Annotated in this window: 48 protein-coding genes (1 of these 48 running past the window's edge); 12 read left to right on the top strand and 36 right to left on the bottom strand. The window is 46.7% G+C overall.

All coding sequences use genetic code 11. The annotated features are described in order from the left end of the window. From Q0394_RS11500 to mltG, 8 genes are all read right to left on the bottom strand, one after another. Positions 1–96: the 5' end (the start) of a 2-oxoacid:acceptor oxidoreductase family protein gene (locus Q0394_RS11500; protein WP_298947797.1), read on the bottom strand. Its footprint begins 465 nt before the window's first position; only the first 96 of its 561 coding nucleotides appear in the window; it begins with the start codon at positions 94–96; its stop codon lies beyond the left edge, outside the window. Beyond that, a complete protein-coding gene (locus Q0394_RS11495; protein ID WP_298947795.1) occupies positions 93–938 on the bottom strand; it encodes a 2-oxoglutarate ferredoxin oxidoreductase subunit beta in 846 nt (281 codons plus the stop codon). The genes Q0394_RS11500 and Q0394_RS11495 overlap by 4 nt, the downstream gene beginning before the upstream one ends. Next, positions 928–2088 (bottom strand): 2-oxoglutarate synthase subunit alpha, encoded by a 1161-nt coding sequence (locus Q0394_RS11490; RefSeq protein WP_298947793.1) that lies wholly within the window; start codon positions 2086–2088, stop codon positions 928–930. Before Q0394_RS11490 ends, Q0394_RS11495 begins: the two co-directional genes overlap by 11 nt. After that, complete coding sequence (locus Q0394_RS11485) at positions 2085–2396, bottom strand: 4Fe-4S binding protein (protein WP_298947791.1); 312 nt, start codon at positions 2394–2396, stop codon at positions 2085–2087. Before Q0394_RS11485 ends, Q0394_RS11490 begins: the two co-directional genes overlap by 4 nt. A gap of 283 nt (positions 2397–2679) precedes the next feature. Next, on the bottom strand, positions 2680–3306 hold the full coding sequence (locus tag Q0394_RS11480; RefSeq protein ID WP_298947790.1) for a CHAP domain-containing protein: 627 nt from the start codon (positions 3304–3306) through the stop codon (positions 2680–2682). Positions 3307–3405: 99 nt separating this feature from the next. Beyond that, positions 3406–4293, bottom strand: coding sequence for a malate dehydrogenase (locus Q0394_RS11475; protein WP_298947788.1), 888 nt, complete (start codon positions 4291–4293; stop codon positions 3406–3408). A gap of 12 nt (positions 4294–4305) precedes the next feature. Continuing rightward, on the bottom strand, positions 4306–6522 hold the full coding sequence (locus Q0394_RS11470) for an NADP-dependent isocitrate dehydrogenase (RefSeq protein ID WP_298947787.1): 2217 nt from the start codon (positions 6520–6522) through the stop codon (positions 4306–4308). A 65-nt stretch (positions 6523–6587) separates the two neighbouring features. Continuing rightward, a complete protein-coding gene (mltG, locus tag Q0394_RS11465; protein WP_298947880.1) occupies positions 6588–7442 on the bottom strand; it encodes an endolytic transglycosylase MltG in 855 nt (284 codons plus the stop codon). Between the two features lie 37 nt (positions 7443–7479). On the opposite strand from mltG, the gene Q0394_RS11460 reads away from it, so the two are divergent. Further along, positions 7480–10029, top strand: coding sequence for an AsmA-like C-terminal domain-containing protein (locus Q0394_RS11460; RefSeq protein WP_298947785.1), 2550 nt, complete (start codon positions 7480–7482; stop codon positions 10027–10029). Positions 10030–10635: 606 nt separating this feature from the next. Here Q0394_RS11460 and Q0394_RS11455 read toward each other — a convergent pair. From Q0394_RS11455 to fumC, 21 genes are all read right to left on the bottom strand, one after another. After that, positions 10636–11118 carry a flagellar protein gene (locus Q0394_RS11455; protein ID WP_298947783.1) on the bottom strand — a complete coding sequence of 161 codons (483 nt, stop codon included), beginning with the start codon at positions 11116–11118 and terminating at the stop codon, positions 10636–10638. Between the two features lie 68 nt (positions 11119–11186). Continuing rightward, complete coding sequence (locus Q0394_RS11450) at positions 11187–11375, bottom strand: hypothetical protein (protein ID WP_298947781.1); 189 nt, start codon at positions 11373–11375, stop codon at positions 11187–11189. 244 nt (positions 11376–11619) lie between these two features. Then, positions 11620–11961 (bottom strand): hydrogenase maturation nickel metallochaperone HypA, encoded by a 342-nt coding sequence (gene hypA, locus Q0394_RS11445; RefSeq protein WP_298947779.1) that lies wholly within the window; start codon positions 11959–11961, stop codon positions 11620–11622. Between the two features lie 145 nt (positions 11962–12106). Then, complete coding sequence (gene hypE, locus Q0394_RS11440) at positions 12107–13156, bottom strand: hydrogenase expression/formation protein HypE (RefSeq protein WP_298947777.1); 1050 nt, start codon at positions 13154–13156, stop codon at positions 12107–12109. A 12-nt stretch (positions 13157–13168) separates the two neighbouring features. After that, a complete protein-coding gene (hypD, locus tag Q0394_RS11435) occupies positions 13169–14266 on the bottom strand; it encodes a hydrogenase formation protein HypD (protein ID WP_298947775.1) in 1098 nt (365 codons plus the stop codon). After that, positions 14263–15579 carry an HNH endonuclease family protein gene (locus tag Q0394_RS11430; RefSeq protein ID WP_298947773.1) on the bottom strand — a complete coding sequence of 439 codons (1317 nt, stop codon included), beginning with the start codon at positions 15577–15579 and terminating at the stop codon, positions 14263–14265. Before Q0394_RS11430 ends, hypD begins: the two co-directional genes overlap by 4 nt. After that, positions 15576–15992, bottom strand: a complete 417-nt coding sequence (locus tag Q0394_RS11425) for a DUF262 domain-containing protein (protein ID WP_298947771.1) — start codon at positions 15990–15992, stop codon at positions 15576–15578. The genes Q0394_RS11430 and Q0394_RS11425 overlap by 4 nt, the downstream gene beginning before the upstream one ends. Positions 15993–15994: 2 nt before the next feature. Continuing rightward, complete coding sequence (locus Q0394_RS11420) at positions 15995–16288, bottom strand: HypC/HybG/HupF family hydrogenase formation chaperone (protein ID WP_298947769.1); 294 nt, start codon at positions 16286–16288, stop codon at positions 15995–15997. Then, positions 16288–17094 (bottom strand): hydrogenase nickel incorporation protein HypB, encoded by an 807-nt coding sequence (gene hypB, locus Q0394_RS11415; protein ID WP_298947767.1) that lies wholly within the window; start codon positions 17092–17094, stop codon positions 16288–16290. Before hypB ends, Q0394_RS11420 begins: the two co-directional genes overlap by 1 nt. A gap of 238 nt (positions 17095–17332) precedes the next feature. Further along, on the bottom strand, positions 17333–17860 hold the full coding sequence (locus tag Q0394_RS11410; protein WP_298947765.1) for a GDYXXLXY domain-containing protein: 528 nt from the start codon (positions 17858–17860) through the stop codon (positions 17333–17335). Beyond that, positions 17857–19140, bottom strand: a complete 1284-nt coding sequence (locus Q0394_RS11405) for a DUF2157 domain-containing protein (RefSeq protein WP_298947763.1) — start codon at positions 19138–19140, stop codon at positions 17857–17859. Before Q0394_RS11405 ends, Q0394_RS11410 begins: the two co-directional genes overlap by 4 nt. Continuing rightward, positions 19137–20330 (bottom strand): Na+/H+ antiporter NhaA, encoded by a 1194-nt coding sequence (gene nhaA, locus Q0394_RS11400; RefSeq protein ID WP_298947761.1) that lies wholly within the window; start codon positions 20328–20330, stop codon positions 19137–19139. The genes Q0394_RS11405 and nhaA overlap by 4 nt, the downstream gene beginning before the upstream one ends. A 131-nt stretch (positions 20331–20461) precedes the next feature. Further along, positions 20462–20875 carry a nickel-responsive transcriptional regulator NikR gene (gene nikR, locus Q0394_RS11395; RefSeq protein ID WP_298947759.1) on the bottom strand — a complete coding sequence of 138 codons (414 nt, stop codon included), beginning with the start codon at positions 20873–20875 and terminating at the stop codon, positions 20462–20464. A gap of 51 nt (positions 20876–20926) precedes the next feature. Beyond that, the gene (gene hypF, locus Q0394_RS11390) at positions 20927–23152 is read right to left on the bottom strand and encodes a carbamoyltransferase HypF (protein WP_298947757.1); all 2226 of its coding nucleotides are present in this window, start codon (positions 23150–23152) and stop codon (positions 20927–20929) included. After that, a complete protein-coding gene (locus tag Q0394_RS11385; RefSeq protein ID WP_298947755.1) occupies positions 23136–24677 on the bottom strand; it encodes a hypothetical protein in 1542 nt (513 codons plus the stop codon). Before Q0394_RS11385 ends, hypF begins: the two co-directional genes overlap by 17 nt. Beyond that, positions 24674–25348: a HyaD/HybD family hydrogenase maturation endopeptidase gene (locus tag Q0394_RS11380; protein WP_298947753.1), complete on the bottom strand. Its 675-nt coding sequence runs from the start codon at positions 25346–25348 to the stop codon at positions 24674–24676. Before Q0394_RS11380 ends, Q0394_RS11385 begins: the two co-directional genes overlap by 4 nt. After that, a complete protein-coding gene (cybH, locus tag Q0394_RS11375; RefSeq protein WP_002947950.1) occupies positions 25348–26031 on the bottom strand; it encodes a Ni/Fe-hydrogenase, b-type cytochrome subunit in 684 nt (227 codons plus the stop codon). The genes Q0394_RS11380 and cybH overlap by 1 nt, the downstream gene beginning before the upstream one ends. Before the next feature lie 11 nt (positions 26032–26042). Further along, a complete protein-coding gene (locus tag Q0394_RS11370) occupies positions 26043–27761 on the bottom strand; it encodes a nickel-dependent hydrogenase large subunit (protein ID WP_298947751.1) in 1719 nt (572 codons plus the stop codon). Positions 27762–27763: 2 nt separating this feature from the next. Beyond that, positions 27764–28912 (bottom strand): hydrogenase small subunit, encoded by a 1149-nt coding sequence (locus tag Q0394_RS11365; RefSeq protein ID WP_298947749.1) that lies wholly within the window; start codon positions 28910–28912, stop codon positions 27764–27766. A gap of 321 nt (positions 28913–29233) precedes the next feature. Continuing rightward, positions 29234–29620, bottom strand: coding sequence for a hypothetical protein (locus Q0394_RS11360; RefSeq protein ID WP_298947748.1), 387 nt, complete (start codon positions 29618–29620; stop codon positions 29234–29236). A gap of 149 nt (positions 29621–29769) precedes the next feature. Continuing rightward, positions 29770–31197: a class II fumarate hydratase gene (fumC, locus tag Q0394_RS11355; RefSeq protein WP_298947746.1), complete on the bottom strand. Its 1428-nt coding sequence runs from the start codon at positions 31195–31197 to the stop codon at positions 29770–29772. 101 nt (positions 31198–31298) lie between these two features. On the opposite strand from fumC, the gene pbpC reads away from it, so the two are divergent. The 10 genes from pbpC to Q0394_RS11305 all read left to right on the top strand — a co-directional run bounded on the left by pbpC (position 31299) and on the right by Q0394_RS11305 (position 48291). Beyond that, on the top strand, positions 31299–33467 hold the full coding sequence (pbpC, locus tag Q0394_RS11350) for a penicillin-binding protein 1C (RefSeq protein ID WP_298947744.1): 2169 nt from the start codon (positions 31299–31301) through the stop codon (positions 33465–33467). Beyond that, on the top strand, positions 33467–38632 hold the full coding sequence (locus Q0394_RS11345) for a FixG Ig-like domain-containing protein (protein WP_298947742.1): 5166 nt from the start codon (positions 33467–33469) through the stop codon (positions 38630–38632). Before pbpC ends, Q0394_RS11345 begins: the two co-directional genes overlap by 1 nt. 131 nt (positions 38633–38763) lie before the next feature. Next, the gene (locus Q0394_RS11340) at positions 38764–41607 is read left to right on the top strand and encodes a valine--tRNA ligase (RefSeq protein WP_298947740.1); all 2844 of its coding nucleotides are present in this window, start codon (positions 38764–38766) and stop codon (positions 41605–41607) included. A gap of 117 nt (positions 41608–41724) precedes the next feature. After that, a complete protein-coding gene (locus tag Q0394_RS11335) occupies positions 41725–42711 on the top strand; it encodes a diaminopimelate dehydrogenase (protein WP_298947738.1) in 987 nt (328 codons plus the stop codon). Between the two features lie 31 nt (positions 42712–42742). Then, positions 42743–43699: a methionine ABC transporter ATP-binding protein gene (locus tag Q0394_RS11330; RefSeq protein WP_298947736.1), complete on the top strand. Its 957-nt coding sequence runs from the start codon at positions 42743–42745 to the stop codon at positions 43697–43699. Beyond that, complete coding sequence (locus Q0394_RS11325) at positions 43699–44373, top strand: methionine ABC transporter permease (protein WP_298790247.1); 675 nt, start codon at positions 43699–43701, stop codon at positions 44371–44373. The genes Q0394_RS11330 and Q0394_RS11325 overlap by 1 nt, the downstream gene beginning before the upstream one ends. 256 nt (positions 44374–44629) lie before the next feature. Further along, a complete protein-coding gene (locus Q0394_RS11320; protein ID WP_298947734.1) occupies positions 44630–45403 on the top strand; it encodes a MetQ/NlpA family ABC transporter substrate-binding protein in 774 nt (257 codons plus the stop codon). A 151-nt stretch (positions 45404–45554) separates the two neighbouring features. Beyond that, a complete protein-coding gene (locus Q0394_RS11315; protein WP_298947732.1) occupies positions 45555–46328 on the top strand; it encodes a MetQ/NlpA family ABC transporter substrate-binding protein in 774 nt (257 codons plus the stop codon). Between the two features lie 193 nt (positions 46329–46521). Continuing rightward, a complete protein-coding gene (locus Q0394_RS11310; RefSeq protein ID WP_298947731.1) occupies positions 46522–47301 on the top strand; it encodes a MetQ/NlpA family ABC transporter substrate-binding protein in 780 nt (259 codons plus the stop codon). Between the two features lie 363 nt (positions 47302–47664). Then, on the top strand, positions 47665–48291 hold the full coding sequence (locus Q0394_RS11305) for a DedA family protein (RefSeq protein ID WP_298789581.1): 627 nt from the start codon (positions 47665–47667) through the stop codon (positions 48289–48291). A gap of 287 nt (positions 48292–48578) precedes the next feature. Here Q0394_RS11305 and Q0394_RS11300 read toward each other — a convergent pair whose 3' ends face one another. From Q0394_RS11300 to Q0394_RS11270, 7 genes are read right to left on the bottom strand one after another with little or no spacing between them, the layout of a single operon-like run. After that, a complete protein-coding gene (locus Q0394_RS11300; RefSeq protein ID WP_298947730.1) occupies positions 48579–49238 on the bottom strand; it encodes a nitrogen fixation protein NifR in 660 nt (219 codons plus the stop codon). A gap of 5 nt (positions 49239–49243) precedes the next feature. After that, positions 49244–49783, bottom strand: coding sequence for a molybdopterin adenylyltransferase (mog, locus tag Q0394_RS11295; protein WP_298058263.1), 540 nt, complete (start codon positions 49781–49783; stop codon positions 49244–49246). A gap of 15 nt (positions 49784–49798) precedes the next feature. Beyond that, positions 49799–51466, bottom strand: a complete 1668-nt coding sequence (locus Q0394_RS11290; RefSeq protein WP_298947729.1) for an ATP-dependent metallopeptidase FtsH/Yme1/Tma family protein — start codon at positions 51464–51466, stop codon at positions 49799–49801. Continuing rightward, on the bottom strand, positions 51453–52742 hold the full coding sequence (gene mtaB, locus Q0394_RS11285) for a tRNA (N(6)-L-threonylcarbamoyladenosine(37)-C(2))-methylthiotransferase MtaB (RefSeq protein WP_298947728.1): 1290 nt from the start codon (positions 52740–52742) through the stop codon (positions 51453–51455). The genes Q0394_RS11290 and mtaB overlap by 14 nt, the downstream gene beginning before the upstream one ends. Beyond that, on the bottom strand, positions 52732–54327 hold the full coding sequence (locus Q0394_RS11280) for a mechanosensitive ion channel domain-containing protein (RefSeq protein WP_298947727.1): 1596 nt from the start codon (positions 54325–54327) through the stop codon (positions 52732–52734). The genes mtaB and Q0394_RS11280 overlap by 11 nt, the downstream gene beginning before the upstream one ends. Continuing rightward, positions 54324–55361 carry a 3-dehydroquinate synthase gene (aroB, locus tag Q0394_RS11275; RefSeq protein ID WP_298947725.1) on the bottom strand — a complete coding sequence of 346 codons (1038 nt, stop codon included), beginning with the start codon at positions 55359–55361 and terminating at the stop codon, positions 54324–54326. Before aroB ends, Q0394_RS11280 begins: the two co-directional genes overlap by 4 nt. A 33-nt stretch (positions 55362–55394) precedes the next feature. Beyond that, on the bottom strand, positions 55395–56798 hold the full coding sequence (locus Q0394_RS11270; protein ID WP_298947724.1) for a TrkA C-terminal domain-containing protein: 1404 nt from the start codon (positions 56796–56798) through the stop codon (positions 55395–55397). Positions 56799–56833: 35 nt separating this feature from the next. Between Q0394_RS11270 and tgt the strand changes: the two genes are divergently transcribed. Next, the coding region (gene tgt, locus Q0394_RS11265) for a tRNA guanosine(34) transglycosylase Tgt (RefSeq protein ID WP_298947723.1) at positions 56834–57671 on the top strand (838 nt) is incomplete at its 3' end.

The following is a 57671-nucleotide window of genomic DNA, read 5'->3' as shown; positions in this document are numbered from 1 at the left end:
GTATCCGCCCTCCTCGATCTTGGCCGCGGCTAAAATTTCGCCGGCCAGTATCACGCCCTGTCCGCCCACTCCGACAAATCTTAACTGCCTTTTCATTTTAGCGCTCCAAAATCGATTTTTTCGCCGTCTCTAGCGGCTTTTATCACCATGTCGTAGGCCTTGGTGTACTCCATGCGCGACTCATCTTTATGCAGTACTCCGAGAGGAAATTTACCCTCTCGCTCATCCTCGCTCATCGCGTCAAATTTAGCCTTGCTTACCGTGCGACCGTCTATCCACTCTAGCATCTGCGTAGCTTGGCTCATTTTGTTTTTGCGGCCCAGGTTTATGTGACAGTTTGAAAATACGTCAAAAAAGCTATACCCGTCGTGCTCGAAGCCCTCGGCAAATATCTTTTCCAGCTTCGCCGGCTCTATCACGCTGCTGCGCGCTACAAAGGTCGCTCCTGCTGCGGTCGCGAGCTTGCACGCGTCGAAATTCGGATCGACATTGCCGTACTGCGCCGTCACCGTCCAAAAACCCGTCGGCGTGGTCGGACTGGTTTGGGAGTTCGTTAGCCCGTATATGAAGTTATTTATCAAAACGTGGTTTAAATTTATATTTCTGCGGCATCCGTGGATCGTGTGATTGCCCCCTATTGCGAGTCCGTCGCCGTCGCCGGTTACCACGATGACGTGTTTGTCCGGGTTTGCTAGCTTGATACCCGTAGCATAGGCGATCGCGCGCCCGTGCGTGGTGTGGACGGTGTTGCAGTTGATATATGAGCTAAAGCGCCCCGAGCAGCCGATGCCCGAAACCACGCATACGTCGTTCATATCCCAGCCAAGCTTGTCGATCGCGCGGATTAGCGCCTTTAGTATCACACCGTCGCCGCAGCCCCAGCACCACAGAGTCGGCATTTTGTCCGTGCGTAGGTAGTTGTCGTAGTTAAATGCCATCGAATTCTCCTATTTTTTGCGCGATTTCTTGCGGGCTGATCGGACGACCGTTGGCTTTTAGCAGCGTTTTAAAGTCATCTCTTAGCGTGACTTTGATTATCTCTCCCGTATACTGGCCCAAATTTAACTCGCAGATCAAAATTTTGCTAAATTTAGCCGAGATTTCTCGTAGTTTCGCACTTGGCGTCGGAAATAGTGTGATAGGTTTAAAAAGCCCTACTTTTATGCTTTTTTCGCGTAAATTTAGCACCGCTTCCTTTGCTGCGCGAGCCACGGAGCCAAATGCTATAATGCAAATATCCGCGTCCTCAAGCATAAACTCCTCCCAAAGCTCAAGCTCGTGCGCGTGCGCATTTATTTTGTTAAAAAGGCGCTTGATGTTGTAGTCCACGACAGCGCCGTCTTCAGTTGGAAAGCCCGTCTCGCCGTGATGTAGGCCCGTAATGTGATAGCGGTAACCGCCGAAAAATTTATTTAGCGTAGCCGGTTCGTCGGGAGCTGCTTTGTATGGGCGGTAGTCCGCAGGGTCACCCTCAAACTGCCTGCGCGAGTAGATCTCTAGCTCGCCGATCTGCGGCAGCACGGCCTTTGCATGCATGTGTCCGATCGTCTCATCCAGCAACAAAAACACGGGCGTCATGAACCGCTCGGCGAGATTAAACGCGCGAACGGTCTGCGTATAGCACTCCTCTAGGCTTGAGGGCGCGATAACGATGCTGTTTACGTCGCCGTGAGTCGGGTTTTTCGCCTGCAGTAGATCGCCCTGCGCCACGCGGGTAGGCAAACCCGTACTAGGCCCGCCGCGCATGACGTTTACGATCACCAGCGGCACCTCCGCGATAAAGCCGAGCCCGATCTGCTCGGCCTTTAGCGAGATACCGGGACCCGAGCTTGCAGTCATCGCCTTTGCCCCGCTCATCGAGGCTCCAAGCGCCACCGAGATGCCCGCGATCTCGTCCTCCATCTGGATAAATTTACCGCCGTGCTTTGGCAGCAGCACACTTAACTCGTGCGCGATCTCGCTGCTTGGCGTGATCGGATAACCGCCGAAAAAGTTGCACCCGCACTCCACCGCCGCAAGCGCGACCAGCTCATTACCGCTAGCGATGATTTCTCTTTTGCCGCCGTTATTATTTAAAAACTCGCTCATTGCTCCGCCTCTAATTTTTCAAATTTATTCTCTTTTACGGCGGTAGCGCGCTCTTTACTTTCGGCGGTTAGTTTGGCGAATTTAAACCCCTTCTCCGCTACGTAAATCGCAAAATCGGGGCAGTGCAGCTCGCACTCGCGGCACCCGATACAGGCCTCCGGATGCACCACTTCGATCGTTTTACCTAGGACAGCGCGCGGCTCTACGGTCATCGCCAGCACGCCCGCAGGACAGCGGCTCACGCAGATATCGCACGCTTTGCAGCGCGAGATATCGACCCAGACGGGGACGCCGTTTCGTATCAGCATATTTTTCCTTATCAAATTTAACTAGTAACGATAATTTTATAGCATTTAAGTTAAATTTGGTATTTAAAGCGTGCGGTAGAGTAAAATTTGAAGATTTTTTGCATAAAAGCGAGCAAATTTGAAACGTCAGCGCGGATGTTTTGTGATTTTTGGGGATATTGCTGTAAATTTGGCATAGAGTAATTTTAGAAGTCAAATTTATCGCCGCTGATCCGTAAATTTGATGACGAATTTATACGGATACGGCGGTAAATTTGAAGCGATAAGCAAAAATCGGTTAAACTTAGTTTCTCCTTACGCTGGCTTTGCCAAATCCCGCAAATCTATTTGACGCAAGACACGACGTATTGTTATTTTTGCAAGATACGACATAGGAGTTTAGCTCTTTGTTGCCTTTTTTACGCGTGTTTTTATTTTTTAGATTCATAAAATCCACCGCATTTTTGCCTCTCGAGTTATGCGTAAAGCCAACCGTGCCATCTTTTTCTACGCTACTTACTATGCCTACATGAGTGACGATTTTTGCTTTTTTGTTATTTTTCGTGCTTCTAGTCGTGTTGTTGAAAAATACTAAATCTCCAACCTTCGGATCGTCAAAGGCGATCAGATTTTTACTCTCGTAAAGCTTAAACATAGCCTCGCTTTTTAGACCGTGCTTGGTGTAAAATTTATCAAGCTCTTTTTCGTCAAAAAAGTCTCGATTAAATTTTTTATTTATAAGCGTCACAAAGCCCGAGCAGTCGCCGCCGTCTCTTTTACCTATATATCCTTGCAGGAGATTTAGCAGGGCCGTTTCTTTTGCGTCGAGTCGGTCGCCGGTTTTACCATGAAATGTCTTGCTTCCCCAATTTTGGATTTTATCCTTTTCTAGCGAAGTAGTAGCTTGGGTTTTACTTTGCTTCGTTAACATCGTATTTTTGGGAGTGCCTGACGAAACGTTAGCGCACCCCGACATAAAAGCCGCTAAAAACAGGGCGTAAATTTTAATTTTATAATTTACAAGCATCGGCTACGCGATTACCCCGCTTTCTTTTAGAAATTTGATATTTGCAGCCGTTTGCGATTCGCCTTTTTCAAGCGCTGCTTTTTCCTCCGCGCTTGGTTGCTTGATCTCGCGCACGCCGCCATTGCCTAGCTTAACGAGTCTGCCGCCTGCGCACTCGCCCTCTATCACGCAGCAGCTTAGCCACTGCTCGCTGCCGGTTTTTATCGCCTCGCACATTTTAGCCGCAGCCGCGCCCGGAGCGTAGTATGCCGACGTGCCAAGTAGCTTAACTATCTTTGCGCCGCCAGTTTTTGCCTCCTGCGCTACCGCGTCAAATTCGCCGCCCAGATCCACGCTCACGTTACTTTGTAGCGCCACCATATCGTCGTTATGAGAGCCTATGATATGCGCGCTAAATGCGCTGTTTTTTAGTCCAGTTTTTTGAGATATCTCGTATTTTAGGCGCGCAGAGTCTAGTTCGCCAGCCATACCTAGTATCCTACTTTTATCAAAACCGCTCGTTTTATAGACTAGATACGTGAGCGCGTCAAGCGGATTTGTTACGTTTATGATGACGCTATTTGGGGCAAATTTGGCGATTTTTTCCACCGTACCTTTTACGATGCCTGCGTTTTTTAGCAGCAGATCTTCTCTAGTCTGCCCCTCTTTTCTAGGGCTTCCGGCGGTCACGACCACGATGTCACTATCCTTAACTAGCTCAAAATCATCCCCGCCGGCAACGCTAACATCCAGACCGAAAACCGCCGCGCTCTGAGATAGGTCGATCGCCTTTGCGCGCGCCACGTCGCCAAAAATATCGACTAGCGCAATATCGTCTGCGATGCCTCTTAGCAAAATAGCGCTAGCCGCACTCGCGCCTACGTTTCCGGCTCCGATAACTGAAATTTTCATTTTTTTCCTTTTTTATAAAATTTGATTTTGTAAAATTTGATTAAACGTCGCGCTCGGCTTCATCGCCGCGCTCGCCTTTTTATCATCCGGCTTATAGTATCCGCTGATATCGACCTTTTGTCCTTGCGCCGCGTTTATTTCGGCCACGATCGCGCTCTCGTTTTGCGCGAGATTTTGGGCGGCGAGTTTAAATTTATCGCCCAGCTGCGTACCGCTAGCGGCAAGCTCGATCGCCCAGTAAAGCGCGATATAAAAATGGCTCGTGCGCGTATCTAGCTGCCCCACTTCAAACCGCGGAACTTTGTTTTCTTTTAGATAGCGCTCTACGGCCGCGTTTAGCGTATCTGCTAAAATTTGCGCCTCAGGGCTTTGCTTAAAGCCGGCTAACTGCTCAAGACTAGCGCCCAGAGCCAAAAACTCGCCCAAACTATCCCAGCTTAGGTGATTTTGCTCCAGCAGCTGTTCGGCGAGTCTTGGCGCGCTGCCTCCGGCTCCCGTTTCAAAGATACTTCCGCCCTCTAGTAGCGGCACGATAGAGAGCATCTTGGCGCTGGTTTCAAGCTCCAAGATCGGAAAAAGATCGGTCAGATAGTCGCGCAAGACGTTGCCCGTGACGCTGATGCAGTCCTCGCCGCGCCTCATGATCTCAAGCGATTTTTTACAAGCAGTCGCAGGAGACAATATCTCTATATCAAGCCCGCTCATATCCATGCTAGCTAGCTGCGCTCTTACCTTTTTTAGGATTTCTCGGTCGTGAGCCCTGTTTTTGTCCAGCCAAAATATCGCCTTTTGTCCCGTGATTTTCGCGCGTTTTAGCGCTAGCTCGACCCAGTTTCGCACGGCGACGTCTTTAACCTGCGTCATCCTAAATATATCGCCCTTTTCTAGCTCAAATTTAAATAAAATTTCGTCTTTGGTGTTTAGCACGCGCGCCTCGCCCGCTTCGCTCATTACAAAGGTTTTATCGTGACTGCCGTACTCCTCGGCCTTTTTAGCCATTAGACCTACGTTTGAGACGCTGCCGATTTTAGCGGGATCTAGCGCGCCGTTTGCCTTGATATCCGCAATCGCGGCTTCGTAAACCACAGCGTAGGTTTTATCCGGTATCACGGCTTTAGTTTCCCTGGCTATGCCCTCTTTATCCCACATTTTGCCGCCGTTTTTTATCATCGCCGGCATCGAGGCGTCGATGATAACGTCGCTAGGAACGTGTAAATTTGTAACGCCTGCGGCCGAGTTTACCATCGCTAAATTCGGCCTCTTTGCGTAAATTTCATCAAATTTGGCTTTGATTTTTTCCTGCGTAGCTTGAGGCAAATTTAAAATCCTGGCAAAAAGGTCTTTTAGCCCGTTGTTTTCGCTGACGTTTACGCTTTTTAGCTCGTCTGCGAACTCATCAAAAACTTCCGCGAAAAAAATCTTCACAAAATGCCCGAAAATCACTGGATCGCTCACTTTCATCATCGAAGCTTTTAGATGCACGCTAAAGAGCAAATTTTTTGCCTTCGCGTCCGCGATTTGCTCTTTTATAAAGGCGTCTAGCTTACTTGCGCTCATAAAGCTAGCGTCGATTATGTCGCCTTTTTCTACCGTTAAATTTTCTTTTAGCACGCGTTTTTTGCCGCTTTTTGAGATAAACTCCACGCGTAAATTTTCATCCGTTTCAAAGCTAACCGAGCGCTCGGATGAGTAAAAATCTCCGCCCTTCATATAGGCGACTTCGGTCTTGCTATCTTTTTCAAAAGGGATGATTTTGTACGGATTTTCGCGGGCGTAGCGTTTTACCGCACCGACGCATCTGCGGTCCGAGTTGCCCTCGCGCAGCACGGGATTTACCGCGCTTCCTAGCACTTTGGCGTATCTAGCGGCCGCATCTTTTTCCTCCGGCGTTTTTGGCTCGGACAGGCATGGCGGCAGATCGTAGCCTTTGGCGCAAAGCTCGGTGATAGCGGCGTTTAGCTGAGGCAAGCTTGCCGAGATATTTGGCAGCTTGATGATATTTGCGCGCTTTTCTTGCGTCAAATTTCGCAGCATCTCCAGATCATCGCTTACGCGTTGATCAGGCGGCAGCTTGTCGCTAAAAGCGGCGATGATCCGCGCAGCCAGCCCTATGTCGGCCTGGGCTATCTCTATGCCGCCCGCTCGCAAAAACGCCTGCAGGATCGGAAACAGCGAGTAGCTAGCAAGTAGCGGTGATTCGTCGGTTCTAGTATAGACGATGTCGCTCATCTTTTTCTCCTAATTAAATTTCGCAAAATATTATCCAAATTTATATTAAAACGCCTTTTGGCGCGCTATTTTTGGGAGTTTATCGCGCCTACATGCTCATCGTATGTTACGCTAAATTTATGCTTGCCCGTCTTTTTATCGCGCACGAAGTACAAAAACTCGCTCTGCGCGGGCCTTATCGCCGCCCTTATCGCAGCTAGTCCCACGGTGCAGACGGGACTTGGCGGCAGGCCTTCGTTTAGATAGGTGTTAAATTTACTCTTGTCGCTTCGTATGCGCTCGGCCGTGACCGTCTCGTGCGAGTAGAGTCCGTAGTTTAGGGTGCCGTCCATCTGCAGCTTCATGCCCTTTTTTAGGCGGTTTTGGATGACGGAGGCCACAAGTGGCATCTCATCCTCGTTCGCGGCTTCTTTTTGTACAACCGAGGCTGTTACAAGATACTCGCTCCAGCGCTTTTCGTCGTAGCTTCCCAGTAGCTCGGTAGCCGTTTTTTCGTGGGATTTTTTAGATAAATTTACGAGGTGCGCGGCTAGCTGCTCTTCGTTTACGCCAAGGGGCACTTTATAGGTTTCTGGCACCAAAAAGCCGTCTTCTAGCGGGGCAAATTTGGCGTAAAATTCGTTCAGCTTGGCCTCGCTCAAATTTAGCTTTTTTGCGACCTCTTGCAAAAACACGGCCGTCGTTTCGCCCGGAATCAGCGTTATTTGCGTTAGAGCCGCCTTTGCGGTAGTGAGCTTATATAAAAAATCAAGCTTGCTAAGCTTTGCCGCGCCCAGGTCTATCCAGCCTGCTTGCACGTGCCCCATAGCGCGCAAGATCACGGCGTCGAATTTATTGGCGTCCGTATTTTTTTCGCTTAGATATGATATAATCCCAAGCGTACTGCCCTGAGGCACGAAAATGACCTCGCTCACGCTCACCGGGCGGCTAAGATAAACAAGAAAGCTCAGAAAAAATATGAAAATCATCTCGCTGATAATGAAGAAAATTTGGCGCATTTTGATCCCCGCGGTTTTGATATTCGTCATTTTTATAGCCGTCCTAAAACACGGAGTCGAGATAGAAAATATCGACGCGGGCGACTTTAAAATAGAGCAATTATATATAAAACTCGATAAAAAAATAATTTTACGCGCGAAAAATATAGAGATACCTAAACAAAGCGCCAAGGATAGCTCCGAGGAAACGCTACTTGACCTCTCCAAAAACATCGTCTGGATCGACAGGCTGTTTGAAGAAATCTTACTCGAGCGCATCAAATTTTTAAACAGCGAGTCCACGCTATTTTACAGAGACGACGTTTTTTATCTAGATAGCCCGTTTTTGGCGGTTAGCTCAAATTTCAAAGACACCGAAGATGGCATAACCGCAAACGTTTATCTACTCGAGTTTAAGGACTTTAACATCACTTTAAGCGGCGTTAGCAATGCCGATTTGAGGCGTCAAATTTACGATTTTAACGGCACTTTTTCTAGCCACGAGCTAAACGGAAACGCTACCGTAAATCTCAAAAAAGCCGAGCTAACATACGAGCTAAGCGACATAAACGCGACTAGCCTACGGGGCTTTATGGACGAGCTGGGCGCAAAAACTGGGCTAGATAAAGAGATAAAAAGCTGGATCTACGGCTACATCACGGCGGATAACTACTTCGTAAAATCGCTTCGGGGTAGATTTGACCTAAACAAGCAAGAACCATATCTAAACGAGCTTAGCGCGCAGGGATTTTCTAAAAACGTAAAGGTTAAATTTCACGAAAAGTTGCCCGCTGCAACCGCCGAGGGAGTCGACGTCGAGCTAAAGAAAGGCTCGCTGTTTTTCACGCTAAAAAACCCAAAATGGCAGGGCAAAAATCTAAACGCAAGCAGCCTTGAAATCTATAAAATTTTCGAGGAAAAAGGCGCCGGGCTCACGCTAAATCTGCAAACCTCGGCTCTCTACGACAAAAGCGTAAACTCCATACTAAAAGCCTACGATATCGAGGTTCCCGTCGAGCAGCTAAGCGGCAAAACGGACGCCAAACTCGCGCTTGATATCAAATTTGACCCGCTAGAGGTGACGCCTAAGGGCAAATTTAAGATCGCCGGCGGGCAGACTCTGATCGCGGGTGCTAAATTTAACGTCGAAACCGCAGACGTCGAGCTTTTAAACGACAAGCTAAAGGTAAACGCGAAAAACACGGGGATGGATTTTTTTAGCGCGGATGCGGCAGTAAATCTCGATCTAGGCAAACTCGCAGGCGACATAAACGGCACGCTAAAGGGGCTAAATTTAGCCTTTGGCAAGAGCGAAATTTTAAAGCTGGGCGCGATGCCGTTTGCGGCTAGGCTTGATTTTAGCGGAAAGGATACGAAGCTAGATATCGCTTCGCCCGCTACCGTGGGTTTAAAATTCGGCGCGCAAAACGAGATAAATTTGCCTGACGCAAAGAGCCTACTGCCCTACTCGCCTCTGCTAAAAAGCCTAAAAATATTTGAAGGCGGCGTAAATATCAAAACCAAGGATTTTGAAAATCTTAGCATCGAGGCTAACGGCGTTAAATTTGAAACGCCACTACTTAAAAAAGACGGCTCGCCGTATGACGCCGATAGCTTTACCATCGACGTAAATGCAAAAGGCGCGACGGGCAAGAGCAAAAGCGGCGGGCTAAATTTCAAAATCTCGGGAGGCAAGACGGAGCTTTTTATAAACGAGCTTGATCTGGCGCTTGGCGGCGGAGAAAATTTGAGCGAAAAAGACGGCGACATCGAGTTTGAAGCCAAGGGCTCAAATCTTATTTTAAACGATTTTAACGCGACCCTAAATCTGCTAGCCTACAGCGGCCAGAGTGCCGGCGGGGCAGTGAGATTTGACGCCAAGCCCGCTCACGGCAACCTTTCGCTCATAAAGTCAAATAAAAAATTCGAAATATCCGCAAACGACATCAGAGGCGAGTTTATCAACTCGATTTTTAACATCAAAAGCTTTGAGGGCGGCAGCTTTAAACTGCGGGTTTTAGGCAAAAGTACCGATGATTTTAAAGGCGAAGCAAGGCTAATCGGCGCCACGTTAAAAGACTACACGTTTTATAATCAGCTTCTGACGTTTTTAAACTCCGTGCCGTCCTTACTCGTGTTTAAGACGCCGGACTTTGGCGCCGACGGCTATCCGGTAAAATTTGGCAAAATTTTGTTTGAAAAAAAGGGCGATACGCTAAAGTTTCTAGCCATCGAGCTAGAGAGCTCAAGTGCCGATATCGGCGGTCACGGCACGATAAATCTCGCAACCAAAGAGATCGACGTGGATCTGGAGCTAAAGCTGCTAAAGGACGCCAGCTCCATCATCGACAAAATCCCGCTCATAAATCAGATCGTGCTGGGAAAAGATCGCACGCTGTCAACCGTCATCAAGGTGCGCGGAACGCTGCAAAAGCCACAGTACTCGACGCAAATCCTGCAAGATGCGCTTCTCTCGCCGTTTAAAATAATCAGAAACGTACTTGAAGCGCCGTTTTTGATATTTGAGTAAAATTGACGAGCTTTCAAGCGTCTACGCCGCTAGTTTGCGGGTAAATTAAGCCAAATTTGAAACCCCGCGCCGCTCGACTGCGCAAGGTGTTCGCTGGCTCCTGGCAAATTTAATCAAATTTGCGCTCTTTGCTATTTTTGAACGGCAAGCATGAGCGCTGTACTTAAATGCGGCCAAAAACTGAGTCAAAAATAAAGCCCAAAATCGCAGCGTCAATGACCGCGTAGCAAAAATTTCGCCCTTAACATAGACTAGGCTTGCCACGGATTTTCGTAAATTTGTAATCTTTATAGGCCGCGAAAACCGTGAACCAAACACCAAACATCGCTGCGATATTTGGTGCCGCAAAGCCAAAATCACCTCCAAGTCAAATTTGATAAAAACGGCGCCAAAGCTAGCAAGATAAACCAGGCGTAGATCTAGTACGCAGACGTGCCAAACGCGCTCAGGGTAAAAATGCCCCCTAGAAATTAGCGCGCCAACCGTAGATTTTTGTATGTTTTTTACAAATTTACGGCTAGCTTTAACGCTCGGCGCTATCTTGCCTAGATTGCGGTTTATCGTTAAATTTTATCAAAATAGCTCGGGCGTTTTGCGGCGTCAAATTTAGCTTTTGATCTCATCGTCAAAAAGCTCGCGAACGTCCACCCAAAAGCTTGCGGGCATAAAAATCGGCGAGTCCAAAATCTCCAGCAAACCGTCCCTAAAAGACAAAAACTCCGCAACTCTTTGGAGCCCGCCAACGGTTTTTATGCTCATGTCCGCTAGCCGCAGCACCTTTACAAGCTGCATTTTATCAGCCGTCCACTCGGCAAACGCCAAAAACCGCGAATCGTCCGAAAACGTAAAACACGCCGTAGCCTGCTCGCTAAGTAAAATTTGCTCAATCTCGCCGCTTTGGCTAAATTTTACGTTTTCGCTCTCGATTTCTTCGCACTTCAAATTTAAACCCTGCGCCTCCGCGCTCGCGTAAAGCCGTAGCTCGCCCAAACTCGGCGCGCCCATGGCTATCTCATGACCTTCAAATTTCGCGCCAAATTTACCGTCTGCGCTGCACTCTTTCGCGCTGTAATTCCAAGCAGAAGCCATTTATTTCCTTTCAAATTTATTTAGTTCAAATTTATCCGCGCATTTTGCCTACGCCGCCGGATAAAATCTCACAGTTCAAAATCAAAGCAGTAAAACTTATCGGCCTCGCTCCAAAGCTCCTCTAGCGAGCGTCCGTCTATCTGCGGCGCGGTGTAGAGTTCTTGCAATGTGGCAAAATACCGTTCGCCGCTCGCGTTTGCACCCGCTTCGTCCGCGCACCTTTGAAACGAGCAGCGATCCGCATAGGCGATGATCATATATTATGCACCGCGCAGATGAAAGCTAAGCTCTGGCTCGCCGCCCTAGGCTACGCATTTTAGCAGCATTTGCTCTACGGTTTTAAATGAAAATTTGGGCATCTAGCTTCCTTTTAAATTTATCTAGGCGCGTTTTAGAGGGATAAATAAATAGGGTTTCATCAAATTTGCCGCATTTTTGGAAGTAAATTTAAAAAATCGCTCAAATTTAAGCAGCGAATTTGAGCTAAAATTTGCGGCAAAATCACCGCATCTCAAGGCGCATGAGGTGCATATCCTCGCCGCCCGTGACCTCGAGCTCCTGCGAGCCGCAAGCCGGACAGGTGAAGTCGTTTTCGCTAAGCTCGCCGATAAAACCGCAGCTTTTACACTCCACGGCGACGTTTTGCAAGGTGATTGCAAGCTCGGCATTTTCGCAGATCGTGCCGGTTTTATAGACTTCAAACGCGCTTTCTAGATAGTGAGGCTCGACGCCGCTTAGCCGCCCGATACGCACCTCAAGGTGCACAACCTCTTTCGCGCTGTTTGCGGCGGCGTTTTTCTCGCAGAGCGCGACTAGGCTTTGCACTATGCTTAGTTCGTGCATCAGATTTCCTTGATTGCGGGCGTAGCGGATTTTATTTGCGCGGACGCGCTTAAGACGTAAATTTGATAAAATTTGCGAGCCGATTCTGGCGCCGTGCAAACCCCAAAAGCTAATGCGCTTAAATTTGACATATCCATCGCCACTCCTAGCATATTCGCGGTAGCAGCTCGCCCTTCGGCGCTTCTAAAAAGCGCTTCGAGCCGTATGCGTTTTGCAAGATGACGCGACCGTTTGCAGCGCCTAAAATCTCGCCGATCGAAGCTGCGTTAGCGTCAAATTTGCGCAAAATCTCAAGCGCGCGCGCCTCGTCTTTTTCATCTACGGCTAGCACGAAGGTACCCTCGTTGGCAAGCTCATAAGGCTCAAAGCCAAACAGCTCGCAAACGCCCGTCACTTCGTCGCTGACCTTGATATCCTCCTCGCGAACGAGGATGTCTAGGCCGCTAAATTTCGCCCATTCGTTTAGCACCGCCGAGAGTCCGCCGCGCGTCGCGTCGCGCATACAAAGAGGCTTCACGCCGCCAGTAATCAGCGCCTTTACCGCGCCCGCTAGCGCCTTGCAGTCGCTTTTTAGCTCGCTTTGTAGATCAAGCTCCTCGCGACTAGCCAGTACCACCGCGCCGTGTCTGCCCACGTCGCCAGAGATCAGGATTTTAGCGCCCGCGCGCAGGCTTTTTAGCTCCACGCCCTCGCAGACGATCTCGCCGATACCGCTCGTGTTGATAAAAATTTTATCGCATTTGCCGTGCGGTACGACCTTCGTATCGCCGCAGACGATCCGCACGCCGTTTTCGCGAGCGACGGCGGCTAGCGAGCCCAGCACGCGCTCTAGCTCGGCAAGCTCAAGCCCCTCCTCGACTATTAGCGCGCAGCTTAGGTATTTTGCCTCGGCGCCGACCATGGCTAGGTCGTTTATCGTGCCGCACGCCGCGATCTTGCCGATATCCCCGCCGTTAAAAAATATCGGCGTAACCACGAAGCTATCGGTGCTAAAGGCTAGTTTGCCGTTAAATCTAGGCGTCAAATTTACCGAGTCGCCAGCATTTTCGTCTGCGCGAAAATAGCCGAAATTTAATATCGCGCTGTCATTGCTCTCGCGCAAAATTTCATTATCAAATATCCTAAAAATCGTTTCGTTTATGAGCGAGTTCATCTCCTCGCCGCCGCCGCCGTGGCTTAGCATTATCTTGCTCAAATTTGCCTCCTTTTAGCCCGCGCTTTTGACGTCGCCGTATTTGTAGTATGCCGCGCATGCGCCCTCGCTAGAGACCATGCACGAGCCAACCGGGGTTTTTGGCGTGCAGGCTTTAGCGAAAATTTTGCAGTCAAAAGGTTTTGCTCGCCCGCGTAAAATTTCGGGGCAGATACAGGCTTTACTCTCGCCTTTGCTTTGCACGCTGCAGTCAAATTTGACCCTCGCGTCAAGCTCGGCGTACTCGGGGCGCAGCTTCATACCGCTTTGCGAGATAACGCCAAGACCGCGCCACGAGAAGTCGCACGGCTCAAAAAACTCCTCTATGAGCGCTTTTGCTTTTTGATTGCCATCGCGCGTGACGACTCTTGCGTATTCGTTATAGACCTCGTGCGTGCCCGCGTTTTGCTGGCGGACGAGGTTTAGGATGCCGTCCATCAGATCAAGCGGCTCAAATCCGCTAACCGCGATAGGTTTTTTATACTCCGCAGCGATGCTCTCGTAGATGCCATATCCCGTGATCACGCTCACGTGGCTAGGGCCCAAAAATGCGTCGATCTTGACGTCTTCGTCGTTTAGGATCGCTCGCACGGGTGCGGGGACCGTAACGTGATTTATATGGAAAAATAGATTTTTTATCCCGAGCTCCAGCGTTTTTTGGACCAAATTTGCGCTCATAGGCGTCGTCGTCTCAAACCCGATCGCAAAAAATATCACGCTCTTTTCGGGATTTTCGCGCGCGATTTTGATACAGTCTAGCGGGCTATATAGCGCTCTGATGTCACAACCTTCGCCGCGCAGCTTTTGCAGGCTGGTCGAGGAGCCTGGGACTCTGAGCATATCGGCTAGAGTGCAGAGGATCACGCCTGGCATCTGGGCTAGCTTGATAGCCTCGTCGATGCGGCTCCTTGGCATCACGCAGACGGGACAGCCCGGGCCGTGGACGAAATTTATATGTTCGCCAACTAGCTGCGGCAGGCCAAATTTCATGATCGAGTGCGTGTGTCCGCCGCAAATTTCCATGATATTTAGCGGCTTTACGCTCTCTTTTTTGATGAGTTTGGAAAGCGCTAAAATAAGCTCTTTATCGCGAAAATCATTGATTAGATTCATTGTTTTTCTTTTAAGAAGATATTCACATCCCAAATTTTATAAAAATCATCGGCTAGCTCTTTACTTCTTCTCTCTATTGTTGCCTTGTTCCACTGTTCAATATCAAGCAATTCTTTATTAATAGTCAAATCTGCATATTTTTTAATGTAATGTTTGGATTTATCGTCTCCATTCAACTTGTATGCCCAAGTAGCATTTTGTAAAGCAGTATTAAATTTTCCTTTTAAAAGCGTCATATTGCCTATTTTATATATAAATTTATCAGCTTCTTCTTCACTTTCAAAAATATTGTTCCAATTTTCCTGCCATTTCTGAGGCGCCAAGTGTTCAAGGGTATAAACGTAATATAAACCAGTCTTGTCTTTATAGTCTTTTGTTTCACGCTGTCTATAGAGTTCTATCCAAAATAAAATAACTTTTGCATCGTTATTTTCTATATTATTCAGCCATTCTTCTATTTGACTACGTTCAAAGAATTTTACATAATATTTTTTAATTTGATCCCTAATATATATATAAGTATTTTTTAAATCATTTTGTAAATTACTAATTATATCCGCCACAAATTTATTGTAATTTTTGGTTTCAGACACACATAAAATAGTCATCTCAAGCAAATAAAACGCCTTTTTATATTCATCTTCTTCTAAATTTTGTTTTAAGAATAGAACGAGCGGCAAAAAAGAATTAATACCAAAACAATAACCTAAGTGAAAAAATCTATTTTCATATTCATCAAAATCAAACAAAATATCTTGTGTAATTTGTGGAAGTTTTTGATAAGCTTGAGCATACATAGCCAACAATACAAGAAAATCTTTTAATTCCTCTCTACTCTTATTTTGAATATATATTTTAAAAACAGAACTTAAATCCGATAGCGAATGTTTATCGGTATCAAAAATACCTATTATTAAAGCAAAAGCATGAAGAAAAATTTCACTCTGTGAACGCTTGATTCTTCCTGTCGTTATCTGTGAATCCCAAAACTGCAAGCACTTATCGTCATGCTCAAAAATATTACGCCAATATTTATCGTATAAATCCAAGGCATATTCTTCATCTGAGATTTTAATTATCCTATCAAAAAGAGCATTTTTTATTATATCAGTTGCATTTAAAGGCATTCCAGTGGAGTTAATTGAGTCAAATATCTTTTGCTCATCTTCTGTAGACTCCAAATTTACCTTTACAAAAAGCTTTGATTTATCAGTTATAAATTTCAAAAAATCAAACACGTCATCTATTTCTTTAATTCTAATCTTAAAATACTCTAAACAGTCCAACAAACCTTCTTTAAGGTTTTTTTTCATTTTTTTTGACCGCTAGAATAAGCTCCTTGTATTATTTGAGTATAAATTTTACGATCAACTTTGCAATGTTTTATTTTTGGATCATTATCAGTGTAGTCTTCTATAAGCAGAGGATCAAAATGCTTCTTTTGCTCATCTTTTAGCTCATCGTATGCTGCTTTTATAAGGATAGAAAATGTTGTTATTCTTTGTTGCCCGTCTATTATGTTTGCAAAATTTCTATTTCCACTATTTCTTTTTAAAATTACAGAACCCAAAAAATGTTCTTTCCTACTTAATGCACTGGCTTTTAAATCATCAAATAATTGCTCCCATTGCTCCTTTTTCCAAACATACTTTCTTTGAAAAAACGGTACTTCTAAAAAATTTTCGTCAGAAACAATCCTTTTAAAACTACTTGCAATAGCTTCCACTTTTATTCCTTATTATTTTGATATAGCTTGTTTAGCCCGGCGTCGCCTTCGTCCGCGCTGATTTGTCCGCTTTGCATATCTTTGGCGATTTGGCGGTAGATTTCGATACTCTCTAGCGCAAATTTCGTATCGATTTTTTCCATCGCGTAGCCGACGTGGATGAGCACGTATTCGCCCACGGCTACGGGCTCGGCGATGAGATCGAGGCTCACGCGGCGACTCACGCCTAGCGTCTCGACGGTAGCGACGTTATCTTCGTCGATCGCGACCACTTTTGACGGGATTGAGAGGCACATTATCTAAGCTCTTTTTTAAATTTTAAGAAATTTAGCCACTTCTCCATGCCTTCGCCCGTTTTTGCGTCTAGTTCGATGACGTCGACTTTCGGATTTAGCTTGCGAGCCTCTTTGACGACTTTTTTCACGTCAAATTCAAAATGCGGCAATAGCGAAGTTTTGGTTATCACGATGAGATCGGCGGCGCGAAACATGACCGGGTATTTAGCCACTTTATCGTCGCCTTCAGGTACTGAGAGCAGCACGACGTTAAAGTGCGAGCCAACGTTGTAGCTAGCGGGGCAAACGAGGTTGCCGACGTTTTCAACAAAAACTATATCAAGGCCCTCTAGCGGCAGATGATGAAGCCCCTCGTGCACCATAAAGGCATCGAGATGACATGCCTGCCCGGTCGTGATCTGATGGGCTTTGCCGCCTGCTTTTATTATGCGGTCGGCGTCTTGGTTGGTTTCTAGATCGCCCTCTACGACGCCGATTTTAAATTTACCGCTTTTTATCGTGGCTTCAAGAAGCGTGGTTTTTCCGCTGCCGGGGCTGCTCATGAGATTTACGCATAAAATCCCGTGCTCGTCCAAATGAGCGCGATTGTGCGCGGCCTCTTCGTCATTTTGGGATAAAATTTTCGTTATCACTTCGACGGTTTTACTGTCGTTTAGCGCAGGGTGCGCGTGGCCGTGACTATGCTCGTGAGCCGCGCCGTGTCCGTGCTCGGCGCCGTGATCGTGAGCGTGCGAGTGAGTCGTGCCGTCTGCATGAGTGTGGGCGTGATCGTGCCCACCCAGCGAGCATCCGCAATCTTTACACATTTTGTTTCTCCTTAGCGATTTTTGGGGTTATTATACTCTTAGATGTTAAAAAATTGCTTTAGTTTCATACCTTGCAGATATTATTTCGTTGCGTTTTATTTATATTTTGAGATTTTTATGGTAGCTGCGAGGCGGGTCAAATTTGACTCAAATTTAAGCAGCGTCAAATTTGAAGGCTAGGGCTAAATTTGAGTTCGGGTAAGTTTAGTCAAATTTAGTACTCCAGCCGCCCTTAAATTTAACGCTTGCTAGACTCGCCCGCGTTTGGTTTTTCTAGCACGATATCCTTGATACGAGCTTTGCCGTTATCCATCACGCTGATGACGGCGGTGGCGTTAAACTCCATCATATCTCGCTCCATCTGCTGCGCCTTTTTAGGCGGCATAAAAAAGGCTTCGATGCCGAAATTTGCGGTATTATAATCAACTCTGCCGGCTAAAAACGTCCCGCCGTTAGGCCGCTCGAAGCTATATTTGTCAAATTTATACCTGCCGTCTTTGTCATGCTTTAAGATAGCGTAAATTTTAGAGCCGTGCAGCTGCTGCTTTTTGCTCAAATTCGAGTCTCTTTTATCCAGCTCGTAAATGCCCGCAAAGCCGTAGCTAAGGCGCACGTAATCGCCGCGAAACATATCGCGCGGGTCGTAAAGTGTAGTTTGCAGCAAGATCTCTTTGCCAAAATATATCGGCGCGTACGCATACGCAAGCATCGCGATCACGGCTAAAATTTGAAATACCGCGGCGGCAAAAATCAGCTTTAGTTTCATCTCGCGCTCCTTTTTTTAGATATCCTAGAGACCCCAAGCACGACCAGCGCAAACACCAAAAACAGCGCGCTAGCACTGACGTAATCGCCAACCAGATCGACATATCGCACGAACGCCACCCAAAAGATGAGCGCGATGCCAAATTTCATATTATTTTGCTTGATGAGAGCGACCGCGACGCAAACGCCGATGAGCGAAAACACGCCCTCCTCGTAGTCCGCAAACGCGTCTAATATAAAAGGCAGCGCGACCAAAAGCGCTCCGACGACAGCGGCGGCGTATTTTTTAAAGTAAAACGCAAGCCCCAAAGATACCGCGCAAAATGCGGCAAATAGAGCTCCGAACACGCTTTTTAAAAATATAACGCCGTTTAAAACATTCTCATGGTTCTGGGCGCCGTAAGACCACGGACGCGAAAAATGCAAATCCTCGTAAAGCGACATATCAAAGCACAAGATGCCCGCGCCGCAGACGATGCCGACGGTTTTGAGATAAAACGCGAGTTCAAATTTACCCGCTCTCTCAAGCAAAAACGAAGCGCAAACAGCGAGCAAGCAGTAGCTAAGCGCAAAAAAATGAACGCCGTAAAACGCGTCGTCCACGCGCAGATCCGTCATGAAATATCGCTCGTAAAGTACAAAAGAGACGATATAAGCAAACACGCTCGCAAAAAGCGCGCCCGTAAGCAGCCGCGAATCGTCGCGCCAAAGCACCGCAGCCGAAGCTATGATAAACAGCAAAAATCCGTGCGAAACGCCGCTAAACTCAAACTCCATCAAAAACCAAACAAGCCCCAAAATAAGAGCCTGAAGCGTGATGATGGACTTGCGCGTAGCAAGCCCAAGCGCCAAAGCTCCCACCGCCCACAGCAGCACGCCGTTTGGCATATGCTCGCCTAGATGGTAAATTTGCGCGACTAAAACGATCGCCGCGCCGTAGCAGAAGTTACCCAGAAAAAACAGCGTCGTAGCCTGTGTCTCTTTGCCGTTTTTCTGCGCCCAAACTCCGCTAAAATTTACCGCCGCCAGTATGCCAAGCACTATGATTAGCCTCGCAGCGCGCGGCAGCTCCTCCCAGTTTGCGCCAACTAGCGTAAATAGCGAAAGCGCCAAAAACAGATACGCGACGAGCTTTAAAATAAAGTTTCGCCGCTCGTTTTCGCCCGATAAATTTATATCGTATCTAGCCGCTATCTTGCGCGCCGCCTCGTCGCTTATTAGCCCGTCCTCTCGCCACTTCGCAAGCTCGTCAGCGAGAAAATTTTTATGAAATATCATCATTTTTCTACTCCACGCATTTCATTATCCTGTGTCGTCCAAGCCCAGTAGAGCACCGCATAACCCGCCCCGCCCGAGATCAGCGACGCGATAAGTACCGCAAGCTTATCGGCGTACGCAAACTCGTAGGTGTCGTGATATGAGAGCGAATTTATAAAAAGACTCATCGTAAAGCCGATACCAGTAAGCAAACAAAGGCCGTAAAACTGAGCCAGATTGCAGTATTTGGGTAGCTTTGCGAGCTTAAATTTGATCGCAAGAAAGCAAAATCCAAACACCCCAAGCTGCTTGCCTGCAAACAGCCCCAATATGACGCCCAGCGATACGGGGTGGAAAATCTGCTCCAGCCCGATACCTTTTAGCGAGATGCCAGCGTTTACGAAGGCAAACACCGGTAACACGAAAAAGGCGACGTAACCGTGCAAGTCATGCTCGATCTGCTTTAGCATCGAGCCCTCGCCGTCTTTTGCCTTAAGCGGTATGAAAAATGCCGCCACGACGCCAGCTAGCGTCGCATGCACGCCTGATTTTAGCACGCTCACCCAAAGGATAATGCCCAAAATCACGTAGCAGGCTTTTTTATTTACGCCGGCTAAATTTAAGGCTAAAAGCCCCAAAGTAGCCGCTCCGGCAACTATAAACGATACTGCTGAGAGATGTCCGCTGTAAAATATCGCCATTATTAAAATCGCGCAAACGTCGTCGATGATAGAGAGCGTCACGAGGAAAATTTTAAGACTCGCCGGCACTCTTTTGCCAAGGATCATGATAAGCCCCAGCGCAAACGCCGTATCTGTCGCAGTCGGGATCGCCCAGCCTTTTAGCGCAAAAGCATCGGCGTGGTTAAACGCGTAAAAAACGAGCGCTGGCATGACTATGCCGCCGACCGCACCCACGGTAGGCAGCACGATCTGAGCGGGATTTCGCATTTCGCCCTCGACTATCTCGCGCTTTAGCTCCAGCCCCAAAAGAAAGAAAAAAACCGCCATGAGCCCGTCGTTTACCCACAAAATGAGCGGCTTTTGCAGGCTAAATTCGCCAAAAACCACGCCCATGTTTATGCGTAAAAAGGAGTTGTAAAATTCGCTTAAAAAGCCGTTTTGAAATATTATCGCAAAAATCGCGGCAAGGATGAGCAAGATGCCCGAACTAGCCTCATTTTGGACGAAATTTTTAAAAGAGATATGTTTCAAATTTTAACCTTGAAATAAAAATAGTGATAAATCCTAATAATTTTAGCGTTAAAGAGATAAATGCGTGATAAAAGAGAGACTTTTGCGGGCAAATTTGATAGAGCTTATCAGACTTGCCCGCATCTTAAGCGTTACGAACGCGGAACGGCAGCCTTGGTTAGTTTTGCAAATTTAACCCCTTTTAGTCCGCCCATCTTTTCGGAAAATTTCTCGATAGCTCCCGCTTTACCGCGAAGTATCAGAGTCTCCAGACAATTATCGTGATCTATGTGGACGTGAGTCGTGCAGGCGATGTGCAAATTTGCCTGGTGTTCGATGTCCATCATTTTCACGACGAGGTCGTTTTGGTGGTGCAAATAAATGAGCGTCAAAACGCCGATGAGATCCTCTTCTGCGTCTTTCCAGCTGTCATTTACTATTTTTTCCCTAATCAAATCGCGAGTAAACTCGCTTCTCGAAGCATAGCCCTGAGCGCTTATTTTGTTGTCAAGTTCGTCTAATAACTGCTTTGGCAACGAGACGCTGAATCTTATGATGTTTTCCACTATCGCCTCCTTAAAGAAATTATTAGATATTATACATCAGAAAACTTTAATTTAAATTAATGTAAGCACGATTTGACCGATAGCTACCGAAGAGTCGTTTGACGAAAAGTTCTTATTTATGTAATACTTCTTACCTTTTTGCTTAAGAATTAAAATTACATTTTCAAGCAGGGCTTTATTTTGAAATACTCCGCCTGCGAGCAAGACGTCGTTAGGTTGCGCGTAAGCCGCATCTGCTACGAGCTTTGCGAGCCCTTTTATAAAGCCCGTGGCAGCCGTTTTTGCATCGTCTTTTAAAGCTCTTTTAAAGGCTTCTTTAAAGCAAATTTTGTCACTCCTAATCTCAAACTCGTAGCAAGCGTCTAAATTTGCGTCAAAAAGCGCTTCTAAGCTCATTCCCGCCTCGCCCTCGTAGCTGATGGCATCAAGCCCAAGGATCACCGCCGCAAACGCGTCAAATATGCGTCCAAGCGAGCTGGTTTTAACGCAGTTTATTTGCTTTTCGTGCAGGATTTTTAGATTTTTTAGCTTTGCTGGCTCAAATTTGGCCAAAAACGCCTCCGCCTCGCACTCCAAATCATATTTTAAAATCGCGGCATAAGCAATCTGCCAGATATTTTTCACGCTAGCTTCGCCGCCGATCAGTAAAATTTCGTCAAATCTGCAAACCCGCTCGTACTCTTTTCCGCGCACTTTTAGTATCTCTCCGCCCCAGACACTCCCGTCTGCGCCGTATCCCGTACCGTCAAAGCAAAAGCCCAGATACTCGCGATTTGCGTCCAGATCGTTTTCTAAAATCACCGAAAGTAAATGCGCGTGATGATGCTGGATTTGCGTGATTTTTGAGCCAAAATTTGCGGCGTATTCGCGCGCCCATTTCAAATTTAAAAAATGCGGGTGCAAATCAGCCGCTATCTCGTCAAATTTTAACTCGTAAATCTCGCTAAAAAGCTGGATTAGCGCGCAAAACCGCTCATAGGTTGCGACGTTTTTTAGATCGCCGATATACGGGCTTATCATCAGCTCACCGTCCTTAAAGATCGCAAACTGGTTTTTTAGCTCCGCTCCGACGGCTAAAACGGTCTTTTCGCTCTTAAATTTAGTGCGGATAAATTTGGGATGCACGCCGCGGCTCGTGCGGATAAAGATAGTCTCGCCGCCCGCTACAAACGCGATACTATCGTCGCTTGGCGAGTGTATCTCGCGGTCGTTATCTAGGTAAAAATCTATCACGCCGCCGAGCTTTTCTCGCAGGTCTTTTTCACCATATATGATGGGCTCGCCAGAGACATTGGCCGAGGTAGCGATAACGTCGCCCTCTAGGTACTCAAAAAGCAAAAGATGTACGCCCGTGTATGGCAAAAATATGCCGATTTTATTTAGGCCGGGTGCTAAATTTGAGGGAACCCGCGCGCTAGGCAAGCTTTGCAAAACGACGATCGGTTTTAAATTTGAGCTTAAAAGCTGCTGCTCCTCGGGCGAAATTTGAGCGTATTTTTTAGCGCGCGCGAGGTCTTTACACATCACGGCAAAGGACTTTTTAGGCCGCTTTTTGCGCTCTCTTAGCAGCCCTACCGTATCCTCCTTTAAACGGCACATCAGATGAAATCCGCCAAGCCCTTTGACGGCTAAAATTTTACCCTCATTTATGAGACGTGCGGCCTGCTTTGCGCTTTCGTTATCCCGTGCTAAAACCCGCCCGAGTTTATCTTTTAAAGCAAGCCTAGGCCCGCAGTTTGGGCATGAGACGGGCTGGGCGTGATAGCGGCGATTTAGCGGTTTTTTGTATTCGCCCTCGCAAAATTCGCACATTTTAAATGCACTCATAGTCGTATTTGCGCGGTCGTAAGGCAGGGACTTGATAATCGAAAACCTCGGACCGCAGTTGGTACAGTTGATAAAAGGATAATGATACCTCGGGTCTGCTGGGTCGTAAAACTCGCGCTCGCAGTCGGCGCAGAGGGCAAAATCAGGCAAGATGGGCGCGTGTTTTTTGGCTGATTTTGAGGCGACTATCTGAAAGTCGTCAAATTTCGCGCCCTCTAGCTCGGTTTTTCGCATCTCGTCGATGCGAGCGAGGCTTGGTAGCTCCGCGCGTAGCGCTTTTTCAAACTCTTCTATCTGCTCGCCCTGCCCGCAAAGCGTTAGCTTTACGCCCTCGTCGTCGTTGTAAATTTCGCCTGCAAGACCGAATTTTAGGGCTAGATTATAAACGAAAGGGCGAAAACCCACACCTTGAACCAGGCCTGAAATTTCATATTTAAAACATCTCTTCAATCAAAAACTCTTTGCTAAATTTGGCGTTTAAACCTGTTTTTAGATGCTTTAACGTCAAATTTGCAAGCGTTTTGTTCTCAAAAAGCGAGCCGCAAAGCAGCGCGTTTTGCACGCCAAAACCCTGCCTTAACGAGTCTGAAAAATCGCTCAAAAAATACGCCAGCGACTCGGCGTATCCGTAGCTAAGCAGCCTAGCATCGACGCCAGCGAGCCTAAAGCTCATGCCACTTCTAGCAAATTTAACGACGTCAAAATGCGTTTTGTTTAGCATTTTAAAATCGAGCCTAGGCCCTTTTGCACCGTTAAAATCGCTCGCGTTTTGCAGTAAAATCTCTCCCGCTTTTTGCGCATCGCTATCAAATCCAAGCAGCGCTCCAGCCATACAAAATAGCCCGAAAAAGCCGTTTTGTACGCCAAGCTCGCCGCGCGGCAGGCTAAAGTTTTCGCCGTATTTTTGAAGCAATCTCTCGCCGCCCTCCTCGCGCTTTATCTGCGCATAAAGCTCGTCAAAACTCGCGGGCAAGGCGAAATTTAAGACGTTAAAATCATCAAATTTGGGGTAAATTTTAACTTCATCGTCTTTAAACCTGCTTAAAAATATCCTAGCTATCCCGCCCTCTGCGTCAAATTCTTTTTTTGCGAGATTAAAAGCGGCTAGATTTTTATCCGCGGCGCCCTCTATCCGGCTCAAATTTGCGCGCGAATAATAAATCCTAGAGCCGCTAAAAATGTATCCATTTTCAAGCACCACGGCCTTAAACGGCTGCTTTTGCGCCTTTAAAGCGATAAAATTTACGCCCGTTTTAAAAAGCTTGTCGCAAAGCGCGTAGATGAAAATGTCCCTCGTCGCGCAGACGTCAAAAAATCTAGGAGAGCTTGGGTGATTACTGCGGTAAATCGCCGTCGTTTTTAGCGTAACGGCGGGCTTTTCGTAGCTTGCCAGCGCTACCTGCTCGGCTTCATTTGCGATAAAAATTTTAGGCAAATTTTTAAGGTTTGTCGGCATTAAAAGATTAAAATTTGCGTTTAGTTCGGTGAAATTTGACGCTTCAAATTCGCCGCTAATATCTTTAAATTTAACGCTTTCGCCCGCGCTTAAATTTTTAAAAGCAAACTCCAAAAGCTCGTTAAAATTTGCCTTCGTCACTGGAGTAAATTTGCCCTCTATAAAAATGCAAACGTCGCTAAAAACGCCGTTTTCGCACTCTTTTAGCTCGCCTTTTAGGTAGGCGCTAACGACGCTTGGCGTGATGTTTGAGAGTGTATTTTGCGGTTCGCTCGTTTCAACGCCTGGTAAATTTTCGCTCGCGTAGACCTTTGAGCCGCGCAAAAACACGCTGTGAGGCAGCGCGCTAGCGAGCATATCCGAAAACGCCAAAAGCTCATCTTGCGAGCCTTTGGTGTAAAGTGCCCTTGAATCTCGCTCCTTTTTAATGCTAAATTTTAACCCGCTTTTTTGCGCGTAAAATTTAAGAAAAAACGCGAAATTTTCGCTCGTGCAATCAAACTCGTAAGCTAAAATCATATCGCGCCTTTTTTTGAAAACTCTAAAGCGATGTCTGAAACGCTAAAATTTGCAATCTTTTCGTAGCTAAACCCAAGCCGCGAAAGCTCGTTTAAAAGTGTCTTTTCCATCAAATTTATGCCTTTTATAGCCTGCGTGGAGAGCTCAAAGCTCATAGGCTCGATGCGCTTTGGCACGATACCTAAAATTTTCGTCCGCGGCAAATCGCCCGCAAGCTCCATGAGCCGCAAAGTCTCTAGCATCTCGACCTCGTGCGCGGAGCCGTTCCACGAGACGGCGGGCGGCATCTGCTCGTAACCGAAAAAATACACATCCCCCGTCTCGCCGCCCTCGGCGCTGATACAGTCGGCAACTATCAAAACATCCGCCCAAGCGATAACCGGGGTGAGCGCCATGGCTAGCGTACCGCCGTCGATAAATCTTAGCTCCAAATTTGCGCCGTCTGCGTTAAATTTGGGGCCGTCGCTAAGAGCGAGATTGCCGCTTAAATTTGAGTTCGCGCCATCTAAATTTGACGAGCCAAATTTATCGTTCAAATTTGAAACGGAGTCAAATTTAGCCGAGGATTTAGGGCTAAATTTGTAGTTTCGCTCCATTATTTTGACAAAATGTACCCCAACGCCCTCGTCGCCAAACATCACGTTGCCGATACCTAGCACCAAAACGCGCATCAGTGCTCGTCTTTTACGTATTTGTAGCCGCTTACGATGGCGTCCATAGCTCCGTTTTTGCCTTTTACGGCGTTAAACACCGCCATATACACGTGCGCTACGACAAAAACCATGATGATCCACATGCAGATGCGGTGTATCGTGCGGACGTTAGCTAGACCTCCCATGAGCTCCTCGCACTGTCTCATCGGCTCGTAAAGTAGTCCGCCAAGCCCCTCGTGATAGACGTGGACATAGAGCACGAGGCCCGTTAGGCAGATCAGAAAAAGCACCAGATAAAAGAAAAAATACGACGCAAACTGAAGCGGGTTATAAACGCCCTTTAGATGCGGGTGCGGGCCTAAAAACAGATAGTATTTTATCTGCGCTATCCAGACTTTTGGATTAAAAAAATCGACGATACTCACGACCTCTTTACGGCTGTATTTATCAAATATAAATAGGTAGAGTTTGAAAATAAAGCACGCTATCAGGACAAATCCCGCGATCTGATGAGCCGCGCGCCACTTTGCGTTCATAAACAACACGGGCTGGGTCGTAACCTCGGGACTAACGAAAACATACGATATATAGTATCCGCTCACCACCAAAAAAGTGATGGCAAAAAACCTGATCCAGTGCGTCGCTCTAAGCCCGATGGAAAATTCATACTCGCTTTTGCGGTCAAATTTATGCTCGCTCATAGCCGCTCCTTTCACAAATTCGGATTGATTTTGTATTCGCCCAGCTGCGTGCCGCGCGCATCCATCACGTGTACGGCGCATGCTATACAAGGATCGTACGAATGTATCTTTCGTATGATCTCAAGCGGCTTGGTTAGATCGGCGATCTTTAGCCCGATGAGGCACTCCTCGTAGCTTCCGCGTACGTTTGCGGCGTCTTTTGGCGAGGCGTTCCACGTGCTAGGCACGACTGCTTGCCAGTTGGTTATCACGCCGTCTTTTATACGGCACCAGTGACTGAGCGCGCCGCGAGGAGCATTGCCTTGGAAATTTCCTTTATACTCTTTGCCGTTATCTATGACGTATTTCGCGCAGGTTTCTTGATCGGTTTTTAGATTTTCTACCAAGCTATTAAATGCGGTTAGTCCGTGATCGGCTACTAGTTTGGCCTCTAGCATCCTGGTTGCGGTTCTACCCAGAGTAGAAAATACCGCCTCGAGCGGAAGCCCGGAGTCTTTTAAAAATTTATCGACGATTTTTACCACGCGCTCGTTTCCTTTGGCGTAGTTTACGACGATACTAGCTATCGGGCCAACCTGCATAGGTTTGCCGTCATAGCGAGGAGCTTTGATCCAGCTGTATTTGCCTTTTTCGTCAAAGACCTTAGTATCCACCTCTTTGCCGCTGCCGCCCAATGTTTTCATATCTTTTAGGCCTGTATAGTTTGGCTCGGTCTGTCCGTCGTACGGATGTAGCGGGGCTGGGTTTTTATACCATGCGCGAGTGGCTTCCTCGGTGATCTTAGTATCGTCCACTTCGTAAACCTTGCTGATGTCGCCGTTTAGGATAACTCCGCCTTGGATTAGATACTCGTTTCTACCGACCAAAAACTCATCATAAGCGAACAAATTTGACACGCCGACATCCTTTAGTACGCTTGGCTCGCTGCCGTAGGCTTTAGCGGCCATGACGAGATCTGGATAATACGCCCTGTTAATAAAATCGGCCGCTTCTTGAAATTTGGTTAGATATTCGCCTAGTCTTGCGGGATCTAGCAAGTCCATGACGCAGGTCACGCCGCCAACGGTTAGGCTTTGCGGGTGCGGGTTTTTGGAGCCAAATATCGCCATCATCTGCGCTACCGTCCTTTGTATCCTTAGACACTCAAGGTAGTGCGAAAGTACGATCAAATTTTGCTCCGGCGTAAATTTATAGGTCGGATGTCCCCAGTATGCGTTTGCAAAAGGCCCTAAATTTCCTTTTTTTACGAAGGCTTCGACGCGCTCTTTTACCTCTTTTAGCTTATCTGCGCCGGTCGCATAAGGCGTATCGCAGTATTTAAACGCCTCGTCACTAGCCTTGCGTACGTCCGCGCTTAGAGCCGAGACCACGTCCGCCCAGTCAAGGCCGTGAAGCTGATAAAAATGCACTACGTGATCGTGCATATAAAGGGCGTTGTTCATCAGAGTACGCGTTAGCTGCGCGTTTAGCGGGGGGACGATGCCTAGCGCGTTCTCGACAGCCATGATGCCCGCGCGGTAGTGCGAAAATGTACAAACGCCGCAAATCCTCTGCATAAAAAATCCAGCATCCCTCGGATCTCGCCCCTTTACGACCTGCTCTATACCGCGCCAAAGCGTCGAGCCCGAGTAGGCTTCTTTAACTACGTTATTTTCATCTACGACGACCTCTATGCGCAGGTGGCCTTCTATCCTGGTTATCGGGTCTATTACTATTCTTTGCTCGCTCATTTTTACGCCTCCTCTTTGTCTTTAGCAAAAATGCTTATCGCGGCGTGCGCTGCTATACCGATACCTGCGAGCGCCAGCACTCCGATGCCGATTTTATCGCTGACGTTATCGGCGCCTAGACCCAAAACCGTGTTAAACAGCCTATCGGCCATCGGCTCCTCAAAAGGCCCCATCGTATCCCAAAAATCAGGCTCCGAGCAACCTATACAGCCGTGACCCGCCTGCACCGGCCAGCTGGTGTGCTGATTAAACCTCTCGCGGGAGCAGTTATTAAACGTATATGGGCCTTTGCAGCCGACTTTATAGAGGCAGTAGCCGTTTTTCGCGCCCTCGTCGCCAAAGGTCTGCACGAACTCGCCCGCGTCAAACCTACCGCGTCTTTCGCAAAGATCGTGGATCCTAAGCCCGTAAGCCCACTTCGGACGGTTAAATACGTCAAGTGCGGGCAAGGTGCCAAAAAGTATATAGTGAAGGACGTTGCCCACGATATTTTTCTCGCTCGGAGGACAGCCCGGGACGTTTATAACCGGTTTTGAGGTTACTTTTGATAGGCCGACGGAATTTGACGGGTTTGGCTTTGCGGCTTGTATACCGCCAAAGCTCGAACAGGTACCGATAGCAAATATCGCCGCGGCGTTTTCGCTCGCGTGCTTTGCGTGATGAAGTCCGCTAAGACCCAAAGGACCGACCGTTAGATAGTTTTCCGTATCGCCCGTAGGTATGCCGCCCTCGACTAGCAGGATGTATCTGTCTTTGTATTTTTCGATCGCACTTTCTAGGTTTTCCTCAGCCTGCCAGCCTGCCGCAGCCATCACGGTTTCATGATACTCGAGGCTGATGTAATCAAAAATCAAGCTATCTATACTCGGCGCATCGGTGCGAAGCAAACTCTCGCTACATCCGGTGCACTCGGCCATATGTAGCCATATCACGGGCAGCCTGTCGCTAAGCTCGGCGGCTCTAGCTACGGTCGGCGCCATAGATGCAGGCAGCGCCATAAACGCCGTCATCGCGCCCGCCCATTTCATAAAATCGCGCCTGCTAAATCCGCTTTTCTTTAAAGCTTCGCCGATCGATCCGTTTTTTAGAGTCGGAAGCGCGGCAAGCACGTTAAGCCTCTCGTTTATCCTAACTAGGACGTCATCTTTCATGCTCTCTCCTTGGGTGAAATTTGCATTTTGACATATTTGATAAAAGAGTAAATTTGTCTTTAATTATTATCAAATAGCTTTAAATATTGAAATACTACAACTAAAATTTAAAATTCTATATTTAGTAAAAGAATTAGTTTTTATAATTAAGTATATTATTATTTTAGCATTATTTTTATAAAGAAAGCTCTAGAAAATAATTAAAGTATAAAAAGATAGATTTAATAAATTGTTTTTACATTTTGATATTTTAAAATCAAAATCGCACTATTTCTTAAATCGGTTTCAAGGCTTTAAAATTTGAAATGAAAATTTACGGCGTCAAATTTTACTCTGGCCGCCTTGCATCTCTAAAATTCGCGCGCTTATTTGCATTATCTGCGCAAACACCGCTCCCTTTTGCGTCTCGAGCGAGGCCGCCATATCCTTTGCGTATGGATTTTTGCTCGCTTTTATTCGCTTTATCGCGGCTTCAAGCTCTTTTAGCCGTTTTTGTAGTTTTTCTAGCTGTTTTTTTAAGATATCTGCGCTGCTTTCTGCCTCGTTTGCGCCGCTAGGCAAATTTGACGCGCCGCGCAAGATATCGCCCCTATCGCCGCTTTTTAAATTTAGCGCGCCCGCGTTTAAATTTACCGCGCTAGTCGCTGCAGAGCTTTTGCCCACGCTCATCAAATTCGAGTTTAAATTTATGTTTAGTTTTACATCCATCGCCGCGCCTTTAAATTTAAAAGTATATCGGCAAATTTGAGTAAAATTTAAGGCGCAACCGTAAATTTTACTCTCAAATTTATGGATTTTAAAGAAGGCTCGGCAAAATCGCCCAAATCCCGCCGAGCCCAAAAAGCAAAGCGCCGAGTTTACTCCTTCGGCGCGATCATATCCTCAGGCACCACCCACGCGTCAAATTCCTCGGCGGTAAGTATGCCCGATTTTATCGCCTCTTCGCGTAGCGTCGTGCCGTTGTGGTGCGCGGTTTTGGCGATTTTGGCGGCATTTGCATAGCCGATATGCGGATTTAGCGCGGTTACTAGCATTAGGCTCTCGTGAAGTAGCTTGTCGATTTTTGCTGCATTTGCCGTGATACCGCAAGCGCAGTGTTTCTCAAAGCTTAGCATCGCGTCGCTTAGCAAGCGGATGCTTTGGATGAGGTTGTACGTGAGCACCGGCTTAAAGACGTTTAGCTCGAAGTTTCCCTGGCTTGCGGCGACGGAGATCGCGACGTGATTGCCCATTACTTGCGCCGCTACCATCGTGACGGCTTCGCACTGCGTCGGATTTACTTTGCCCGGCATTATCGAGCTTCCCGGCTCATTTTCAGGGATATTTATCTCGCCGATACCGCATCTTGGCCCGCTTGCTAACCAGCGCACGTCGTTTGCGATCTTCATCAAATTTGCCGCCAGACCGTTTAGCGCGCCGCTTAAAAACACCTCGGCGTCGTGGCTGGTTAGGCCGTGAAATTTATTCGGATGGGATTTAAATTTAAACGCCGTACCCGTTAGCGCGTTTAGCTCGTCGCTTACCATCTCGCTAAATTTCGGGTGCGAGTTTAGCCCGGTGCCTACCGCGGTGCCGCCGATAGCAAGCTCCTGCAAAAACGGCATGGTAGCTAGGATCTGCGCCTTGCTCGCCTTTAGCATATGCGCGTAGCCGCTAAATTCCTGTCCGAGCGTGAGCGGCGTGGCGTCTTGCAGGTGAGTGCGGCCGATCTTTACGATCCCCGCAAACTCGGCGGTCTTTTTATCCAGCGTCGCTTCAAGCTTTTCTATCGCCGGCAGCAGCTTTTTTTGAAGCTCTAACACAAAGGCTATTCGCATCGCCGTCGGATAAGTGTCGTTTGAGCTCTGGCCCTTATTTACGTGGTCGTTTGGATGCACGAATTTTGCATCTTTGACGTCCAGCGCCGCTTTGTCGCGGAAATTTAACCCCAAAATCTCCATCGCGCGGTTTGAGACGACCTCGTTTAAATTCATATTCGACTGCGTGCCCGAGCCCGTCTGCCACACGACTAGAGGGAAGTTCCCATCCAGCTTGCCGCTTAAAATTTCATCGCACGCCTGCGCGATCGCCTCGGTTCGAGGCTCGTCTAGGCGGCCTAGCTTGCGATTAACCAGAGCGCACGCCTTTTTTAGATAGGCAAAGCCCTCTATGACCTCTTTTGGCATCGTCTCTAGCCCTACGCCGATCTCAAAGTTATCGTGGCTGCGCTGTGTCTGCGCACCCCAATATTTATCATTTGGTACCTTTACCTCGCCCATCGTGTCTTTTTCTACTCTATATTCCATGTCTTTATCTCCTTTACTTAAATTAGTATTTGAAATTATATATCAATTATCATAAATTTAATCTTTCGAGATTTTACGCGCAAATTCGATATAATCGCGAAATGAAAAGAGTTTTAGCTAAATTTATCAAATTTTCCGCCGCAGTCGCCCTGCTTTGCTTTGTAGCTTTTTTGGCGCTTGACTTTGCGTATCCGCTTGACACGAAAGCGCTAAAGCGGGAAAATTCGTTCATACTTTTTGATAAAAACGGCCAGATCGTCGCCCTTCGGCCTAGCAGCGACGAAATTTGGAGATTTGAAGCTAAAAACATACCGCAGACGCTAAAAGATAGCGTTATTTTATTTGAGGATAAATTTTTCTACTACCACATCGGCGTAAATCCATTCGCCATGATTCGCGCGACCGCGCACAACCTCACGCACAAAAACCGTATCGGCGCCTCTACGATCACGATGCAAGTCGCGCGCATGATGAAGCGAGAGGAGCGCACCTACGCGAATAAATTTAAAGAAATCTTTACCGCGCTTCAACTTGAGTGGCACTATAGCAAAGGCGAGATTTTAAATTTTTACTTTAACCTCGCTCCATACGGCGGAAATATCGAGGGTGCGGCGGCTGCGGCGAGGTTTTATTTCGGCAAAGATTTAAGTGAGCTTAGTATCGCCGAGTGCGCACTTTTAAGCACGATCCCAAAAAATCCAAACGCCAACCGCCTAGATAAAAAATCAAACATCAACGCACTAAAAAACCGCGTCGCAAAGCTGCTTTATAAAGCTGGCGTGATAGATCAAAGTGCATTTCAAAGGGCACAAAGAGAGCCTTTTAAAAACAAACGCTACGACGCCGTTTATAAGGCCAGGCACTACGCAGCGCAAGCTCTAAAAAACGGAGTTACGCACTCAAATTTGGATCTAAATTTGCAAATTTTACTAGAAAACGCGCTAAAAAATACGGCAACCTCGCTAAAATCAAAAGACGCCTACAATGCCGCAGGGATAATAATCGACAACAAAAATATGAGTGTGGCGGCATACGTGGGTTCGCACGACTGGCACGCTCCGCAGGGACAAAACGACGGCGTAACGATGAGTAGAAACGTGGGCTCCACGCTAAAGCCATTTATATTTTCGCTAGGACTCGACGAGGGTTTCATCACGCCAAAAAGCCAGATGATAGATACTGAAATTTTCCTCGGAGAGTACGTGCCTAAAAACTACGACAGCAGGTTTTTCGGTATCATCTCGGCGACCGAGGCGCTGGCGCTTAGCCTAAATATCCCGGCCGTTAGTCTAAACAACAAACTAGGCGAAAACTCTCTTTACGAGCTGCTTTCTAGAGTGCATTTGGTGAGTTATTCAAAGGAATTTTACGCCGATAGTATCGCGCTTGGAAGCGCGGAAATGAGCTTGCTAAGCTTAGCCCACCTCTACACTATCTACGCAAACGGCGGCGAGCTAAAACCGCTAGAGGTTGCCGGCAAAACACTACTAGGCTACGGACGGCTAATCAGCCCGCAAAGCGCGTATCTAACCTCAAAAATGCTCTCAAGCGCGTCAAGAAGCTATCTGGGCGTCGCGTGGCAATACGCAAAAGACACGCCTCAAATCGCCTTTAAAACCGGCACCAGCTACGGTTCGCGCGATATCTATACGATCGGCGTAAATAACGACTACACGGTCGCGGTTTGGTTTGGCAACTTTAGCGGCAAAAAGACGCAAAATTTAAGCGGATTTAGCGACGCGTCTCGCACGGTTTTTGACATCTTTAAGCTGCTAGCTCAAAAACAAAAATTATCTTTCATGAGCGCGCCAGGCGGCATTGAGTCCCAAAAAACCTGCCTTGACGCGTTTAAATTTAAAGAGTGCAGAGACAAGGAGGACGACTGGCAGATAGAGGGCGTTACGCCAAAGGATATCTGCGAGAGTATCAGGGGCGATGAAGTAGGATTTTTACTAAAAAACGGCGCGATTACTCAAGAAGATATCAAAGAAAGTCCTTGTTACTATAAATTTAAAAGCTATAAACCTCTCGTTGCAACGCCGTCAAATAATCAAATTCTGCTGAGCGATGAGAATTTAACCAAAGTTATGCTAAAATGTTACGCGTATATCGGCGATGAGATATATCTCAAGATCGACGAAAACGAGTGGAAAAAAGTAAACAACGCGAGCGAAAATACCTTAAATTTAACGCAAGGCAAACACAAGCTCGGGTGTCTGGACGAAAATTCGAATTTAAGCGAAATCAATATCGAAATAAGGAGGTTTTAATGCGTTTAAAGCTAGTCGGCTTAAGCCTAAGCTGCATCTTGGCAGCAAATTTAAGCGCCTTTACGCTTGACGGTTCAAGCAGGGCGTTAGACGACGGCTCGGTAAGCATTGGCGTAAAATACGCCCAAAACGAACAGTCTCTCATCGGCAAGGTCACGCACAAAAAAATAATCGAGTGCGCGCCCGAGATAACGGGAGCCTTTGAGTATGGATCAGACTCGATTTTCTTTTACCCTAAAAAGCCTCTTGCAAAAGGCGTAAGCTACTCGTGCAAAAAAGGCGATAGTAAGGTTAAATTTTACGGCGGAGATTTCGTGCTATCAAATATGATCGAGTACTCCGGAGATACCTTTTTAGCGGTGTTTAATGACGAGGTTAGCGAGGATGAGTTTGCCGCGAATTTTAAAATTTACGACAAGCAAAATTTAGCCAAACAAAACATCAAATATAAAATCGTAGCCAAAACGCCTAAAAGCTTTCAGATAAAGTTACTTGAAAGCGGCGACAATTTAGTATTTTCGGTTTCTAAAAACCTCAAAAATACTTCGGGTATAAATTTGGCCGATAGTTTTGAAGTCGTGCAAAAAGTCTCAAATCCCGATGAAAATTTCGTCGATAAGCCAAAAGCCAAGACTATGTTTTTAAACGAAGTCGAAGGCATTAGCCTAGATAACGGCAAACTAGCGGCTAGACTCTATCTTAAAGATTGGATAGATTCTGATAATATTAAAAAATTTATCAAGGTCGAGGGCGTAAATAGCTTTGAAGTTGGCGAAATGGAGTACACTAGCCACCAAGACGCCGACGGCGAGTATTACTACTACTATATCGACATCACCAGTAAAGACTTCAAACCGCAGACAACCTACAAAATCACCTTCTATAAGGGCTTTGGCGACGACTACTCGATGCTACGAGAAAACTCCACCTTTAACGTCGCTTTTGGCGATCTAAAGCCGTTTTTGGAGTTTACCGATAGCGGCACGTATATGTCTAACCTGGGCGAGATCGGCATAAAAAGCGTAAACACAAACACCGCTAAAGTCGTCGTCGAAAAGCTAAAAGAGCAAAATTTAAGATACTTTTTAAATTTTACCGAGACTCCTTTGGATAACTACGCCGAGGAAGTAGCCAGCAAAAACTACGAGATCGGCGGCGCTCAGAACGAAATGCAAAAAAGCAAGATCAAGCTTGACTTTGCCGAGGGCGGCGACGGAGTTTATCTAGTCACGGTCTACTACGACAAAGACAAAAGCGTACAAAAAGCGGTCTATCTAACCGATATCGGCCTAAGCATGAAGGTTTCAAAAGACGAGGTGTTTTTATTTGCCAACCGCTTAAGCAAAAACGAAGTAGTCGCAAACGCGGACGTCAAAATTTACTCCACTAAAAACAATCTCATCGCAAGCGGCATCACAAACGACGAAGGCGTATTTAAATTTAATAAAAAAGACATCGGCAAGGACGTCTCAAGCGCAGTTTTAACGCTAGGTAAAGAGCAAAGCTTCATCGCCCTATCGCAAAACAAACGCCTAAACGAGGAGTCAAATTTAGACGCCAAAGATAGAAGCGAAACGTATAGCGCGTATTTGCACTTTGCTAGCAACATCATCCGCCCGCAGGAAAACATAAAAGGCGAGATCATCATCAAAAACGCGCTGTTTAAGAGCCTCTCAAACATGCCCGTTAAGCTAAAAATCAGAGATCCGCAAAATAAAGTGATCCTAAATAAAGGCGTAAACACCACCGAGCTTGGCGTGATAAATTTCGACGAGCCGGTAAACTCGGGACTAACCGGAACGTTTAAATTTGAAGTGATCTTTGCAAATAAAATCATCGATAGCTACGACTTTTCAGTCGAGTCCTTTACTCCGCAACGCATCAAAAACGAAGTTAAGCTAGATAAGCAAATTTACGCTCTAGACGATCTAATAGACGTAAAACTGCAAAGCAACTACCTTTTTGGCGGAGCGGCGGCTAATTTAGAAGGCGACGTGGCGTTAAATTTATATCAACAAGATTACAAAAACGATAAATTTAAAGAGTATAAATTTAGCAACGGCGAATACGCCGCAAACGGCCTAGATCAGTTTACTAAACCAGTCACTCTAGACAACGAGGGCAAAGGTGCGACTGCGTTTAAGCTACAAAACAAAGGCAAAATCGCAAGCATTTTAAAAGGCACCGCGGTATTTACCATTAACGATGACGGCAAAAATGTAAGCGCTAGCAACGACTTTAGCGTATATCCTTTTGACGTGATGGTCGGCGTCAGAGCAAACGACACCTACATCGACGCAAACTCCAAACTAACGCTAAATTTCGTAAGCGTCGATCCGCTTAAAGACGAGGAGTTAAAAGATAGACAAAAAGCCGTCGAGATCAAAAAAGCGATCTGGGAATACAACTACGACAAAGAAGGCTATCTAAAATGGAACAAACGCTACGAAAAGGTCTTTAGCGATACTCTTAGCGGTAACGAATTCGTTTATGATTTCAATCAAAGCGGCGACTTCATAGTCGTGGTTTCCGATATCCTAAGCGGCCACTCGGCAAATTTAGATATCTACGTTAGCGGCTGGGACTACGGCGGCACGTTGCAACCGACAAAAGAGCTAGCAAAAGCTAAAATCAAGCTAAATCAAAAAGTCTATAAAAAAGGCGATTCGCTAAACGTAGACGTTAGCTCTGTGCTAAAAAGCGGCATCGGCATCATCACGGTCGAGTCAGAAAACGTCAAAAAGTATAAAGTCGTAAATATAGAAAACAACGTAGCAAACGCTAAATTTGACCTTGACTTCGATTTTGAGGGACTTTATGTAACCGCATCCATCATGCGCGTAGCCGATAACGACGTCTTGCCGTTTAGAACCTATGACAAAGTCTATGCAAAAGCGGACAAATCATACCGAGCGACAAACGTCAGCATCGAAGCGCCAAAAGTCGTCAAGTCAAACTCCAAATTTAAAACTACCGTAAAAACTGAGCCAAATGCAGAGGTTACGCTATTTGCGGTCGATGAAGGCGTGCTACAAGTAACAAATCAAAAGCTAAAGAGCCCGCTTAACTTTTTTGACAAAATTTTAAACGACGGCGTGCTTGATTATGACATCTACGCAAATTTGAGCGGATTTAAAAAAGACGGCAAAGTACTAAGCTTCGGCGGCGACGCGGCAGCTGCTCTCATGGAGATGAGAATGGCTAAATTTGCCAGCCCTGTCGATAAGAAAAACGTCAAAACCTACATCAAAATGCAAACCGCAAAAGCGGGTGCGGACGGCGTAGCAAACTTTGACGTAGAGGTACCTAGCGACTTTAACTCCGAGATAAATTTGGCCGTACTTAGCGTCATCGGCGACAAGCTCGGCTTTAGCGTAAATGCCGTCAAGGTAAAAGACGACATCATCCTAAAACCGACGCAAACTGCGTATTTGATCCAAGGCGACCAGGTAAACTACACACTAAGAGTGATCAACACCACTAAAGAGCCAAAAACCGTCGCCCTAAGCATAGATACGAACCTAAACGCACAGCTAGCAGTTGACAGCATCGAGCTAAAACCTAACGAAAACGCGAAATTAAATTTCGTCATCGATGCTAACGCTACGGGTAAATCATATATAAATTTCACCGCAAACGACGGTAAAAACGGCTATACGTACTCGCAAAAGCTTGACGTCATCCACGCCTATCCGCTTAGTACCTACGCTAAAAATTTCCAGGCTACCGTGGAAAAGACATTTAAGCTTGACGAGGAGTTTAAACGCATCAGGATCGACGCTTCAAGCTCTATCAAAGGCGTACTAAGCGCAAATAGCGACAAGCTCGTAAATTACCCTTACGGATGCTCCGAGCAACGCTCAAGTAAGCTTTTTGAGCTAAATTTCCTAGTGCTTGGCGGAGACGATTCTAAAGAAGCCAAGGCAAAAGAAGCCGATAGAAAAAGATTCGTCGAAGCAGGCTTGCAAGACGTCATCAATATGCAAAAAATAGACGGCAGCATCGGCTACTGGGATCAGCTAAGCTACACGAACAACTTTGCTTCGATCTACGCTATCGATATGCTATTTACGCTTGAAAAATCAGGCTTTGCGCTAGATAGCCACGTAAAAAGTAAAGCGATCGACTGGCTAAAGGCATTTGGCAGCAACGATAACTTCCAAGCCCTTTACGCAGCCTACGTCCTAAGCACGCAAAAGAAACTCGATAGATCAAAGCTAAACGCTCTATACGATCAAAAGAGATACCAAAACAGCGCGCTTGACGGATACTTGATGGCAGCGATCCTCAAAAACGAGGGACTAAATAAAGAGAGCGAAAAAGTGCTAAAAGGACTAAACAAATCGACCTTTGACCGCGAAAAAGAGCTAGCAGATAACTTTGGCTCAGAGATCAGAAACAAGGCCTTTATGTTACTTTTGCACGCCAATCACTTTGAAAAAAACGCATTTAGCGACGAGCTAGCAGACTACCTGATCGCTCGCGTAGATAAGCTGCATTCGACACAGGAGCGCGCATTTACGCTAAGAGCGCTAAGAGCTTATATCAAAGACGTCTCAAGCGAGAACAAATTTAAGCTAATCGCCGACGGACACGATCTAAATTTCGACGGTCGCGGAGCTATCAACATCGCTCCTAAAAAGCCTGAGATCACTATCGTACCTGAAAACGGCGCAGCCGTCTATCTAGGCGTTAGCGCGTCAGGCTACAAAAAGCTAGACGTAAATCACAAATTTGACAAAAAAGGGCTTGATATCTACAGAACCTTCGTCGGTAAAGACGGCAAAGAGATCGATATCAACGCGCTTAAGGTAAACGACGTCATCTACTCGAAGCTTTCTCTTAAAACGAATGAGTTTATCAGAAACGGCGTGATAAACGAAACGATCAGCCCTTGCCTTGAGGTGGTAAACGAAAACATCGTACCAAACGTAAGAACTGAAGCTACGAAAAACTCTTTAACTCTCGAGCATCAAAACATCGAGGACGACAGAGTTTTGAGCTTTTATAGCTTGGACGCCAGCAAGGATGCGCACGTGCTTTATACGCCTCTTCGCGTCGTCATGAGCGGTAAGTGCATGCTACCTGCGGTCATCACGGAGAACATGTACGACGAGAGCATGAGCGACTACGATCTAGCTCAGCACGAATTTATCGTCAAATGATCCTTTGCGAAGCGGTTTTTTAGCCGCTTCGCTTTTCTTTGCCTATTCTTAAAAACAACCTATTTTAAACATACTATTAGCAAATTTGTAGTAAAATCCGACATTTTTTAAACAATTATTAAGGATAAAATATGGCGGAATTTTACGACGCAAAAGAAGTAGAAGATAAATTTTATAAAATTTGGGAAGAACGCAGATATTTCGAGATAGACGCGAACAAAAATATCCGCAAAGACGGCCGTAAATTTTGTATCATGATGCCGCCTCCAAACGTAACGGGCTCGCTTCATATCGGGCACGCGCTAACCTTCACATTGCAAGACATAATGACGCGCTACAAAAGGATGGACGGCTACAAAACGCTGTGGCAGCCGGGCCTTGATCACGCAGGTATCGCCACGCAAAACGTCGTTGAAAAGCAGCTCCTAGCCCAAGGCGTCAAAAAAGAAGAGCTCGGACGCGAAAAATTTGTAGAAAAAGTCTGGGAATGGAAAGAAAAAAGCGGCGGCATGATTGTGCATCAGATGCGAAAACTAGGCATCTCGCCGGCATGGTCGCGTCAAAGATTTACGATGGATGAGGGACTAAGGATAGCGGTCAAAAAGGCTTTCGTAAATCTCTACAAAAAAGGACTCATCGTACGCGAAAACTACATGATAAACTGGTGTACGCACGACGGCGCACTTTCTGACATTGAGGTCGAGCACAAGGAAAACAAAGGCAAGCTTTATCATTTGAGATACTACCTTGCGGACGGACAAAATTTAACGGCAAATTTAAACAAACAAGCCGAAGTATCGTGCAATGAATTTGCTGGTTGCAAGAGGGGCGCGAATGAGGCGCAAATTTTAACCCAAAAAGACGAGGCTAATTATCGCGAAGAGAGGCGAGGCGGAGTGGATTTTGACGACGGGAGCGCACCGGTCGTGCATGACCGAGTAGAAATCAGCTCCAACAAAGCATATCAAAGCGAGAATTTGCCGTATATCGTCGTGGCAACGACAAGGCCTGAAACATATTTCGGCGATACGGCGGTAATGGTAAATCCAAACGACGAACGCTATAAAAATTTGATCGGCAAAAAAGTCGTATTGCCGATAATCGGTCGCGAGATCGAGATTATCGCCGACGAACACGTCGATATGGAGTTTGGAACGGGTCTAGTAAAAGTCACGCCGGCGCACGACACCAACGACTACGAGGTCGGCAAAAGACACGATCTAAAATTTATCACCGTTTTTGACGAAAAAGGCATCCTAAACGAGCAGTGCGCGCAGTTTAAGGGACTTGAGCGACTAGAGGCCAGAGACGTCATCGTCGCAGAGCTAGAAAAACTCGGAAACGTCGAGAAGATCGAAGACTACGAAAATCAAGTCGGCTACTGCTACCGCTGCAAAAACGTCGTCGAACCATACATCTCAAAGCAGTGGTTCGTCAAAAAACAGATCGCAGACGACGCGATCGCAAAGGTCGGCGAAGGATTAGCCAAATTTTACCCGGCTCACTGGATAAACAGCTTTAACGCCTGGATGCGCGAACTTCGCGACTGGTGTATCTCACGCCAGCTATGGTGGGGGCATCAGATCCCGGTATTTTACTGTGACGCGTGCGGACATGAGTGGGCGGACGAAGGCGAGCCGACGCAGTGTCCAAAATGCAAAAGCGCAAATTTCCATCAAGACCCGGACGTCCTTGATACCTGGTTTAGCTCGGGGCTTTGGCCGTTTAGTACGCTTGGATGGGGCAACGGCGAGGAGCTAAAAAACGAGAAATGGTTTGACGGCGATTTGGCTGAATTTTACCCAAACAACCTGCTAATCACCGGCTTTGATATTTTATTTTTCTGGGTAGCTAGGATGATGTTTCAGGGCGAAAATGCGCTTGGCAAGCTGCCGTTTGACGACATCTATCTGCACGCTTTAGTTAAAGACGAGCAAGGCAGAAAAATGAGTAAGAGCCTAGGCAACGTCATCGACCCGCTCGTTAGTATCGAGGAGTATAGCGCCGACGTCTTGCGCTTTACGCTTGCGCTGCTAGCGGTGCAGGGGCGCGACATCAAGCTAAGCGACGAAAAGATGAAGCTCGTGAGAAATTTTACGAACAAGCTTTACAACGCGAGCAAATACCTACTACTAAACGAGTCTAAATTTGCAAATTTAAGCGACGTCAAAATCGAAACCAAGCTTGGTAAATACATGCTAAGCCGCTTTAACGAGTGCGTGCGCGAGGTGCGAGAAAACATCGATGCCTACCGCTTTAACGACGCGGCAAACGCGATTTATAAATTTTTATGGGATGAGTTTTGCGACTGGGGCATCGAGCTTAGCAAAGCCGACAAAGGCAGCGTAAAGGAGCTTGGAGCGATATTTAAAGAAGCGATGAGACTGCTAAGTCCCTTTATGCCGTTTATCTCCGAGTACCTTTTTCACGAGCTTAGCGGCTCAAATTTAGAAAACGCAAGCTCGATCATGATAGAGGAGTATCCGCAGGCTAACGAGCGCGACTTGCAGATAGAAAAGACCTTTGAGCTAGTGATCGAAGCCATCGTCGCGATCCGCCGCGCAAAGGCGACCATCGAGCAAGGCAACTCAAAAATCCCAAAAGCTTTCATCAAGCTAAACGGAAACGAGAAATTGACTGAGGCGACAAACTACATTGCGCTGCTAGCTAAATGCGAGCAGATCGAGTTTTGCGACGCTAAAATCGAAAACGCCGCGCGCGACGTGAGCGAAAATTTGGAGGCATTCGTGCCGCTTGAAGGCGTGGACATGAGTGCGGTGATCATGCGACTGCGGTCGCAAAAAACCAAACTAGAAAAAGAGATAGCAAAGCTCTCAAGTATGCTAAATAACGAGAAATTCGTAGCCTCCGCCCCGCAAGCCGTGGTTGAAACCAACCGCGAAGGGCTAGCTAGCGCGACGCAAAAGCTAGAAAAGGTAGATAGCGAGCTAGCAAATTTGGGAGCGGTCGATTGATATTTTTTGGTTTTTGCGTTAGGACTTGGCAGATCCAAACAGTGCCTTGAGCGGTTAAATTTAAACTGCGGCGCACTGTTTAATGCGCAAAAATTTAAAAAAATAAAAGGATAAAAAATGAGCGAAAAAATAAAAATAGCGGTTTTAGGATATGGAAATTTAGGTCGCGGCGTGGAGCTTGCCGCGCAAAATAGCAAGGATTTAGAGCTAACGGCCGTTTTTAGCCGTAGAAATCCAAGCGAAGTAAAAACTTGCGGCGCGCCTGTGTTTAGCGTGGACGAAATTTTATCGCACAAGGGCAAATTCGACGTTTTAGTGCTTTGCGGCGGCAGCGCGACGGATCTGCCGACTCAAACGCCCGAGTTTGCGCTAAATTTTAACGTCGTAGATAGCTTCGATACTCACGCGAAAATCCCAGAGCATTTCGCCGCAGTAGACGCCGCCGCTAAAAAAGGCGGAAATGTAGGCATCATCGCCGTCGGCTGGGATCCGGGGCTGTTTTCGCTAAATAGGCTGTTTGGCGAAAGCGTGCTTGAAAACGGCAGTAGTTATACGTTTTGGGGCAAAGGCGTGAGCCAAGGCCACTCCGACGCTATCCGCAGGATCGAGGGCGTCGTGGACGCGCGTCAATACACCGTGCCGATAGAAAGCGCCTTGGAGCGAGTCCGTACGGGCGAAAACCCAAAACTTAGCACGCGCGAAAAACACCTGCGCGAGTGCTACGTCGTAGCCGAAGAGGGCGCCGATAAAGCGCGCATCGAGCAAGAGATAAAAACGATGCCCAATTACTTCGCCGACTACGACACGAGCGTGCATTTTGTAAGTCTTGCGACGCTTAAAAAAGAGCACGGCGGCATCCCTCACGGAGGATTCGTCTTGCGAAGCGGAGCGACGGGCGAGCATGGCGAAAACAAACATTTGATCGAGTTTTCGCTAAAGCTTGACTCAAATCCAGAATTTACAGCAAGCGTGCTCGTTGCCTACGCCCGCGCGGCGTATCATTTGGCGAAAAGAGGCGAGCGCGGTGCGTTTAGCGTATTTGACATCGCTCCGGCGCTTCTTTCGCCAAAGAGCGCCGATGAGCTAAGACACGAAATTTTATAAATTTATGCGGTTTTAAAAACAAGGAAAATTAGTGATAAAAATAGAAAATTTAAAGAAATTTTACGGGGCGACGCAGATCATAGATGACGTCAGCCTAAACGTAGAAAAAGGCGAAATTTTCGCCATCGTGGGCCACAGCGGTGCGGGTAAATCCACCCTGCTTCGCTGCATAAACGGCCTAGAGGACTATCAAAGCGGCAGCCTAAAGGTGTTTGACAAAGAAATCTCGGCGCTAAAAGATAAAGAGCTAAGAGAGCTTAGGCGAGACGTCGGGATGATATTTCAACACTTTGCGCTGATGGCGAGGAAAACGGCCTTTGAAAACGTCGCGACTCCACTTAAATTTTGGGGTTACTCAGACGGCGAAATCAAAAAAAGAGTGAGCGAGCTACTAGAGCTAGTCGGCCTTGCAAACAAAGCCGCAAGCTACCCGGGCGAGCTAAGCGGCGGACAAAAACAGCGCGTCGCCATCGCCCGCGCCCTTGCGCTAAGTCCAAAAATTTTACTCTCCGACGAGGCGACCTCGGCGCTTGATCCAAATACGACAAATTCGATACTCGAGCTTTTAAAACAGATCAATCAAACGCTAAATATCAGCGTTGTTTTGGTCACGCACGAGATGGAGGTCGTAAAAAGCATCGCGCGCCGCGCAGTGCTGCTAGAAAGCGGCAAGATAATCGGCAGCGGCACGATCGAGGAGTTATTTTTAAAACCCGACGAAAAGATGAAAGAATTCCTCGGCGAGGATGAAATTTTGCCGAGCGAGGGCGTAAATATCAGGCTCTTTTTCCCGAAAGAAGTCGCTCAAAACAGCGTCATCACGCATATGGCACGCACGCTAAATATCGACTTTAACATCGTCTGGGGCAAGCTAGAAAAGCTAAACGAAAACGTGCTTGGCTCGCTTGTCATAAACGTCGATCCAAAAGACGAAGCGCGCGTGACCGAGTATATCAAGCAAAGCGGCGTATTATGGGAGGTGGCGTGATGTTTGGCATAGATTTTTCTAAATTTCCCGACGTTTTCGAGCGCATTTTACTTCCTGCTATCGGCGAGACGCTTTATATGAGCGTGGTTTCGACGCTTTTAGCGTTTCTCATAGGCCTAGTGCCCGCTATCTTGCTCGTCCTTTCCGCGCAAGACGGCCTAAAGCCCAACAAACCGCTATTTATCGCGCTTGACATCACGGTAAATACGCTAAGAAGCTTTCCATTTATCATCCTCATCATTGTTCTTTTCCCGCTCACGCGCCTGATCGTGGGTACTAGTATAGGCACTACCGCGGCTATCGTTCCGCTTACTATCGGCGCGGCGCCGTTTATCGCTAGGCTCATAGAGAGCGCGCTAAAAGAGGTCGATAAAGGCATTATCGAGGCCGCTAGAAGCTTCGGTAGCTCAAATTTTCAGATCATTTTTAAGGTGATGTTTGTAGAGGCGTTGCCCGGCATCGTAGCTTCTATCACACTCACGCTTATCGTTATCATCGGCTTTTCGGCGATGGCGGGCGCGGTCGGTGGCGGCGGACTGGGATCTGTTGCGATAAACTACGGCTACCAGAGATTTCGCCCCGATATCATGCTTTATACCGTCGTGATTTTAATCATAATGGTTCAAATTTTCCAATCATTAGGAAATTTTATTTATAAGATCACAAAGAAATGATTTTTATGTCTGATTTTATTTTCTTTTAAACTTTTTTTGCATAAAATCCCGAAATTAATTTTACAAAGAAAGGATAGAAAATGAAATCAGATATGTGCGAAATGCGTCGCTTCACTGAACTTAAGTCGTCGAAAGACTAACGCTAAGCGTAAAATTTCTTTTTAAGCGCTTAGTTTCGCTAAGCATTTAAAAAGAAATTTAAGCCTCCGCTCATGTCCTTTTTTAAATGCTAGCCAAATTTTAAAAAGGATATAAAATGAAAAATCTACTCAAATACTCTCTAGTCGCTCTAAGCCTAACGGTCGCCGCAAATGCAGCCGAGAAAATCGTCGTAGGCGCTACGCCGGTTCCGCATGCTGAAATTTTAGAAGTCGTAAAACCTATCCTTGCAAAAGACGGTTTTACTCTTGAAATCAAAGAATTTAACGACTACTCTACTCCAAATTTAGCCACCGAGGACGGCGATCTAGACGCTAACTACTTCCAGCACCTACCGTATCTTGAGGAATTTAACAAAAACAAAGGCACTCATCTAGTTAAAACCGTAGGCGTTCACCTCGAGCCTATGGGCGTTTACTCTAAAAAGATAAAAAATATCAAAGAGCTAAAAGACGGCAGCACCGTAGCGATACCAAACGACCCGACAAACGAGAGCCGCGCGCTTGACGTGCTAGCTAGCGCAGGTCTAATCAAGCTAAACGACAACCCTCTAAAAACTCCGCTTAACATCACGGAAAACCCGAAAAAGCTAAAATTTGAAGAGATCGAGGCCGCTCAAGTTCCTCGTACACTAGATGACGTCGCCATCGCTGTTATCAACACGAACTACGCTCTAAACGCCAACCTAAACCCGACCAAAGACGCACTCGTGCTTGAGAGCAAAGATAGCCCATACACCAACTACGTCGTGGTCAAAGTCGGCAACGAAAATAGCCCGAAAATCAAAGCTCTAGACAAAGCCGTCACGAGCCCGGAGGTAAAGAAATTTATCGAGGAAAAATATAAAGGCGCGATAATCCCGACGTTTTAATCAAATTTAGCCCTGCCCGCTCAAATTTAGCGGCGCGGGCAAATTTAACGAAACGACGAATCCAAATTTAGTTTAGAGACCGCTCTTAAAACAAAACGGCGTAAAAGCTTTTACCTTTTTAGCGCCGTTTTTATCAAAAAAAGGAATGATAATGCAATTTTCAAAAATACTTCTGGGCGCGCTTTTAGCTAGCGGCCTGTATGCTAGCGACAAAACCATCACCGTAGGCGCATCTCCCGTGCCACACGCCGAGATTTTAGAAGAGGTCGTAAAGCCGATCCTAGAAAAAGAAGGCTACAAGCTCGAGGTTAAAATCTTTAACGACTACGTGATACCAAACCTCGCCGTCGAAAACGGTGAACTTGACGCCAACTACTTCCAGGGCCTACCGTATATGAAGTCGTTTAATAAAGACAACGGCACCCACATCGTACCGACCGTGGGCGTTCACGTCGAGCCTATGGGTGCGTATTCTAAAAAGATAAAAAGCCTAGACGAGCTAAAAGACGGCGATATCATCGCTATCTCAAACAACGCCGCAGACTCGACGCGCTCGATAAATTTGCTCGAAAAAGCGGGCATAATCAAAGCCAAAGAGGGCGAATACAAATCCCCGCTTGATATCATAGAAAATCCGAAAAATCTCAAATTTAAAGAGATGGAGTCCGCGCAGACGCCCCGCTCTTTAGATGACGTCGCGTTAGCCTTTATCAACGTAAATTATGCCCTAGACGTCGGCCTCAAACCAACCAAAGACGCGCTGATCCTCGAGGATAAAGATAGCCCGTACACCAACTACGTAGCGATCAAGGCTGGCAACGAAAACAACCCAAAAATCAAGGCTCTAGATAAAGCGATACTAACTCCCGAGGTTAAAGACTTTATCATAAAGCGCTACCAAGGTGCGGTGATACCGAGCTTCTGACGCGTCAAATTTGACTGATTTGCCATCGTAAAATTGAGTTTTTAGAATCGCAACAGGCGTTTTTTTGTCTAAATTTTATGGCTCAAATTTGACGAAAAACCAAAAATAGTCGAGAAAAATCTCCAAAAAATAAAACGGCGTAAAAGCTTTTACCTTTTTAGCGCCGTTTTTCAAAACAAAAAAGGAAAATATAATGAAAGTTTTTAAAATTTTAGCAAGTTTGGCGCTAGCCTTTAACCTCTACGCAGCCGACAAAGACCACACTATCGTAGTAGCCGTCTCGCCTGTACCTCACGCAGAAATCATGGAGTTTATCAAACCTGTCCTATCAAAAGAGGGCTACGATCTAGTCATCAAAGAGATAAACGACTACTCGATCCCAAATTTAGCGACGCAAGACGGTGATTTGGACGCAAATTTCTTTCAACACTGGCCGTATCTAAAAAATCACAATGAAACAAAAGGTACGACCCTGATAACTGCCGCGGCGATACATCTCGAGCCGCTGGGCTTTTACTCAAAAAAGATAAAGAGCCTAAGCGAGCTAAAAGACGGCGCTAAAGTCGCGATCGCCTACGATCCTACTAACGGCAACAGAGCGCTAAATATCCTGCAAAAAGCGGGCCTAATAGAGCTTGATAAAAGCGCAGAACTCGCCACGCCAAAAGATATAGTGAAAAATCCAAAGCACCTAAATTTCGTCGAGCTTGAGGGCGCGCAGATACCCCGCACGCTAGATGAAGTAGACCTTGCCGCCATCAGTACAAATTTCGTCCTTGATATCGGCATGAATCCTAAAAAAGACTCGCTAGCTATCGAGGGTACTGAAAGCCCGTACGCCAACATCATCGCGGTCAAAGCGGGCAACGAAAACAGCCCGAAAATCAAAGCTCTCGTTAAAGCCGCTACAAGCCCCGAGACAAAGGAATTTATCCTAAAAAGATATGACGGAGCGATCCTGCCGGTATTTTGATTTTGCGCGGCTTGCGTTTTGGCGCAGGCTGCAATTTTAGGTCGATTAAACTCGGCCGAAAAGTTAAGTCGAATTTGGGTTTTATCGTCAAATTTGACTCTCAAGCGGACGCGGTTAAATTTATAACTCAAATTTGACCACGACTCGTTTTTTTAACTCAACAATCCTCCACAAAACCTTATAAAGGTGCGGGTAAAACCCAAATCTTTATCTCGCAAATTTATCTTGCAATCAAATTTAAAACTCGCCTGAAACGCCGTTAAATTTGACCGCCGCAGACGACCCTAGCCCCAAATTACGCCCGCCTAAAGCTAAAATTTACCGTAGTTTGCTAAAATCATAATTTTAAATTTAAGGAGAAAAATGCTAGGCGATTTTATAAATTTTATCGTCCAAACCGTCGGCGAGTGGGGATATGCGGGCATATTTTTAATGATGTTTTTAGAGAGTTCGTTTTTCCCGTTTCCAAGCGAAGTGGCGATGATCCCGGCGGGATATCTAGCGCACCAAGGGCAAATGAGCCTAGTTCTGGCGTGGTGCGCGGGTACGGCGGGCAGCCTCGCAGGAGCCGTATTTAACTACTATCTATGCTACTTTTTCGGGCGCGAGCTTGTGTTAAAATACGGCAAATACGTCGGCATAACGAAGGTAAAAATGCGCAAATTTGAGGCCTTTTTCAAGAGGCACGGCGAGATTTCGACCTTTAACTGCCGCCTGATCCCTGGCATCCGCCAGTACATCAGCCTGCCTGCGGGTCTTGCTAAGATGAACCTTTTTAAATTTAGCCTCTACACGACTATTGGTGCGGGCATCTGGGTCGCCATACTGCTAGCAGTGGGCTGGTATCTAGGCAAAAACTACGACAAGAGTGCGTTTAGCCACATCGTTGTCGCCCTACTCGCCGCTGTCGGCCTGCTCACTGCGCTTTATATCGTTTACGTAAAACGCCTAAGCAAAAAATCAAAAATCGGCGCAAAAGAGCTAGAATAAACCACCAAACAAGCTAACAAACAAAGCCGAATTTTAAATTTGGCTTTGCTCTGCGGGTTTACTTTATTAAATTTAACCGGCGGTTTTCGCGAGCGCATACACGTTACCTCCGCCTGCGGGTTTTACTTTGTCAAATTTAACCGCAAGCCATCGCCGCGCCAAAAAGTATCCAGAGTTTTACTAAAATTTAACTTCGCCGCTACCAATCAAAAGCAGCAGAGCGGTTTTCTATCCCTCAAATTTACAAAAAATAGCGTTTTTAGAGACTGTATAAAAAGTTTATGTGTTTAAATTTTACGCCTTAAGGCAATAAATTTGATTACTTTTAAAGCTTCTTTAGTGAAATTAAAAAATGAAAATTTAGCCCTTTTTGCGTCTTTGTTTTCCAAATAGTATCCGCGCAAATCAAGCGCCAAAAGCGCGATAAGAGATGGAAACATATAGATATTTATGGCGATAAGTACGATGCGAAGCGTAACGGTATCTTGTAAAATAGCTTGTAAATTTAGGCTGTTTTCGATACTAACGTAATAAACGCCGATCACGGCAAAAAGCGCGGCGATACGTAAAATTTTAGATACGATTTCGTTGCCCAGTTTTGAGATATTTTCACTCACGGCTAGCGACAAAAATAACCAGCAAAATATCCAAACTAGCGCGAAAACGGCATCTAAAAGCAAATTTTCGTCATAACGCTCGCGTACTACGATAACAAAAACGGGCGAGAAAATCAGGCTCAAAACGAACCAAAAAAGCGAACGAAACGCAAGCAGGACAAAACACGCATAGATACAAGCGCTAGCGGCAAGCAAAAGCCACTCTGCACCAAAAACTAGCCCGAGCACGTAAACGCCGATGCAAAGCGTAAAAAGGCCGCAAAAGAGCGAATAATAGCCCTCAAGCAGCCTCGTAGCCTTTAAATTTATATTTTCAAAAAAGTTTAGCACGTAGATTACGAAATTTTCTTTTGTTTCGGACGAAATACCTTCATCACGCTCTCATCGGTCTCGATGAACGCGCCGCCGATGAGATCGATACAGTACGGAATCGCCGGAAATACCGGCTCTAGGCACTCCCTGATTGCCTTTGGTTGGCCGGGTAAATTTACGATGAGCGCGTGCCCTCTGATGCCTGCGGTTTGGCGAGATAAGATCGCTGTGGGGACGTATTTTAGGCTAGCCGTTCTCATTAGCTCGCCAAAGCCGGGCATCATCTTTTCGCATACGGCCTCGGTAGCTTCCGGCGTCACGTCGCGAGGAGCGGGTCCCGTACCGCCCGTAGTTAGCACTAAATCGCAGCCCAGAACATCTATCATGTGTTTTAGGCGCTCTTTTATAAGTTCGATCTCATCAGGGATCACCTCGTAAAAATACTCGCGCTCGCTCGTTATCCAGCCATCTAAGACCTCTTTTATAGCCGCACCCGACAAATCGTCGTATTTACCCTCGCTAGCGCGGTCGCTTAGCGTCAAAATACCTATTTTTGCCTTCATATTTTCTCCTTAAATTTAGTTGTAAAACTCTTTGATTATCCTGCCCAGCGCGTCTTTGTCGATACTCTCAAAAATCTCGATATGCTCGCTGATGCGCTCTAGCTGCGTTTTCATGCCCGCCAAAAACGTTCCGACCTCGGCGTATGCCTCTTGCAGTAGCTCCTCGGCCTCAGCCGCACTTGGCGTAAATGTATGCCCCATGCCGTACTCAAAAACCATGTTTTGCGCGATCTCACGGGCCTTTTGGATGTCGGCGTTAGAGTTTGAAAAGGTATCGTCTTTGACCATCTTTAGCGCACTCATGCCAGCCAAACAGACCTTGATACGCGCAAACATCTGCGAGCGCGACTCTATCTCTCGCTCAGGGCGCATAAACTGCTCCTCGACGAGAGAAATTTTTTCAAATTCTATCCCAAACCAATACGCCGCCAAAGCCTTTGCACCCTGATAGAGCGCTTGGATGCGCTTTTCCTCGTCGTTGTAGCTTAAAATCCTCTTTTTACCGAGCAAGACTTTGTTTAAAACGCTTTCAAAATCGCTAAACTCTATCATCTCGCCGCCGCGTCTTAGCGCATTTATCGCAGCTTCGTTTACCAGCGTAGAAAGCGCCGCCCCGCTAAAACCCACGCTAATGCGCGCCACGTCTTGCGCATCTACGCTCGTGTTTTTGTCTTTTAGATAGGACTTTAAAATCTCGACCCTATCGCTAAAATCAGGCATCGAAAGAAAAATGCGCCTATCAAATCGTCCCGAACGTAGCAGTGCCTCGTCTATCATCTCGATGCGGTTGGTCGCGGCGATCACGATGACGCCAGAGTTATCCTCAAAGCCGTCCATCTCGGTCAGTAGCTGATTTAGCGTGGCCTCGCGCTCGTCGTTTCGGTTGCCGCCGCGCACCTTGCCCACGGCGTCGATCTCATCGATAAAGATGATGGACGGCGCATAGGCTTTAGCCTTTAAAAACAGCTCATGCACGCGTTTTGCGCCCATACCGACGTAAATTTGCACGAAACTCGCGCCACTTTGGTAAAAAAACGGCACTCCCGCTTCGCCCGCGACGGCCTTTGCCACTAGCGTTTTACCCACGCCTGGAGGCCCCACCATCAGCACGCCTTTTGGCATTTTGATGCCGAATTTTTTATATTTCGTCGGATTTTTTAGAAAATCCACGATCTCGCTTAGCTCAAATTTGACGTCTTTTATGCCCGCCACGTCGTCAAATTTGACGTTTGAGATAGCAGGAGCCACAGAGCTAGCGGCGATATTGTCGTACTCATAGACGTTTGCTTTTTGATTTTCGTTTTGAGCGGCGAGTTTTTGTTTTTTAAACCTTGCATAAATCGCAAGCCCCGCAAAGCAGATAACAAGTAGCGCCAGCACGGCTAAAATTTCATCCAGTACGGGCGTCTCTTTTTTTAGATCGACGGGCACTTTTTGCACTAGAGCACGCATATCCACGCCGTCTTTTACGATGATGTATTTGTTACCGCCCTTGGTCGTGAGCTCCAGTTCGCCGCCGTTTACGGTAGCGCTTGCGATCATATCGCCTTCTAGCAGCTTTTCGTAGCTTTCGTACATTATATTTTTGGGCTGGCTTCTACCTACCGCAACAGCTAGCAAAACCGCCAAAATAGCCGTCAAAATCACGATGATCTTTTGTTTATTTAGCTTAAATTTGTGCATAGTCGCCCTCGCTTTTTACTTCAAATTTATCTATGACTGCCCACTCTTTTAAAATTTGCTTATCCGTTTTGATTTTTACTTTGTTATAAAACTGATCGAAACCTTCGTAAAATTCACCGTTTAGTTGCTCGACCAAAACGTTTAGGCTCCCGCCTTTTCTAGCGTACTCTTGCCTAAATTTAAAATTATTTTCCGCTACGATTTGCTTTAAAACCTTAAGTCTAGCCTTCGCCACGTCGCCGCTAACGTCCATTTTTATATCCGCCGAGTGCGTACCGCTTCGCGGCGAATACGCAAAGCAGTGCAGATGCGTGAGCGGAAATTTTTTAAAATTGTCTAGTGCCTCGCTCCAAATTTCCTCGCTCTCGCCAGGATGCCCCACGATGTAGTCGGTTCCTAGCGCAAAACCAATCTGGCTAAGCTCCAAAAACAGCTCCAAATCCCTAAAGGCTTGATTTCGCCGTCTCATGATACGCAGCATCGCCTCGCTCGTGTGCTGAAGCGCGATGTGCAGGTGCCGCTCTAGCCAGCTCTCGCACAAGATCTCGCGAAAGCTCTCGTCTATCTGGCTTGGCTCTATGCTACCGAGCCTTATGCGCTTTATGCCGCCTATTTTACCGAGCCTACCTAGCAAGCGACCTAGGCTTGAGCCAGTATCCTTGCCGTAGCTGCCGATGTTTGTGCCGGTTAGCACTAGCTCGTTGTAGCCGTTATAGGCTAAAATTTTAGCCTCACGCAAAATAGCTTCCTCATTCATACTACGCGCCTTGCCGCGAACGGCGGGGATGATACAGTAACTGCAGGCAAAGTCGCAGCCCTCTTGGATCTTGATAAAGGCTTTGGTGTGATTTTCGTAGTTTGTTACGATATTTTTGTCGATACTTTTTAAATTTCCAAGCTCAAAAAACGGATCTTGCGACTTTAGCAGCATGTTTATATCCTCTTTTTTACTCGCGCCTATCACGCCAAAAACAGCGCTTTTGTTAAACAGCTCTTTGCCCTTACTCACCGCGCCGCAGCCCGTTAGTATCACTCTGGCGCCGCGCTTTTTTATGCCGTTTATGTAGCTGCGCGCGCCGCTATCGGCGGAGTTTGTGACCGTGCAGGAGTTTACTACCACGATGTCGGCTTCGTTTTCGTCGCTAACGATATCGTAGTCTTTGACGTAGCTTTTCATCAGCTCGGTGTCGTAGATATTCGTGCGGCAACCGAATGTTTTAAAAAATACCTTCTCTCGGCGCGGCTCTTGCTGGATCAAATTTGAGTTAGGCTTCATGCTTCTCCTCGCCGCCTTCGCCCATCGGCTTTGACTCGCCGGCTTTTACGCGTCTATCCATATATAAAGTCTGCGTCGGATAGGCGATTACGATGTCGTCGTGGCTAGCTATGGCTTCCATTATCTCCGCGCTTATCGTACTTCGCAAAGATAGCGTGGCAAATGTGTTTGCCATGTACCAGACCGAAATTTTCACGCCGTGAGGCTCGATAAAGGTAAATACGCGCGGCTCGACGTTTGGATTTTTGATGCTGTATTGATTTCGCAGCTTGCTCATTTGTTTTTTGGCGATTTCCGTGTAGCCTTTGGAGTATTTTCGTGCGATATCTTTGATGATATGAGCGGCTTTTTTGTGATTTGATTCAAAGCTACAAACGACGTCGATACCGTCCCAGACGGTCTTCATACCGTGGTGCGAGTAGTTTGCAATCAGATCGGTGAAGATATAATTATTTGGCACGAATATAATACGCCCCGCCCTACGGTTTGAGTTTACCGTGACGATCGTGACGTCCTCGTAAATAGTCATCCTAAGCAGCGAGATATCGATGATGTCGCCCACGACGTCCTCTCCGTCTTTGCGTACCTTTATGCGGTCGCCGACGTGAAAACTACCGCCAAAAACCACCACCGTCCAGCCGAGCATACTCATGAACATATCTTTCATAGCAATCGCAATACCAGCGGATGCAAAGCCCAGCACCGTGACGAGATAGGTCACGTTTTCGATATAGGCAAAAAGCAAGATCATGATAATGAGCGTGATGTTTACGAGATTTATAAATTTATTTGCCGTATAGAGGCGCTCGTTGTCGGTGATCGTCTTTTTAATGATAAATTTAAACAAAAACGAAAGCCCGATCACGACGACGATAAATATACCGATATCAAGCGCCTTTTTCATCTGCGCTTTGATATCCTCGCTAGTGCGGTTTATCGCCTCGTTTACGCGCTTTTCATACACGCCGTAGGTTGTTTTTGCGATGTCGGCGGCGGCATTAAATTCCGCTAGCTCCTGCCTAGCCTCGGCAAGCTCTGCTTGAAAGCGCGCGTCATCGCTCAAATTTACGATCTGGGTTAAAATTTGCTCTTTTCTAGCTAGCTCGTCGGTCGTCTTAGAAAGCCCGTCTAGTCGGCGTTTATACTCGTCTTTTTCGCTTCTTAGCTGCTTTATGTGCGAAAAGCCCGAGATCACGGCGACGGGATTGGTTATCTTTTGTAAAATTTCTATCTCAGGAGCCGTTATCATGCTAGAAAACGGCGCTTTTTGAAACTCTCTTAAAAGCTCGATCTGCTCTTTTAGCGTGCTTTGCTTTTTTTGTAGCTCGAGCACTTTTTCTGTATTTTTAGCCTGTTTTTTTATCGCTGCTTCGATTTCGTCGAGCTCCGCGCTTAGCTTTTGAAAGGTGTTGTAGTTTGAGTAGCGAGTCGCCCAGATATTATCGGCTAGCTCGTCCTCGATAAATGCCAAAGATGCGTTTAGCTCGGATAGCTGAGCTTCTTTTGTCCCGTTAAAATCGCTAGGTATATCATCAAGCGCATAGGCAAAGATCACAAAAAATAAAATAAATAAAATTTTTCTCATTCAAACTCTCTTAAAACATCCATCACGAGCTCGCGCGGCACGTCTTTTCGTATCTCGTAGTCTCCGATACCTCGCGGCAGGATAAATTTGATCGCGGAGTTTTCCGCCTTTTTATCAAGGGAAAACGCCTCGTAAAAGCTGCTTGCGTTTGGAACTTTATAGCTTATCGGCAAGTCAAATTTAACTAAAAGCTCCGCCACGCGCGCCTTTTGCTCGTAGCTCATGAGGCCCAGTTTTACGGCTAGCGCGTTAGCCATATTCATGCCGATCGCCACCGCCTCGCCGTGTAGATATTTTTTATAGTTCGTTTCGTTTTCTATCACGTGAGCGAAGGTGTGACCGTAGTTTAGCACCGCGCGCACGCCCTTTTCGCGCTCGTCGGCTTCTACGGCGGTGGCCTTTATCTGCACGCAGCGGTATATCAAATTTTGCAAATTTGCCTCATCCGTCAAATTTGCGTTTTCCATCCACGAAAATAGATTTTCGTCAAAGGTTATCGCCATCTTCACAGCCTCTGCAAGCCCCGCGGCAAATTCGCGCTTTTCAAGCGTCTTTAAAAACCCGGTTTCGCAGTAAACGGCGCTAGGTTGATAAAACGAGCCGATTAGATTTTTGCCGAATTTGTTATTTACGCCCGTTTTTCCGCCTACGCTCGCGTCCACTTGCGCTAGCAGGGTCGTGGGGATGTTTATAAATTTGATCCCGCGCTCAAAAATGCTCGCCGCAAAGCCCGCCATATCGCTCACCACTCCGCCGCCAAGCGCGATGATCACGCTGCTACGGTCAAGGCGGCTGACGAAAAGCTGCTCTAAGATCGACTCTATAGTTTGCATATTTTTATACTCTTCGCCGTCAGGGACGCTGATGACGAATTTTTGCGGACAATCTATGCGCGAGAGTAAATTTTGCAGATAAAGCCCGCCTACTTTTGCATTTGTCACGATAGCGACTTTAGCGTCAAATTTAAGCTCTTTTAGCTCGTTTATATAGACGCCGTAGCCTGGCTTATCGTCAAATTTTATATCTATTTTCATCTTATTCTCCGCTTTTATTTTATCCAAAATAGCCTAATTTATCGGTATAAAAATCTGATAGTTGTCGCTAAGGCGCGAGTACAGACGGTTCATATCGTTTGAAAACGCCGCAAAGGCGTCTTTTTTACTGATCTTTTTCGTAAAAGGTACGAACTGGAGCAAATTTCGCTCTTTTTTTAGCCTTAAAATCGGATTTGAGTTTTTGTCCTCGACTACCTCGACCTTACGTCCAAAAATTTTAGAAAGGCTATCAAAATGCTCCTCCGCACCCTCGCCGCCGCTAAGCGCGCCGAAGTGATATAGCGAGATTTGCGTATCTAGCTGCGCGCAGCAGTCCATAATGACGGCTGATTGGTTTTCTATCTCGTCGCCAAAACCGCTACTTAATATCACGCCTTTTTTTATCTCGTCCACATCGCCTCGGCCGATAGTAGTTACCGGCCTTTTAAGCTCAAAAAGCATCCTTTTATGAGCCGAGAAAAATTTATTATCGGTTACTATTAACCCGACGTCGTTTTTAAATACGTCGTCTTTTATCTGTTCTACGCCGCGGCCGAAAAAATCAAACGTTACCGCAACCCTCTCATCTCCGACCGATTTTAGCTTCTCGTAGGCTAAATTTAACGTCGGATTTACGACTTTGACGTAGAGGCGTTTGCTATTTAGCTTTTCGTGCAGTTTTAGGCTCTGTTCTAGCAGTCGTAAACAAGCCTCTTCGCCCATAGCGTGCATATCTAAAAACAGATAAGTGTTATGTCCAAAAGGGCTTGGAAACTGCCCCGTTTCTTTTTTAACGCTTCTAAATACGCTTAAAAGCACGCTAGGCTCGCCTACGATGAGTAAAACGTCGCTCGGCAGAATCATTAAATTTGGCTTTGCGATCATAAAATTTGAGCCCCTATAAACCATCGCGATGCGCCATTTTTTCTGCGTTATGGAGCTAATATGACGGTACATAAACGAGCTTCCTACTGGTACTTTGACTTCCATTATTTCGCCTTGTCCAAGCCCCACGTTATCGGCTACTACGGGGATATCGGGCAAATAATCCATGAGCCTAGCCGTCACGATGCCTCGCCCGTCTAAAACCGTTAGATGCGAGTCGCCCTCTAACCCGCCTAGCCCCCATAGATCAAGCATTAAAATTTCCGTTTTTTTGCTGATTTGACGCAGATTGTTATAGACGCTAACCGTCTCAAAGCCGTCTTTTAGCATTATCATAAACTGGCTAAAATAGCCGCTAACTACCTGCTTAAGACGATCAAAACTCGTCGGATCAAAGCGGTAAAAGGTAAAATTTTCTAAATTTTCCCCTCCTAAAATCTCCTCGTCCATAGCGATAACCGTGTAGTGATGAGCGTTATTTCGCGCTACAAATAGTCTTTCTAAGAAATATTTAGCTACAATGCCGTCCGCAACTATCAAGATATTTTTCATTAAAACTCCAAATTTAAAGGGACTATTATATCAAAATGACTTTTAGTATAGATAAAACGGACGGTGCGGCGCGCGCGGGCACGCTAACGACCGCCCACTCGACGATAAAAACACCCGTGTTTATGCCAGTTGGCACCGTCGGCGCTGTAAAAAGCCTAGACGCCATGGATATGATGCAGATTTTAGACGCCCAAATCATCCTAGGCAACACCTACCACCTCTATCTACGTCCTAGCAGCAAGGTCGTAAAAGAGCTTGGCGGCCTGCACGGCTTTACTAAATTTAACCGCTCGTTTTTAACCGATAGCGGCGGCTTTCAGGCCTTTTCGCTAAGTAAAATCTCAAAGCCCGATGAAAACGGTATCAAATTTAAAAGCCATATAGACGGCAGCGCGCACTATTTCACGCCGCGCTCCGTGCTAGATACCCAGTACGACCTAAACTCCGACATTATGATGATCCTAGACGATCTAGTCGCGCTTCCGGCTGAAAAAAAACGCGTGGAGCTAAGCATAAAACGCACGATAAAATGGGCGCGCGAGGCGATAGATTATCATAAATTTAAGCAAAATAACGGCGAAGGGCTCACGCAAAATATATTCGGCATAATCCAAGGCGGCACGGACGAGGCGGCGCGTAAATTTTGCGCCGAGGCGCTGTGCGAGATGCCCTTTGACGGGCTTGCTATCGGTGGTCTTAGCGTAGGCGAAAGCAACCAAGAGATGTATGACACCGTACAGGCCGTGATGCCATACATCGACGCGGCGCGTCCGCGCTATCTCATGGGCGTAGGCACTCCAGAAGACCTCGTAGAAAACGTGGCTCGCGGCGTGGATATGTTTGACTGCGTGATGCCGACGCGAAACGCTCGTA

It is taken from the genome of uncultured Campylobacter sp. (assembly GCF_938039205.1).
Classification (GTDB): Bacteria; Campylobacterota; Campylobacteria; order Campylobacterales; family Campylobacteraceae; genus Campylobacter_A.
The sequence above is the reverse complement of the archived record's forward strand: the minus strand, read 5'-3'. Positions and strand labels throughout refer to the sequence as shown.

Excerpts from the sequence above, each read along its gene's own strand:
- Q0394_RS11495 (WP_298947795.1), bottom strand. The coding sequence starts at position 938 with ATGGCATTTAACTACGACAACTACCTACGCACGGACAAAATGCCGACT.
- Q0394_RS11490 (WP_298947793.1), bottom strand. The coding sequence starts at position 2,088 with ATGAGCGAGTTTTTAAATAATAACGGCGGCAAAAGAGAAATCATCGCT.
- Q0394_RS11485 (WP_298947791.1), bottom strand. The coding sequence starts at position 2,396 with ATGCTGATACGAAACGGCGTCCCCGTCTGGGTCGATATCTCGCGCTGC.
- Q0394_RS11480 (WP_298947790.1), bottom strand. The coding sequence starts at position 3,306 with ATGTTAACGAAGCAAAGTAAAACCCAAGCTACTACTTCGCTAGAAAAG.
- Q0394_RS11475 (WP_298947788.1), bottom strand. The coding sequence starts at position 4,293 with ATGAAAATTTCAGTTATCGGAGCCGGAAACGTAGGCGCGAGTGCGGCT.
- Q0394_RS11470 (WP_298947787.1), bottom strand. The coding sequence starts at position 6,522 with ATGAGCGACATCGTCTATACTAGAACCGACGAATCACCGCTACTTGCT.
- Q0394_RS11460 (WP_298947785.1), top strand. The coding sequence starts at position 7,480 with ATGAAAATCATCTCGCTGATAATGAAGAAAATTTGGCGCATTTTGATC.
- Q0394_RS11455 (WP_298947783.1), bottom strand. The coding sequence starts at position 11,118 with ATGGCTTCTGCTTGGAATTACAGCGCGAAAGAGTGCAGCGCAGACGGT.
- Q0394_RS11450 (WP_298947781.1), bottom strand. The coding sequence starts at position 11,375 with ATGATCATCGCCTATGCGGATCGCTGCTCGTTTCAAAGGTGCGCGGAC.
- hypA (WP_298947779.1), bottom strand. The coding sequence starts at position 11,961 with ATGCACGAACTAAGCATAGTGCAAAGCCTAGTCGCGCTCTGCGAGAAA.
- hypD (WP_298947775.1), bottom strand. The coding sequence starts at position 14,266 with ATGAATCTAATCAATGATTTTCGCGATAAAGAGCTTATTTTAGCGCTT.
- Q0394_RS11430 (WP_298947773.1), bottom strand. The coding sequence starts at position 15,579 with ATGAAAAAAAACCTTAAAGAAGGTTTGTTGGACTGTTTAGAGTATTTT.
- Q0394_RS11420 (WP_298947769.1), bottom strand. The coding sequence starts at position 16,288 with ATGTGCCTCTCAATCCCGTCAAAAGTGGTCGCGATCGACGAAGATAAC.
- hypB (WP_298947767.1), bottom strand. The coding sequence starts at position 17,094 with ATGTGTAAAGATTGCGGATGCTCGCTGGGTGGGCACGATCACGCCCAC.
- Q0394_RS11410 (WP_298947765.1), bottom strand. The coding sequence starts at position 17,860 with ATGAAACTAAAGCTGATTTTTGCCGCCGCGGTATTTCAAATTTTAGCC.
- Q0394_RS11405 (WP_298947763.1), bottom strand. The coding sequence starts at position 19,140 with ATGATGATATTTCATAAAAATTTTCTCGCTGACGAGCTTGCGAAGTGG.
- Q0394_RS11385 (WP_298947755.1), bottom strand. The coding sequence starts at position 24,677 with ATGATTTTAGCTTACGAGTTTGATTGCACGAGCGAAAATTTCGCGTTT.
- Q0394_RS11380 (WP_298947753.1), bottom strand. The coding sequence starts at position 25,348 with ATGCGCGTTTTGGTGCTAGGTATCGGCAACGTGATGTTTGGCGACGAG.
- cybH (WP_002947950.1), bottom strand. The coding sequence starts at position 26,031 with ATGAGCGAGCATAAATTTGACCGCAAAAGCGAGTATGAATTTTCCATC.
- Q0394_RS11370 (WP_298947751.1), bottom strand. The coding sequence starts at position 27,761 with ATGAGCGAGCAAAGAATAGTAATAGACCCGATAACCAGGATAGAAGGC.
- Q0394_RS11365 (WP_298947749.1), bottom strand. The coding sequence starts at position 28,912 with ATGAAAGATGACGTCCTAGTTAGGATAAACGAGAGGCTTAACGTGCTT.
- Q0394_RS11360 (WP_298947748.1), bottom strand. The coding sequence starts at position 29,620 with ATGGATGTAAAACTAAACATAAATTTAAACTCGAATTTGATGAGCGTG.
- fumC (WP_298947746.1), bottom strand. The coding sequence starts at position 31,197 with ATGGAATATAGAGTAGAAAAAGACACGATGGGCGAGGTAAAGGTACCA.
- pbpC (WP_298947744.1), top strand. The coding sequence starts at position 31,299 with ATGAAAAGAGTTTTAGCTAAATTTATCAAATTTTCCGCCGCAGTCGCC.
- Q0394_RS11345 (WP_298947742.1), top strand. The coding sequence starts at position 33,467 with ATGCGTTTAAAGCTAGTCGGCTTAAGCCTAAGCTGCATCTTGGCAGCA.
- Q0394_RS11340 (WP_298947740.1), top strand. The coding sequence starts at position 38,764 with ATGGCGGAATTTTACGACGCAAAAGAAGTAGAAGATAAATTTTATAAA.
- Q0394_RS11335 (WP_298947738.1), top strand. The coding sequence starts at position 41,725 with ATGAGCGAAAAAATAAAAATAGCGGTTTTAGGATATGGAAATTTAGGT.
- Q0394_RS11325 (WP_298790247.1), top strand. The coding sequence starts at position 43,699 with ATGTTTGGCATAGATTTTTCTAAATTTCCCGACGTTTTCGAGCGCATT.
- Q0394_RS11320 (WP_298947734.1), top strand. The coding sequence starts at position 44,630 with ATGAAAAATCTACTCAAATACTCTCTAGTCGCTCTAAGCCTAACGGTC.
- Q0394_RS11315 (WP_298947732.1), top strand. The coding sequence starts at position 45,555 with ATGCAATTTTCAAAAATACTTCTGGGCGCGCTTTTAGCTAGCGGCCTG.
- Q0394_RS11310 (WP_298947731.1), top strand. The coding sequence starts at position 46,522 with ATGAAAGTTTTTAAAATTTTAGCAAGTTTGGCGCTAGCCTTTAACCTC.
- Q0394_RS11305 (WP_298789581.1), top strand. The coding sequence starts at position 47,665 with ATGCTAGGCGATTTTATAAATTTTATCGTCCAAACCGTCGGCGAGTGG.
- mog (WP_298058263.1), bottom strand. The coding sequence starts at position 49,783 with ATGAAGGCAAAAATAGGTATTTTGACGCTAAGCGACCGCGCTAGCGAG.
- Q0394_RS11290 (WP_298947729.1), bottom strand. The coding sequence starts at position 51,466 with ATGCACAAATTTAAGCTAAATAAACAAAAGATCATCGTGATTTTGACG.
- mtaB (WP_298947728.1), bottom strand. The coding sequence starts at position 52,742 with ATGAAGCCTAACTCAAATTTGATCCAGCAAGAGCCGCGCCGAGAGAAG.
- Q0394_RS11280 (WP_298947727.1), bottom strand. The coding sequence starts at position 54,327 with ATGAGAAAAATTTTATTTATTTTATTTTTTGTGATCTTTGCCTATGCG.
- aroB (WP_298947725.1), bottom strand. The coding sequence starts at position 55,361 with ATGAAAATAGATATAAAATTTGACGATAAGCCAGGCTACGGCGTCTAT.
- Q0394_RS11270 (WP_298947724.1), bottom strand. The coding sequence starts at position 56,798 with ATGAAAAATATCTTGATAGTTGCGGACGGCATTGTAGCTAAATATTTC.